This is a genomic window from Photorhabdus sp. HUG-39, assembly GCF_963878365.1.
GTDB lineage: Bacteria > Pseudomonadota > Gammaproteobacteria > Enterobacterales > Enterobacteriaceae > Photorhabdus > Photorhabdus kayaii.
Window position 1 is genome coordinate 1 of record NZ_CAWNWY010000036.1, and the last position, 57671, is coordinate 57671.

The 57671-nt window shown below is 42.3% G+C and carries 54 protein-coding genes, 2 tRNA genes, 1 other RNA gene and 1 pseudogene (1 of these 58 running past the window's edge); 45 read left to right on the forward strand and 13 right to left on the reverse strand.

Features of this window, described 5'->3' with window-relative positions; all coding sequences use genetic code 11:
• Positions 1-424: 424 nt before the first annotated feature.
• Entirely contained in the window at positions 425-634 is a 210-nt protein-coding gene (locus AAC155_RS19360; RefSeq protein ID WP_011145728.1) for a YbfA family protein, read from the forward strand.
• Between the two features lie 66 nt (positions 635-700).
• Positions 701-1444, forward strand: a complete 744-nt coding sequence (locus AAC155_RS19365; RefSeq protein ID WP_191214949.1) for a type 2 GTP cyclohydrolase I — start codon at positions 701-703, stop codon at positions 1442-1444.
• Positions 1445-1796: 352 nt separating this feature from the next.
• Here the strand turns inward: AAC155_RS19365 and AAC155_RS19370 are convergent, their stop codons facing one another.
• A complete protein-coding gene (locus tag AAC155_RS19370) occupies positions 1797-3080 on the reverse strand; it encodes a citrate synthase (protein ID WP_113043780.1) in 1284 nt (427 codons plus the stop codon).
• Between the two features lie 869 nt (positions 3081-3949).
• Here AAC155_RS19370 and sdhC point away from each other — a divergent pair.
• The 23 genes and pseudogenes from sdhC to AAC155_RS19485 all read left to right on the forward strand — a co-directional run bounded on the left by sdhC (position 3950) and on the right by AAC155_RS19485 (position 24134).
• Positions 3950-4339 (forward strand): succinate dehydrogenase cytochrome b556 subunit, encoded by a 390-nt coding sequence (gene sdhC, locus AAC155_RS19375; RefSeq protein WP_112876197.1) that lies wholly within the window; start codon positions 3950-3952, stop codon positions 4337-4339.
• Positions 4333-4680: a succinate dehydrogenase membrane anchor subunit gene (gene sdhD / locus AAC155_RS19380; protein ID WP_112876196.1), complete on the forward strand. Its 348-nt coding sequence runs from the start codon at positions 4333-4335 to the stop codon at positions 4678-4680. Before sdhC ends, sdhD begins: the two co-directional genes overlap by 7 nt.
• On the forward strand, positions 4681-6447 hold the full coding sequence (sdhA, locus tag AAC155_RS19385) for a succinate dehydrogenase flavoprotein subunit (protein ID WP_113043781.1): 1767 nt from the start codon (positions 4681-4683) through the stop codon (positions 6445-6447).
• Positions 6448-6483: 36 nt separating this feature from the next.
• A complete protein-coding gene (locus tag AAC155_RS19390; protein WP_113043782.1) occupies positions 6484-7203 on the forward strand; it encodes a succinate dehydrogenase iron-sulfur subunit in 720 nt (239 codons plus the stop codon).
• A 266-nt stretch (positions 7204-7469) separates the two neighbouring features.
• A complete protein-coding gene (gene sucA / locus AAC155_RS19395; RefSeq protein WP_113043783.1) occupies positions 7470-10277 on the forward strand; it encodes a 2-oxoglutarate dehydrogenase E1 component in 2808 nt (935 codons plus the stop codon).
• A 14-nt stretch (positions 10278-10291) separates the two neighbouring features.
• Entirely contained in the window at positions 10292-11509 is a 1218-nt protein-coding gene (odhB, locus tag AAC155_RS19400) for a 2-oxoglutarate dehydrogenase complex dihydrolipoyllysine-residue succinyltransferase (RefSeq protein ID WP_113043784.1), read from the forward strand.
• 289 nt (positions 11510-11798) lie between these two features.
• Positions 11799-12965: an ADP-forming succinate--CoA ligase subunit beta gene (sucC, locus tag AAC155_RS19405; RefSeq protein ID WP_113043785.1), complete on the forward strand. Its 1167-nt coding sequence runs from the start codon at positions 11799-11801 to the stop codon at positions 12963-12965.
• Positions 12966-12968: 3 nt separating this feature from the next.
• On the forward strand, positions 12969-13844 hold the full coding sequence (sucD, locus tag AAC155_RS19410) for a succinate--CoA ligase subunit alpha (protein WP_113043786.1): 876 nt from the start codon (positions 12969-12971) through the stop codon (positions 13842-13844).
• Positions 13845-14725: 881 nt separating this feature from the next.
• Positions 14726-16294 (forward strand): cytochrome ubiquinol oxidase subunit I, encoded by a 1569-nt coding sequence (cydA, locus tag AAC155_RS19415; RefSeq protein WP_113043787.1) that lies wholly within the window; start codon positions 14726-14728, stop codon positions 16292-16294.
• A 14-nt stretch (positions 16295-16308) separates the two neighbouring features.
• The gene (gene cydB / locus AAC155_RS19420; RefSeq protein WP_113043788.1) at positions 16309-17448 is read left to right on the forward strand and encodes a cytochrome d ubiquinol oxidase subunit II; all 1140 of its coding nucleotides are present in this window, start codon (positions 16309-16311) and stop codon (positions 17446-17448) included.
• A 12-nt stretch (positions 17449-17460) separates the two neighbouring features.
• A complete protein-coding gene (gene cydX / locus AAC155_RS19425; RefSeq protein WP_058589160.1) occupies positions 17461-17583 on the forward strand; it encodes a cytochrome bd-I oxidase subunit CydX in 123 nt (40 codons plus the stop codon).
• Positions 17584-17736: 153 nt separating this feature from the next.
• Positions 17737-17992: pseudogene (gene ybgE / locus AAC155_RS19430) on the forward strand (cyd operon protein YbgE).
• A 113-nt stretch (positions 17993-18105) separates the two neighbouring features.
• On the forward strand, positions 18106-18510 hold the full coding sequence (gene ybgC, locus AAC155_RS19435) for a tol-pal system-associated acyl-CoA thioesterase (protein WP_011145754.1): 405 nt from the start codon (positions 18106-18108) through the stop codon (positions 18508-18510).
• Positions 18507-19202 (forward strand): Tol-Pal system protein TolQ, encoded by a 696-nt coding sequence (gene tolQ, locus AAC155_RS19440; RefSeq protein WP_113043789.1) that lies wholly within the window; start codon positions 18507-18509, stop codon positions 19200-19202. The genes ybgC and tolQ overlap by 4 nt, the downstream gene beginning before the upstream one ends.
• Positions 19203-19215: 13 nt before the next feature.
• Entirely contained in the window at positions 19216-19641 is a 426-nt protein-coding gene (tolR, locus tag AAC155_RS19445) for a colicin uptake protein TolR (RefSeq protein WP_011145756.1), read from the forward strand.
• 45 nt (positions 19642-19686) lie between these two features.
• Complete coding sequence (tolA, locus tag AAC155_RS19450) at positions 19687-20757, forward strand: cell envelope integrity protein TolA (protein ID WP_113043790.1); 1071 nt, start codon at positions 19687-19689, stop codon at positions 20755-20757.
• Between the two features lie 42 nt (positions 20758-20799).
• Positions 20800-21000 carry a hypothetical protein gene (locus AAC155_RS19455; RefSeq protein WP_158536605.1) on the forward strand — a complete coding sequence of 67 codons (201 nt, stop codon included), beginning with the start codon at positions 20800-20802 and terminating at the stop codon, positions 20998-21000.
• 14 nt (positions 21001-21014) lie between these two features.
• Positions 21015-22307, forward strand: a complete 1293-nt coding sequence (gene tolB, locus AAC155_RS19460; RefSeq protein WP_113043791.1) for a Tol-Pal system beta propeller repeat protein TolB — start codon at positions 21015-21017, stop codon at positions 22305-22307.
• Between the two features lie 42 nt (positions 22308-22349).
• Positions 22350-22850, forward strand: coding sequence for a peptidoglycan-associated lipoprotein Pal (gene pal, locus AAC155_RS19465; RefSeq protein WP_112876179.1), 501 nt, complete (start codon positions 22350-22352; stop codon positions 22848-22850).
• Between the two features lie 9 nt (positions 22851-22859).
• A complete protein-coding gene (cpoB, locus tag AAC155_RS19470) occupies positions 22860-23627 on the forward strand; it encodes a cell division protein CpoB (protein WP_113043792.1) in 768 nt (255 codons plus the stop codon).
• 147 nt (positions 23628-23774) lie between these two features.
• Positions 23775-23850 (forward strand) — tRNA-Lys (locus tag AAC155_RS19475).
• Between the two features lie 34 nt (positions 23851-23884).
• A tRNA-Lys gene (locus tag AAC155_RS19480) sits at positions 23885-23960 on the forward strand.
• A 41-nt stretch (positions 23961-24001) separates the two neighbouring features.
• A non-coding RNA gene (locus AAC155_RS19485) (RtT sRNA) lies at positions 24002-24134 on the forward strand.
• Positions 24135-24442: 308 nt separating this feature from the next.
• On the opposite strand, the gene AAC155_RS19490 is transcribed toward AAC155_RS19485, so the two are convergent.
• Entirely contained in the window at positions 24443-25294 is an 852-nt protein-coding gene (locus AAC155_RS19490) for an aminoglycoside 6-adenylyltransferase (RefSeq protein ID WP_113043793.1), read from the reverse strand.
• A 412-nt stretch (positions 25295-25706) separates the two neighbouring features.
• On the opposite strand from AAC155_RS19490, the gene AAC155_RS19495 reads away from it, so the two are divergent.
• Together AAC155_RS19495 and AAC155_RS19500 are read left to right on the forward strand one after the other, a co-directional pair.
• Entirely contained in the window at positions 25707-25883 is a 177-nt protein-coding gene (locus tag AAC155_RS19495; protein ID WP_158536606.1) for a hypothetical protein, read from the forward strand.
• Positions 25884-26082: 199 nt separating this feature from the next.
• Complete coding sequence (locus AAC155_RS19500) at positions 26083-27039, forward strand: phage tail protein (RefSeq protein WP_113043794.1); 957 nt, start codon at positions 26083-26085, stop codon at positions 27037-27039.
• Between the two features lie 387 nt (positions 27040-27426).
• Here AAC155_RS19500 and AAC155_RS19505 read toward each other — a convergent pair whose 3' ends face one another.
• Positions 27427-27834 (reverse strand): type II toxin-antitoxin system HicB family antitoxin, encoded by a 408-nt coding sequence (locus AAC155_RS19505; protein ID WP_113043795.1) that lies wholly within the window; start codon positions 27832-27834, stop codon positions 27427-27429.
• A 63-nt stretch (positions 27835-27897) separates the two neighbouring features.
• Entirely contained in the window at positions 27898-28086 is a 189-nt protein-coding gene (locus AAC155_RS19510) for a type II toxin-antitoxin system HicA family toxin (protein WP_046397782.1), read from the reverse strand.
• A 745-nt stretch (positions 28087-28831) separates the two neighbouring features.
• On the opposite strand from AAC155_RS19510, the gene AAC155_RS19515 reads away from it, so the two are divergent.
• The 8 genes from AAC155_RS19515 (at position 28832) to aroG (ending at position 36588) form a co-directional block, all read left to right on the forward strand.
• Positions 28832-29728 (forward strand): tail fiber protein, encoded by an 897-nt coding sequence (locus AAC155_RS19515; protein WP_113043796.1) that lies wholly within the window; start codon positions 28832-28834, stop codon positions 29726-29728.
• 397 nt (positions 29729-30125) lie between these two features.
• Positions 30126-30482, forward strand: coding sequence for a tlde1 domain-containing protein (locus AAC155_RS19520; protein ID WP_011145764.1), 357 nt, complete (start codon positions 30126-30128; stop codon positions 30480-30482).
• A complete protein-coding gene (locus AAC155_RS19525) occupies positions 30479-30862 on the forward strand; it encodes a hypothetical protein (protein WP_011145765.1) in 384 nt (127 codons plus the stop codon). The genes AAC155_RS19520 and AAC155_RS19525 overlap by 4 nt, the downstream gene beginning before the upstream one ends.
• A gap of 406 nt (positions 30863-31268) precedes the next feature.
• Positions 31269-32183 carry a tail fiber protein gene (locus AAC155_RS19530; RefSeq protein WP_113043797.1) on the forward strand — a complete coding sequence of 305 codons (915 nt, stop codon included), beginning with the start codon at positions 31269-31271 and terminating at the stop codon, positions 32181-32183.
• Between the two features lie 1147 nt (positions 32184-33330).
• On the forward strand, positions 33331-34371 hold the full coding sequence (nadA, locus tag AAC155_RS19535; protein ID WP_113043798.1) for a quinolinate synthase NadA: 1041 nt from the start codon (positions 33331-33333) through the stop codon (positions 34369-34371).
• A gap of 54 nt (positions 34372-34425) precedes the next feature.
• Positions 34426-35151, forward strand: a complete 726-nt coding sequence (gene pnuC / locus AAC155_RS19540) for a nicotinamide riboside transporter PnuC (protein WP_113043799.1) — start codon at positions 34426-34428, stop codon at positions 35149-35151.
• Positions 35152-35404: 253 nt separating this feature from the next.
• Positions 35405-35539 (forward strand): hypothetical protein, encoded by a 135-nt coding sequence (locus AAC155_RS19545; protein WP_262405181.1) that lies wholly within the window; start codon positions 35405-35407, stop codon positions 35537-35539.
• On the forward strand, positions 35536-36588 hold the full coding sequence (gene aroG / locus AAC155_RS19550) for a 3-deoxy-7-phosphoheptulonate synthase AroG (protein WP_113043800.1): 1053 nt from the start codon (positions 35536-35538) through the stop codon (positions 36586-36588). Before AAC155_RS19545 ends, aroG begins: the two co-directional genes overlap by 4 nt.
• A gap of 96 nt (positions 36589-36684) precedes the next feature.
• Here aroG and gpmA read toward each other — a convergent pair whose 3' ends face one another.
• The 4 genes from gpmA to modE form a co-directional block, all read right to left on the reverse strand.
• The gene (gene gpmA / locus AAC155_RS19555) at positions 36685-37437 is read right to left on the reverse strand and encodes a 2,3-diphosphoglycerate-dependent phosphoglycerate mutase (protein ID WP_113043801.1); all 753 of its coding nucleotides are present in this window, start codon (positions 37435-37437) and stop codon (positions 36685-36687) included.
• Between the two features lie 159 nt (positions 37438-37596).
• Positions 37597-38421 carry a CPBP family intramembrane glutamic endopeptidase gene (locus tag AAC155_RS19560; RefSeq protein WP_191214954.1) on the reverse strand — a complete coding sequence of 275 codons (825 nt, stop codon included), beginning with the start codon at positions 38419-38421 and terminating at the stop codon, positions 37597-37599.
• 285 nt (positions 38422-38706) lie between these two features.
• Entirely contained in the window at positions 38707-40182 is a 1476-nt protein-coding gene (modF, locus tag AAC155_RS19565; protein ID WP_113043803.1) for a molybdate ABC transporter ATP-binding protein ModF, read from the reverse strand.
• Between the two features lie 176 nt (positions 40183-40358).
• Positions 40359-41150 (reverse strand): molybdenum-dependent transcriptional regulator, encoded by a 792-nt coding sequence (gene modE / locus AAC155_RS19570; protein WP_113043804.1) that lies wholly within the window; start codon positions 41148-41150, stop codon positions 40359-40361.
• Positions 41151-41332: 182 nt separating this feature from the next.
• Between modE and AAC155_RS19575 the strand changes: the two genes are divergently transcribed.
• From AAC155_RS19575 to modC, 4 genes are all read left to right on the forward strand, one after another.
• On the forward strand, positions 41333-41467 hold the full coding sequence (locus AAC155_RS19575) for an AcrZ family multidrug efflux pump-associated protein (RefSeq protein ID WP_112876254.1): 135 nt from the start codon (positions 41333-41335) through the stop codon (positions 41465-41467).
• Positions 41468-41715: 248 nt separating this feature from the next.
• Positions 41716-42486: a molybdate ABC transporter substrate-binding protein gene (gene modA / locus AAC155_RS19580; RefSeq protein WP_113043805.1), complete on the forward strand. Its 771-nt coding sequence runs from the start codon at positions 41716-41718 to the stop codon at positions 42484-42486.
• A 17-nt stretch (positions 42487-42503) separates the two neighbouring features.
• Positions 42504-43196 carry a molybdate ABC transporter permease subunit gene (modB, locus tag AAC155_RS19585; protein ID WP_113043806.1) on the forward strand — a complete coding sequence of 231 codons (693 nt, stop codon included), beginning with the start codon at positions 42504-42506 and terminating at the stop codon, positions 43194-43196.
• Complete coding sequence (modC, locus tag AAC155_RS19590; protein WP_191214951.1) at positions 43190-44254, forward strand: molybdenum ABC transporter ATP-binding protein ModC; 1065 nt, start codon at positions 43190-43192, stop codon at positions 44252-44254. The genes modB and modC overlap by 7 nt, the downstream gene beginning before the upstream one ends.
• 69 nt (positions 44255-44323) lie before the next feature.
• Here modC and AAC155_RS19595 read toward each other — a convergent pair whose 3' ends face one another.
• Entirely contained in the window at positions 44324-45142 is an 819-nt protein-coding gene (locus tag AAC155_RS19595; protein WP_113043808.1) for a pyridoxal phosphatase, read from the reverse strand.
• A gap of 145 nt (positions 45143-45287) precedes the next feature.
• Between AAC155_RS19595 and pgl the strand changes: the two genes are divergently transcribed.
• Positions 45288-46274 (forward strand): 6-phosphogluconolactonase, encoded by a 987-nt coding sequence (gene pgl / locus AAC155_RS19600; protein ID WP_113043809.1) that lies wholly within the window; start codon positions 45288-45290, stop codon positions 46272-46274.
• Positions 46275-46634: 360 nt separating this feature from the next.
• On the opposite strand, the gene AAC155_RS19605 is transcribed toward pgl, so the two are convergent.
• Together AAC155_RS19605 and bioA are read right to left on the reverse strand one after the other, a co-directional pair.
• Positions 46635-47687, reverse strand: a complete 1053-nt coding sequence (locus AAC155_RS19605) for an Abi family protein (RefSeq protein ID WP_113043810.1) — start codon at positions 47685-47687, stop codon at positions 46635-46637.
• 282 nt (positions 47688-47969) lie between these two features.
• Positions 47970-49241 carry an adenosylmethionine--8-amino-7-oxononanoate transaminase gene (bioA, locus tag AAC155_RS19610; RefSeq protein WP_113043811.1) on the reverse strand — a complete coding sequence of 424 codons (1272 nt, stop codon included), beginning with the start codon at positions 49239-49241 and terminating at the stop codon, positions 47970-47972.
• A 94-nt stretch (positions 49242-49335) separates the two neighbouring features.
• On the opposite strand from bioA, the gene bioB reads away from it, so the two are divergent.
• The 4 genes from bioB to bioD are packed head-to-tail and all read left to right on the forward strand — an operon-like array spanning position 49336 to position 52948.
• Positions 49336-50373 (forward strand): biotin synthase BioB, encoded by a 1038-nt coding sequence (bioB, locus tag AAC155_RS19615; protein ID WP_112876161.1) that lies wholly within the window; start codon positions 49336-49338, stop codon positions 50371-50373.
• Positions 50373-51524, forward strand: a complete 1152-nt coding sequence (gene bioF, locus AAC155_RS19620) for an 8-amino-7-oxononanoate synthase (protein ID WP_113043812.1) — start codon at positions 50373-50375, stop codon at positions 51522-51524. The genes bioB and bioF overlap by 1 nt, the downstream gene beginning before the upstream one ends.
• Entirely contained in the window at positions 51508-52275 is a 768-nt protein-coding gene (gene bioC / locus AAC155_RS19625; RefSeq protein WP_113043813.1) for a malonyl-ACP O-methyltransferase BioC, read from the forward strand. The genes bioF and bioC overlap by 17 nt, the downstream gene beginning before the upstream one ends.
• Positions 52268-52948, forward strand: a complete 681-nt coding sequence (bioD, locus tag AAC155_RS19630) for a dethiobiotin synthase (protein WP_191214953.1) — start codon at positions 52268-52270, stop codon at positions 52946-52948. The genes bioC and bioD overlap by 8 nt, the downstream gene beginning before the upstream one ends.
• A gap of 286 nt (positions 52949-53234) precedes the next feature.
• Here bioD and AAC155_RS19635 read toward each other — a convergent pair whose 3' ends face one another.
• Together AAC155_RS19635 and AAC155_RS19640 are read right to left on the reverse strand one after the other, a co-directional pair.
• A complete protein-coding gene (locus AAC155_RS19635) occupies positions 53235-54128 on the reverse strand; it encodes a queuosine precursor transporter (protein WP_113043815.1) in 894 nt (297 codons plus the stop codon).
• Positions 54129-54743, reverse strand: a complete 615-nt coding sequence (locus AAC155_RS19640; protein ID WP_112876157.1) for a helix-turn-helix domain-containing protein — start codon at positions 54741-54743, stop codon at positions 54129-54131.
• Positions 54744-56312: 1569 nt separating this feature from the next.
• Between AAC155_RS19640 and uvrB the strand changes: the two genes are divergently transcribed.
• Positions 56313-57671, forward strand: the 5' portion of a protein-coding gene (uvrB, locus tag AAC155_RS19645; protein ID WP_113043816.1) for an excinuclease ABC subunit UvrB. Its footprint extends 651 nt past the window's final position; the window shows 1359 of its 2010 coding nt (coding positions 1-1359); it begins with the start codon at positions 56313-56315; its stop codon lies beyond the right edge, outside the window.

The window sequence follows — 57671 nt, forward strand, 5'->3', positions numbered from 1 at the left end:
GGGCAATAAGGGGAGCAGTAACTCCCATGCTTCATCAGGAAGGTCGTAACGAGCCATAACAGGTTTTTTCCGAAAGTCAGAGCCAGGGGATTATTCTATCTCAATCTATTGCGGGACACAGCCTAGTTCTTTTCCTAAGCAAAGTGAAATTTATGATTATAGGAATAGGATCATGAAAAAATTGACTCTGATTATCGTTGATCCCATTTTTACCAACTGTTAATAAAATGTTTGTAATATTACATTTTTATCATATTTTATGTAATAAAATTACATAAAATAGAAAATATAGCGACAATAACGGCTTAAAAGTGGTCTGATAAGTGGTAAATTTTCATTTTTTGCGATAAAATTTTAAACAATTTACAGATTGATTATTTTTAAGATCCTGCGGAAAAGTGGGATCATTTTAAGGAGGACTAATATGTCTTCATATCGTGAGTATCCTTGGTATCAAGTTCTTTTACGCCGTATTGGCGCTGTCACTTTCGGTATCCTGGCGTTTCCGGTTATGTTGTTTCGTCGTGATCGCGCCCGTTTTTACAGTTATTTGTATCGTGTATGGGTAAAAACCAGCGATAAGCCCGTATGGTTAAAACAGTCAGAGCAGGTTTTGGCAATCAAAAGTAGCTGACAACTGACAATTGGCGGCAGGTAACGGTATATTATTGTCATACAATCAATACACAGGACAAATATGATGCGTAATATTGAGCTGGAAAATGTCATTAACCAAGAGCTGAATGTTGGTGAGTTTCAGGATTATGCCCCCAATGGTTTACAAGTTGAAGGGCGTGCTCATATTCAGCGGGTTGTTACGGGTGTTACTGCTTGTCAGGCTTTATTGGATGAAGCGGTTCGTCATCAGGCTGATGCCATTATCGTTCATCATGGCTATTTTTGGAAAAATGAGTCAGCAGTGATCCGTGGTATGAAACGTAATCGCCTGAAAACTCTGCTCTGTAATGATATCAATTTATATGGTTATCATCTGCCCCTTGATGCTCATCCATCACTGGGAAATAACGCGCAATTGGCCCGCCTGATTAATGCGAAAGTTGTCGGGTTGATTGAGCCATTCGTGCCGCATGGGGAATTTGAACAGCCGATAACGCCGGTGGAGTTGGCTGCACGTATCGAACAGGCGCTGGGTCGCCAAGCGTTGCATATCGGTGACAATGCACCCGCAGAGATTCGAACGCTTGCTTGGTGTACCGGCGGTGGTCAGAGTTTTATTCAACAGGCGGCGGAATTTGGTGTTGATGCTTTTATTACCGGTGAAGTGTCAGAGCAGACGGTTCATATCGCCCGCGAAATGGGGCTGCATTTTTATGCGGCGGGTCATCATGCCACCGAACGTTATGGTATTAAGGCTTTGGGGGAGTGGTTGGCTGGTCATTATGGTCTGGATGTCACTTTTATCGATATTCCAAACCCGGTTTAATCACGTTTTCCTAAGACGGAAATAAACGAAGCCCACCAACGGCGGGCTTCAAAGCTTTTGACAGGCTTTTCATAACTAACGTTTTTTTGTCAATAACGTTATTCTATCCGATTCATAGAGCTGTGAATTTTGATCTTGGTGATCTCGCTACACACGCAAATAGAGGCTACGTTTGATAATTTAGAGAGTAAGTCGCTTGTACCTACTCTTGGATAACGAGCATACATAAGGAAGGTGATGAGATCAATTTTGACGGTGCTTTAAGCCGTACTCACCGAATAATCTTTCCAATTAAATAAAGCCCTAACGATTAAGTTAGAGCTCTGCCTTCTATCGTAATGGGATTTTATTATTATTTTTCAAGCTGGCTATCGAAATCACGTTTTGTGTAGCCGGTATAGAGTTGACGTGGGCGAGCGATTTTCACGCCACCATCATGCATTTCATTCCAGTGAGCGATCCAGCCGATAGTACGGGCAATGGCGAAAATAACAGTGAACATAGTGGATGGAATACCCATTGCTTTCAGGATAATGCCGGAGTAGAAATCCACGTTCGGATACAGTTTTTTCTCAATAAAATAAGGATCGTGCAGAGCGATACGTTCAAGCTCCATAGCAACTTCCAGCAGGCTATCATTCAGGCCAAGTTCATCTAGCACTTCATGGCAGGTTTCACGCATGACGGTTGCACGAGGATCATAGTTTTTGTAAACACGATGACCAAATCCCATCAGACGGAAAGCATCATTCTTATCTTTGGCACGTTTAATAAATTCCGGAATATGTTCAACCGACTGAATTTCTTCCAGCATACGCAGACAAGCTTCGTTTGCACCGCCATGAGCAGGCCCCCAAAGAGAAGCGATACCTGCGGCAATACAGGCAAATGGGTTAGCGCCAGAAGAGCCCGCGGTTCGTACTGTTGAGGTAGACGCGTTTTGTTCATGGTCCGCATGTAGAATAAAGATGCGATCCATAGCACGTTCCAGTACTGGGTTCACTTTATATTCTTCACATGGCGTAGCGAACATCATGTTTAGAAAGTTGCCTGCATAGGAGAGATCATTGCGTGGATAAACGAATGGTTGACCGATAGAGTATTTGTAGCACATGGCGGCCACTGTCGGCATTTTTGACAGCAGGCGGTAGGCGGTAATGTCACGGTGACGTGGATTGTTCACGTCCAGAGCATCATGATAGAAAGCAGCCAGAGCGCCAGTAACACCACACAGTACGGCCATAGGATGCGAATCACGGCGGAAACCGTTGAACAGGCGATGGATCTGTTCGTGAATCATGGTGTGGCGGGTAATGGTTTTTTTGAATTTATCAAACTGTTCTTGTGTTGGTGTTTCACCATACAGCAGGATATAGCAGACTTCCAGATAAGTGGATTTTGTCGCTAGCTGGTCGATAGGGAAACCACGGTGCAGCAATACACCTTCGTTACCATCAATGTAAGTGATCTTGGATTCGCAAGATGCTGTGGAAGTAAAACCAGGGTCGTAGGTATAGAAACCTTGGGAACCGAGAGTACGAACGTCGATGACTTTAGACCCAAGGGTCGGTGTTAGCACGTCCAATTCAATAGCAACTGAACCATCTGGGGTTAGAGTTGCTTTGTTATCTGCCATTACAGTCTCCTTAGCGCTTTCATTTTTATAACTTTTAACAACCACGGCGGAAAGACATCGTATAGAATTTATCTTAATCAGGCTATTTTATCGACCATTCTTTGTCATTAAGAACGGGCTTGGACGGTGCTCTGACAAAAGCGGTCACTTTTGAATGCACTTTGGTGTGGCCCGCGCCGGTGAGCGATTTGTGAGTGAATCACCTCTTACAGACTGTGCGCATACTCCGGTTGCTGTGCAATCTGTGTTCCCAATTTATTGACAAAAATGACCTACACCTATGATGCCTGGTGGAATTGGTTCTTATACTGTGTCCCCTGACACTGTACTACCGGGGAAAAGCTGAAATCAGGCCAATATCACATTTAAGGCTGAAATCTCACCCTGGACGACAATGGTTTTTAGGTTGTTAGCGAATTTTTGAGAGTTATGTTTTATGCATTGACTACAAAAATGATTATGATTCGTGTGGACTACACAGTTACATAACTTTAGCTTTTCTTGAGGTCTTTCCTCTTATCAAAAATCAATCTCAAAAGTGTTTTCAACCATATATGTAAGATAAATGTTTAAAGTTTGTCAAACAAGATAATTAATTTTGTGCAATATGTTTGAATCGTGATCTTAATCACTGTTCAGTGGAAATGTAGCTAATCATATTGTGTTGTAATTGTAATAATAATGTGAAGCACATATACTGCCGCCAGGTCTCCGGATTACCCTGCTGTAGGAGCACCCAGCGTAACTAAATCACAACATTTTTTAACATGAAGGATCTATCGTTTGATCAAATGTTGTGTCTTTGTATCCTCTTATCGCTGTCTGATTTCCGCCCAGGTCCGGAGGAAGGAAAATAATAAAAGAGCTGTGTGGGCAAAATTGTGAAAAAACAAAGACCTGTCAACCTTGATTTGCAGACGATACACTTTCCAGTCTCTGCAATAACCTCGATCTTGCACCGTGTCTCCGGCGTCATTACTTTCGTAGCAGTAGGAATTCTCCTCTGGTTGTTAGGAATGTCTCTCTCCTCGCAAGAAGGGTTTCAGCAAGCCGCCGATATTATGACGGGATTTTTCGCTAAGTTTATTGTGTGGGGCATTCTGACCGCACTGGCTTACCATATCTGTGGTGGTGTCCGTCATATGCTGATGGATTTCGGCTACTTGGAAGAAAACTTAGCGGTCGGTAGTCTCTCTGCCAAAGTGGCAATCGGGATTGCTGTTATTCTGTCGATTCTGGCTGGAGTACTGGTATGGTAAGTAACGCATCTGCATTGGGTCGCACGGGTATCCATGATTGGCTATTATTGCGCGCGTCCGCAATGATTATTGTTTTATATGTTCTTTATATGCTGGGCTTTGTCGTTACAACGCCGGATATCACTTATGAAGTCTGGCGGGGTTTCTTCGCCTCATCCATCACTAAAGTTTTCACTGTGCTGGCACTGTTTTCCATTCTGGCTCACGCTTGGATTGGTATGTGGCAAGTACTCACTGACTATGTAAAGCCGCTGGCACTGCGTTTAATGCTGCAATTAGCGATTATCGTTGCACTGATGGCTTACTTGATTTACGGAACAATTGTGGTGTGGGGGGTATAGATGAAACTGCCAGTAAGAGAGTTTGATGCAGTCGTTATTGGTGCAGGTGGCGCTGGCATGCGCGCTGCGCTACAAATTTCACAAATGGGATTATCCTGTGCTTTGATTTCCAAAGTATTCCCAACCCGTTCTCATACTGTATCTGCGCAGGGGGGGATCACCGTTGCGTTGGGTAACTCCCATGACGATAACTGGGAATGGCACATGTATGACACGGTGAAAGGCTCCGACTATATCGGTGATCAGGATGCGATTGAGTACATGTGTAAGACCGGGCCCGAGGCCATTCTGGAACTGGAACACATGGGGTTGCCATTTTCGCGTTTGGATGACGGTCGTATTTATCAACGTCCATTCGGTGGCCAGTCAAAAAACTTTGGTGGTGAACAGGCTGCACGTACCGCTGCGGCGGCAGACCGTACCGGTCATGCCCTGTTGCATACGCTGTATCAGCAGAACTTAAAAAATCACACCACTATTTTTTCTGAATGGTATTCGTTGGATCTGGTTAAAAATCAGGATGGCACTATTGTTGGTTGTACTGCGATCTCTATTGAAACCGGTGAAGTGGTTTATTTCAAAGCGAAGGCAACGATTCTGGCAACGGGTGGTGCCGGTCGTATTTATCAATCAACCACTAACGCCCACATTAACACCGGTGATGGTGTAGGTATGGCGCTGCGTGCGGGTGTACCTGTACAGGATATGGAAATGTGGCAATTCCACCCAACCGGTATTGCCGGAGCAGGTGTTCTGGTAACAGAAGGCTGCCGTGGTGAAGGTGGTTATTTGCTGAATAAAGATGGCGAGCGCTTTATGGAGCGTTACGCGCCAAATGCTAAAGATCTGGCTGGTCGTGATGTCGTGGCACGTTCCATTATGATCGAAATCCGCGAAGGCCGTGGTTGTGAAGGTCCTTGGGGTCCTCATGCCAAGCTGAAATTGGATCATTTGGGCAAAGAGGTGCTGGAATCTCGTCTGCCGGGCATTCTTGAGTTATCCCGTACTTTCGCCCACGTTGACCCAGTAAAAGAACCTATCCCGGTTATTCCAACTTGCCACTATATGATGGGAGGAATCCCAACTAAAGTGACCGGTCAGGCTCTGATGGTTAACGAAAACGGTGAAGATGTGGTTATTCCGGGTCTGTTTGCTGTCGGTGAAATTGCCTGTGTATCGGTTCATGGCGCAAACCGTTTGGGGGGGAACTCGCTGTTGGACTTAGTGGTGTTTGGCCGTTCTGCCGGTTTGCACCTGAAAGAATCGTTGATGGAGCAGGGGACTAGCCGTGAAGCCAGCGAATCGGATATTGAAATATCCTTGCAACGTCTGAACCGTTGGAATAGTACCCGTACGGGTGAAGATCCGGTTAAAATTCGTAAAGATTTGCAAGCGTGTATGCAGAACAACTTCTCGGTATTCCGTGAAGGTGATGCAATGGCTAAAGGGCTGGAAGAACTTAAAGTTATCCGTGAACGCCTGAAGAGTGCGCGTTTGGACGATACTTCCTCAGAGTTCAATACTCAGAGAATTGAGTGTCTGGAGCTTGATAACCTGATGGAAACAGCACTTTCCACGGCTGTTGCTGCTAATTTCCGCACTGAGAGCCGCGGTGCTCACAGCCGTTTCGACTATCCGGATCGTGATGATGCGAACTGGTTATGCCATACTCTTTATCTGCCGCAAACTGAGACCATGACTCGTCGTGATGTCAACATGCAGCCAAAACTGCGTGAAGCATTTCCGCCGAAAGCGCGTACTTACTAATGAGTTGCTGATAATCCAGTTGCGGAGGAATAGATTATGAAACTTGAATTTTCGATTTATCGTTACAACCCGGATGTTGACAGCGCTCCTCGTATGCAGGATTACACGCTGGAAGCAGAAGAAGGGCGTGACATGATGTTGCTGGATGCGTTGATCCAGCTTAAAGAGCAGCAGGACCCAACACTCTCTTTCCGTCGTTCTTGCCGTGAAGGTGTTTGTGGTTCTGACGGCCTTAACATGAACGGTAAAAATGGCCTGGCCTGTATTACGCCTGTTTCGGCTTTACGGCGTGGTAGCAAGAAAATTGTTATCCGTCCGTTGCCAGGCTTGCCGGTTATTCGTGACCTGGTTGTAGATATGGGGCAATTCTATGCGCAATATGAGAAGATTCGCCCATATTTGCTAAATGACGGCAAAAACCCGCCGGCACGTGAACATTTACAATCGCCTGCACAAAGGGAAAAGCTCGATGGTCTGTACGAATGTATTCTGTGTGCATGTTGTTCAACTTCCTGCCCGTCATTCTGGTGGAACCCTGATAAATTTATCGGGCCGGCGGGCTTACTGGCAGCATATCGCTTCCTGATTGACAGCCGTGATACTGAAACGGCTTCACGATTAGACAAGCTGAATGATGCTTTCAGTGTTTTCCGTTGCCATAGCATCATGAATTGTGTCAGTGTGTGCCCCAAGGGGTTGAATCCAACAAAAGCTATTGGCCATATTAAGTCTATGTTGCTGAAACATAGTGCATAATAGGTCTGCCCTCCGCGAGATTTTTTCTGTGGAGGGCACAAAGAATTGAAGAGCAACGAGTTGCCAACTGCTAATGATGACAAAAGCTTGAAGTGAGGAACCTTTAAAAACAGCCTAACCGTTTTTAAAGGTTCCTTGAAGGGTTCTGAAACCCAAAAGAGAACATGCATAAAGCACGTCCAAATGAACCTTTTATCGATACCGTATTTAAACGGTAATAGTTAACCACGGCGAAAACTAAAGCTTTTAAAGCTTAAGGGATCACAATGCAGAACGGCGCAATGAAGGACTGGCTGGATTCAAGCTTCCTGGCTGGTTCAAACCAGTCTTACGTAGAGCAGATCTATGAAGACTATATAACCGATCCAAACTCCGTTGATGCAAGTTGGAGAGAGATTTTCCAACAATTGCCGAATGCGGGACTCAGCGGTGAACAACTCCACTCGCAGACGCGTGATTACTTTCGTCGTCTTGCGAAAGATACTACGCGTTATCATTCCTCTGTCAGCGATCCAGCAATGGATGCAAAACAAGTTAAAGTTTTGCAGCTCATCAATGCATTCCGCTTCCGCGGTCATCAAAATGCGAACCTTGACCCGTTGGGATTATGGAAACAGGATAGTGTTCCTGATTTAGATCCTGCTTTCCATAATCTGACGGAAGCTGATTTTGCAGAGACATTTAACGTAGGTTCTTTTGCTATCGGCAAAGAGACGATGAAATTGGCTGATTTGTATGAAGCACTGAAACGCACTTATTGCGGTTCTATTGGTGCTGAATACATGCACATCACCAATACGGAAGAAAAACGTTGGATTCAGCAGCGTCTGGAATCTGTTACTGTTAATTCTCAGTTTAGCGTAGAGGAAAAGCTGCGTTTTCTGGCGGAACTGACGGCAGCCGAAGGTTTGGAGCGTTATCTGGGAGCTAAGTTTCCGGGAGCGAAACGTTTCTCTCTTGAAGGTGGTGATGCGCTTATCCCGATGTTGAAGGATCTTATCCGTCATGCGGGTAAACATGACACACGAGAAGTCGTACTAGGAATGGCTCACCGTGGTCGCCTCAACGTCTTGGTTAATATCTTAGGTAAAAAACCGGCTGATTTGTTTGATGAGTTTGCGGGTAAGCATAAAGAGCACCTTGGTACCGGTGACGTGAAGTATCATCAGGGTTTCTCGTCTGATTTTGCAACCGAGGGGGCTAAGGTTCATTTGGCATTAGCATTTAACCCATCTCACCTTGAGATTGTCAGCCCTGTGGTTATTGGTTCAGTACGCGCCCGCCGTGACCGTCTGGATGAAGGCCGCAGTAATATGGTATTGCCAATCACTATCCACGGTGATGCTGCTGTTACCGGCCAGGGAGTGGTGCAGGAAACCCTGAACATGTCTCAAGCTCGTGGTTATGAAGTGGGTGGTACAATTCGTATCATCATCAATAACCAGATCGGTTTCACAACGTCTAACCCGAAAGATGCCCGTTCAACACAATACTGTACTGATATTATCAAAATGGTACAGGCGCCGATTTTCCACGTTAATGCAGATGATCCAGAAGCGGTGGCGTTTGTTACCCGTTTGGCGCTGGATTTCCGTAATACCTTCAAATGCGATGTGATGATCGATCTGGTCTGCTATCGCCGTCATGGTCATAACGAAGCTGATGAGCCAAGTGCCACTCAGCCAATGATGTATCAGAAAATTAAGAAGCACCCAACGCCACGTAAAATCTATGGTGACAAGCTGGTGGCGGAAAAGCTGATATCAGTCGATGATGTGACTGAGATGGTTAACCTGTATCGTGATGCGCTCGACCGTGGTGATTGTGTCGTTGATGAATGGCGCTCAATGGGGCTGCACTCATTTACTTGGGAACCTTATCTTAATCACGAATGGGATGAAGAGTACCTGCATAAAGTTGATGTTAAGCGTTTGCAAGATCTGGGCAGACGCATCAGTTCTGTCCCGGAAGAAGTGACAATGCACTCCCGTGTAGCGAAAATTTATAACGACCGTGCAGAGATGGCGAACGGCGATAAATTGTTCGATTGGGGCGCCGCAGAAACATTGGCCTATGCCACTTTGGTGGATGAAGGGGTTCCGGTACGTTTGTCTGGTGAAGATGCCGGCCGTGGTACTTTCTTCCATCGTCATGCAGTTATCCATAATCAGGCTAACGGTTCTGTTTATGTTCCTCTGGCGAACGTTCATAACGGTCAGGGAGCATTCAATGTTTGGGATTCTGTTCTGTCTGAAGAGGCGGTGTTGGCGTTTGAGTATGGTTATGCAACAACAGAACCTCGTGCTCTGACAATCTGGGAAGCTCAATTTGGTGATTTTGCCAACGGTGCACAGGTTGTTATTGACCAATTCATCAGCTCCGGTGAGCAGAAATGGGGCCGTATGTGCGGTCTGGTGATGTTGTTGCCGCATGGTTATGAAGGGCAGGGGCCTGAACACTCATCAGCACGTTTGGAGCGTTATCTTCAACTATGCGCAGAACAGAACATGCAGGTTTGTGTGCCATCAACGCCAGCTCAGGTCTACCACATGCTTCGCCGTCAGGCTTTGCGCGGTATGCGTCGTCCGTTGATCGTTATGTCGCCAAAATCGCTGTTGCGTCATCCATTAGCCGTTTCCAGCCTGGATGAACTGGCTAATGGTAAATTCCAGACGGTTATTGGTGAAATTGATGAGTTTGATCCGAAAGGTGTTAAACGGGTTGTACTCTGCTCAGGTAAAGTCTACTACGACCTGTTAGAGCAACGCCGTAAAAATGAACAAACTGATGTCGCTATTGTGCGTATTGAGCAACTATATCCGTTCCCTCATCAGGATGTTCAGTCAACACTGGAACAGTATGCACATGTACATGATTTTGTCTGGTGCCAGGAAGAGCCATTAAATCAGGGGGCCTGGTATTGTAGTCAGCACAACTTCCGTGAAGTGATCCCGTTCGGGGCTTCTTTACGTTATGCAGGTCGTCCTGCGTCTGCTTCCCCGGCAGTTGGATATATGTCAGTTCACCAGCAACAACAACAAGAGCTGGTTAATGACGCACTGAACGTTGAATAAATAAAGGATATAAAATGAGTAGCGTAGATATTCTGGTTCCGGATCTGCCTGAGTCTGTTGCTGATGCCACTGTGGCGGTCTGGCACAAAAAAGAGGGTGACCGTGTTGAACGTGATGAAGTGCTGGTTGAAATCGAAACAGATAAAGTTGTGCTGGAAGTGCCTGCCAGTGAAGCGGGTGTTTTAGAAGCTATTTTGGAAGTGAAAGATGCCACTGTTCTATCCCGTCAGCTTCTTGGTCGTATCCGTCTGGGCGATAGCACTGGTAAGCCGACAGAAATAAAAGAAAAAACAGAAGCAACTTTGGCGAAACGCCAGACTGCCGGTTTAGAAGAAGAGAGCAATGATGCGCTCAGCCCGGCGGTCCGCCGTTTGATTGCAGAGCATGATCTTGATGCTAAAGCGATTAAAGGCAGTGGTGTTGGTGGACGTATCGTCCGTGAAGACGTGGAAAAACATATGGCTGATAACGAAAAAGCGGGTAATAAATCAGCAGAAATCTCTGCTTCTGCCCAGGATTCTTTGTTGCCGCACCGCAGCGAAAAACGTGTTCCAATGACTCGCCTGCGTAAACGTGTGGCTGAACGTCTGCTGGAAGCGAAAAACAACACGGCGATGTTGACAACATTTAACGAAGTTAACATGAAGCCAATTCAGGAAATGCGTAAGCAGTACGGCGAAGCGTTTGAAAAACGCCACGGTGTGCGTCTGGGCTTTATGTCTTTCTATGTGAAAGCCGTGGTTGAAGCACTGAAACGCTATCCAGAAGTGAATGCTTCTATTGATGGTACTGATGTGGTTTACCACAACTATTTCGATATCAGTATTGCGGTATCGACACCGCGTGGTCTGGTAACGCCGGTACTGCGTGATGCGGATGCATTGAGCATGGCTGAACTCGAAAAACGTATTAAAGAGCTGGCTATCAAAGGCCGCGACGGCAAATTGACCGTTGAAGAGCTGACCGGCGGTAATTTCACGATTACCAATGGTGGTGTATTTGGCTCTTTAATGTCCACGCCGATCATTAACCCGCCACAGAGCGCGATTCTTGGTATGCATGCCATTAAAGATCGTCCGATGGCGGTGAATGGTCAGGTGGAGATCCTTCCAATGATGTACCTGGCACTGTCTTATGACCACCGTCTGATTGATGGACGTGAGTCTGTAGGCTTCCTGGTGACCATCAAAGAAATGCTGGAAGATCCTGCACGTTTGCTGCTGGACGTATAGCAACATAATCAGGGCAGATACGCGCTAATATTTGCCCAGTCTGAAGTAAACAAATGTATATACCCTATGGATTTCAAGATGGATTGCGATGGCAAGGGAGCGAATCCCCGGGAGCATAGCGAACTATGTGACCGGGGTGAGCGAGTGAGGCCAACAAAGAGTCAACTTGAAAGATAACGGGTATTATGTACAGCCAGTCTTTGGACTGGCTATATCCAGAGCAACAAAAAATCAGAGAGCAACTTACCAATTTTTTGCTTTTCTTAGACTTAATTATGGATAGAACATCATGAATTTACACGAGTATCAGGCAAAACAGCTTTTTGCACGGTATGGTTTACCCGCTCCGGCTGGTTATGCCTGCACGACACCGCGTGAAGCAGAAGAAGCTGCATCTAAAATCGGTTCTGGCCCTTGGGTGGTGAAGTGCCAGGTTCATGCTGGCGGTCGCGGTAAAGCGGGCGGCGTGAAAGTGGTTAACAGTAAAGAAGAAATTCGCGCTTTCGCAGAGCAGTGGCTAGGAAAACGTTTGGTCACTTACCAAACAGATGCGCAAGGGCAGCCTGTTCGTCAGATTTTAGTGGAAGCGGCAACCGATATTGCGAAGGAGCTGTATCTTGGTGCTGTGGTTGATCGTGGTACACGTCGTGTAGTGTTCATGGCTTCTACTGAAGGTGGTGTTGAAATTGAAAAAGTTGCGGAAGAGACCCCGGAACTGATTCATAAAGCGATTATCGACCCGTTAATTGGCCCTATGTCTTATCAGGGGCGTGAACTGGCATTTAAATTGGGTTTAACCGGTAAGCAAGTCAGCCAGTTCACTAAAATTTTCTTAGGATTGGCAAATCTGTTCCTGGAGCGCGATCTGGCTCTGGTTGAAATTAATCCGCTGGTTATCACGACTCAGGGTGATCTGATTTGTCTGGATGGTAAATTGGGCGCTGATGGTAACGCACTGTTCCGTCAGGCTGAGTTGCGTGAAATGCATGATCCATCTCAGGAAGATCCTCGTGAAGCTCAGGCGGCACAGTGGGAGCTGAACTATGTTGCGCTGGATGGCAATATTGGTTGCATGGTAAACGGAGCAGGCTTGGCAATGGGGACGATGGATATCGTGAAATTGCATGGTGGTGCGCCAGCGAACTTCCTTGATGTCGGTGGTGGTGCAACCAAAGAGCGTGTTACAGAAGCGTTTAAAATCATCCTGTCAGATGAAAATGTGAAAGCGGTATTGGTTAATATCTTTGGTGGTATTGTTCGTTGTGACCTGATTGCTGACGGTATTATTGGTGCGGTGGAAGAAGTCGGGGTTCACGTACCGGTTGTTGTTCGTTTGGAAGGGAACAATGCTGATCTGGGCGCGAAAAAACTGGCTGACAGTGGTTTAAATATCATTGCCGCAACCAGCTTGACAGATGCAGCTAAGCAAGCAGTAGCAGCAGTGGGGGCAAAATAAATAATGTCTATTTTAATTGATAAAAACACCAAAGTTATCTGTCAGGGTTTCACTGGCAGCCAAGGTACTTTCCATTCAGAACAAGCGATTGCTTATGGTACCCAAATGGTTGGTGGAGTAACGCCGGGTAAAGGTGGTACTGAACATCTAGGGTTACCTGTTTTCAATACCGTTCGTGAAGCGGTAGACGCAACAGGGGCAACGGCTTCTGTTATCTATGTTCCTGCGCCATTCTGTAAAGATTCTATTCTGGAAGCGATCGACGCTGGTATTAAACTGATCATCACGATTACTGAAGGTATCCCAACGCTGGATATGCTGGCGGTTAAAGTGAAATTGGATGAAGCAGGTGTGCGTATGATCGGCCCTAACTGTCCGGGAGTCATTACGCCAGATGAATGTAAGATCGGTATTATGCCGGGACACATTCATCGAGCAGGTAAAGTTGGCATTGTTTCCCGCTCAGGAACATTGACTTATGAAGCGGTAAAACAGACGACGGATGCCGGTTTAGGACAATCTACTTGTGTTGGTATCGGTGGTGACCCAATTCCAGGTTCTAACTTCATCGATATTCTGAAATTGTTCCAGGAAGATCCGCAAACAGAAGCCATAGTAATGATTGGTGAAATTGGTGGAACAGCGGAAGAAGAAGCGGCGGCTTATATTAAAGAGCATGTCACTAAGCCGGTTGTTGCCTATATTGCCGGTGTGACTGCGCCGAAAGGTAAGCGAATGGGGCATGCCGGTGCCATTATTGCAGGTGGTAAAGGAACGGCGGACGAAAAATTTGCTGCTCTGGAAGCGGCTGGCGTGAAGACGGTCCGCAGTCTGGCAGACATCGGTGATGCAGTGAAGGATTTACTCGCTGGCAAGTAAGCGTTGATAAGAGATGCTTATCTATGAGGCCACTGTGAAGTGGCCTTTTTATTTGTATAGGCAGTATTCACCGCGATTAAATTCATTAACTGCCATTCCAATAGGGCTATTTTATTTGCCCTCCTTTACCAAAAGAGCGAACCTGGGCAGTGTTTTGAACGCGCTTTAGTGCGGCTCGCACTTTGTTATTCTCCAATTAAATTAAACTGAATTTCATTAATGCTCTTTATCAAAATTAAATTTAATAAAAACGAAGTTAATAATAATATTTTCTTAAGAATCAAAATAAGAAGTTAATTTTAAAAGCCATTTCACAGCAATATAGAAATCAATATTTATCTAAATGAACAAATAATTAACAATATATCAACCAAAATGAAATAATAGACAAGGTAATTAACACTAACCAGAAAAAGATGACTAAAATCAATTTATTACTATAGCATTATTGCTTTAATTTGCTTAAATTGACTCTAATCAAATTAGTTCCTATTAAACAGAGGTTGCAATTCTTGACCTATATTCAGAATTCTAATCTGAATCACGTAAAACCTATTTATTGTATGGGAATATAAGCGTACTATACTATTAGTCTAATTAGTTTTTAATTTACTGAGTACTGAGTACTGAGTTGTTATACCCAATAGATTTCAAGATGCATCGCGACGGCAAGGGAGCGAATCCCCGGGAGCATAGAGAACTATGTGACCGGGGTGAGTGAGTGCAGCCAACAAAGAGGCAACTTGAAAGATAACGGTATATTTTAAAGGCATTTATTGCTGGTAGTTACGAGGCTTCCACATGAGTACTTTGAGAAAAGTGCTTATATGAAGTCAGGTTGCCGCAAGTCGGTGTCTTCCTGCTAGGAGCAAGGAGTCAAGATGTTTGATATTGTCGAACTGTCACGATTACAGTTTGCCTTAACTGCAATGTATCACTTTCTATTCGTTCCACTAACGCTCGGTATGGCGTTTTTGCTGGCGATCATGGAAACGGTATATGTGCTTTCCGGTAAACAAATTTATAAAGATATGACAAAATTCTGGGGCAAGTTATTTGGTATTAACTTTGCTCTGGGGGTTGCAACAGGGTTGACTATGGAGTTCCAGTTTGGGACTAACTGGTCATACTTTTCTCACTACGTTGGTGACATTTTCGGTGCGCCTCTAGCGATTGAAGGCTTGATGGCGTTCTTCCTGGAGTCTACATTCGTAGGTCTGTTCTTCTTCGGTTGGGATCGTCTCAGCAAGACACAACATCTGGCGGTAACTTGGTTGGTCGCATTAGGATCTAACTTCTCTGCACTTTGGATTCTGGTTGCTAACGGTTGGATGCAAAACCCAATTGCTTCTGATTTCAACTTTGAAACCATGCGCATGGAGATGGTAAGTTTTGCTGAACTGGTACTGAACCCGGTTGCTCAAGTGAAATTTGTGCATACCGTTGCCGCAGGTTATGTGACAGGGGCGATCTTCGTTCTCGGTATCAGCTCTTACTATCTGCTTAAAGGCCGTGATATTCCATTTGCTAAGCGTTCATTTGCGATTGCTTCAAGTTTTGGTATCGCCGCTGTGCTATCCGTTATTGTACTGGGTGATGAATCTGGTTACGAAATGGGCGACGTACAAAAAACTAAGCTGGCCGCCATTGAAGCTGAATGGGAAACCCAGCCACCGCCGGCTGCTTTTACACTGATAGGTATCCCGGATCAGGATAAAATGGAAAACAAATATGCCATTCAGATCCCTTATCTTATGGGGCTAATTGCTACCCGTTCTGTTGATACTCCGGTCATTGGTCTGCGCGATCTGATGGACCAGCATGAGCAGCGTATTCGTAATGGTATAAAGGCTTATCATCTGTTGGAAGAATTACGTGCAGGTAACACAGACCCAACTGTTCGTACAGCATTCAATGAAAATAAACAAGATCTGGGTTATGGCATGTTGCTGAAACGTTATACCAGCAAAGTGACTGATGCCAGTGAAGAACAGATCAAAGCAGCCGCAAAAGATTCTATTCCTCGGGTTGCACCGCTCTATTTTGCATTCCGTATCATGGTTGCAGCAGGTTTCCTGATGTTACTGTTGATCGGTCTGGCGTTTTGGAGCGTTATCCGTGGCCGCATTGGTAAACAAAAGTGGTTGCTACGCGCAGCACTGTACAGTATTCCATTGCCGTGGATTGCCATCGAATCAGGCTGGTTTGTGGCGGAATATGGTCGTCAACCGTGGGCAATTGGTGAAGTTCTGCCAACTGCGGTGGCGAGTTCCAATTTAGCAGCCGGCGATATCTTGTTCTCTATGGCGCTGATTTGTGGCCTTTATACCTTATTCCTGATTGCGGAAATGTTTCTGATGTTCAAATTTGCTCGCCTTGGCCCAAGTAGCCTAAAAACGGGGCGTTACCATTTTGAACAGAAAACAACTTCAGCACCTGAAGCTCAGTAAACAGGAGTCCACTTATGTTTGATTATGAAGTACTACGATTTATATGGTGGCTACTGATTGGTGTATTGCTAATCGGTTTCGCGGTAACTGATGGTTTTGATATGGGAGTCGGTATCCTGTTACGTATCATCGGCAAAAACGATATTGAGCGTCGCATCATGATTAACTCAGTGGCACCGCATTGGGATGGTAATCAGGTTTGGCTGATTACCGCCGGTGGAGCGCTGTTCGCCGCATGGCCGATGGTCTATGCTGCGGCGTTCTCTGGCTTCTATGTTGCTATGATCCTGGTGTTATCTGCGTTGTTCTTCCGTCCGGTTGGTTTTGATTACCGCTCCAAATTGGAAAACCGCAAGTGGCGTAACATGTGGGATTGGGGAATATTTGTCGGTAGCTTTGTTCCACCATTAGTTATCGGTGTGGCATTCGGTAATCTATTACAGGGGGTGCCGTTTAACGTCGATTCCCAACTCCGTCTGTTCTATACCGGCTCCTTCTTTGGATTGCTCAACCCGTACGGCTTATTGGCGGGAATTATCAGCTTGATGATGATTGTGACTCAGGGGGCAACTTATCTGCAAATGCGTACTACGGGTGAGCTGCGCCTGCGTTCTCGTGCGGCAACTTATCTCTGTGCGCTGGTGACAATGGTGGCTTTCCTGTTGGCAGGTGTATGGCTGATTTATGGTATTGATGGTTATATTGTGACTGGCGGCTTGGATACGGTGGCTCAGTCTAATCCATTACATAAAGAAGTCGCTCATCAGGCGGGTGCTTGGTTGACCAACTTTAACAACTATCCGTGGTTGTGGGTACTACCGGCATTGGGTGTGGCTTCGCCTTTGCTGACGATGCTGATGACGCGTATGAATAAAGCTGGATGGGCATTCCTGTTCTCTTCACTGACAATTGCTGGCATCATTCTGGCCTGCGGTGTAACGATGTTCCCATTTGTGATGCCTTCAATCACTGATCCTAATGTCAGTTTGACGATGTGGGATGCGACTTCAAGCCTGATGACGCTGCGTGTTATGTTTGTAGTTGCATTGATTTTTGTCCCAATCATTCTGGGATATACCATTTGGTGTTACTACAAAATGTTCGGGCGTTTGGATAAAAGTTTTATCGAAGATAACAAACATTCACTGTACTAAGGAACATAAAGCATGTGGTATTTTGCTTGGATTCTCGGAACGCTCTTGGCTTGTAGTTTCGCTATCATCGCAGCCTTAGCTCTTGAACATAATGAAGAAGAAAAAGTCGCGAAAAATAGCGAGAAATCTTGTTGATATACCCAATGGATTTCAAGATGGATCGCGACGGCAAGGGAGCGAATCCCCGGGAGCATAGGTAACTATGTGACCGGGGTGAGTGAGTGCAGCCAACAAAGAGGCAACTTGAAAGATGACGGGTATGGATAAATACTATCGGCATGGATACTAATGGATAAAGCCCCTGTGCGGGCTTTATCCTTATTGTGGCATTAATATTCGCTGCTTATGTATTCTGGGACCCTGCTCGTTTTGCGGCTAACACCAGTTCATTACAGATATGGCAAAGTATTTTCTAATATGGTCTGTATGTACAAGTGTGACTTTCGGGATGGGTTTTCAGCCAAGAAATATCGTCTGGCGTATCTTTTTCTCTCCCTTGCCGGCATGCTTGATTTTGGGGCTGTGTCATTTCTTTATAAGTTAATTCTGTATGTTATTGGGGCATCTAACCCATAAATTTTTTATTTGCACATTATTCCAAAGCCGCATTGTCTTGAGTATAGTGGCAACGTTAATTCGCCTTATGTAGGATTGAAAGTGAGTAATACGTTGTTCCGGTGGCCCATTCGTATTTATTATGAAGATACAGATGTAGGCGGGATAGTTTATAACGGCCGTTATGTCGTCTTTTATGAAAGAGCACGTACTGAGATGTTACGTCAGCATGGAATTCATCAACAGCGTTTACTTGATGAACAAATTGCATTTGTTGTACGGCGTATGGTGGTTGATTACCGAGCCCCGGCCCGGCTTGATGATATGTTGGAGGTGCAGAGTGAAATTACGGATATTCGTCGAGCATCTTTGACATTTATTCAACGCATTGTTGATGGTAATGGAGCAATGATTAACAGCGCAGAAGTTTTAGTCGCCTGCGTGAATACATCTCAAATGAAGCCGATTGCGCTTCCAAAGTCTATTGTCGCGGAGTTTAAGCAGTGACTGACATGAACATTCTAGATTTATTCCTGAAAGCGGGCCTTTTGGTGCAACTGATCATGCTTATTTTGATCTGCTTTTCCGTTGCTTCATGGGCGATCATTATTCAAAGGACCAAAATTCTCAATGCAGCAACCCGAGAATCGGAGGCGTTTGAAGATAAATTCTGGTCGGGTATTGAATTATCACGCTTATATAAGGAAAGTCAGTCGCGTCGAGATTCTTTAGGTGGAACAGAACAAATTTTTTATTCTGGGTTCAAAGAATTTGCCCGTCTGCACCATGCAAATAATCATGCTCCAGAAGCGGTAGTAACAGGGGCTTCGCGTGCAATGCGTATCTCAATGAATCGTGAATTGGAATCGCTGGAAAGCCATATTCCGTTCTTGGGGACAGTTGGCTCAATTAGTCCATACATTGGTTTATTTGGTACAGTTTGGGGCATCATGCATGCATTTATCGCGTTAGGTGCGGTAAAACAGGCCACTCTCCAGATGGTGGCGCCGGGTATTGCAGAAGCGTTGATTGCAACGGCGATTGGTCTGTTTGCGGCGATTCCGGCAGTTATGGCATACAACCGCTTGAATCAACGTGTTAATAAGCTGGAGCAAAATTACGATAACTTTATGGAAGAGTTTCTGGCTATTTTGCATCGTCAGGCTTTCGCTGCTGAAAATCAAGCAGAGAACAAATAGTAAGGGGGAGGCTATGGCACGCACTCGTAGTCGCAAGCGTGAGCTGAAATCCGAAATCAATATCGTTCCCTTACTGGACGTATTGCTGGTTCTGTTGCTTATCTTTATGGCAACAGCGCCGATTATCACTCAAAGCGTAGAAGTTGATCTGCCGGATGCGGTAGATTCTAAAACGGTTTCTAACTCTGATAATCCACCGGTAATCGTGGAGGTTTCTGGTGTTGGTCAGTACACCATGATAGTTAACCATGAACGGTTGGAATTATTGCCTGAGCCGCAGATTATTGTTGAAGCGCGGGCACAAATAGAAAAGAATCCAAAAACCGTTTTCTTGATTGGTGGTTCGAAGGAAGTGCCTTACGATGAGATTATTAAGGCACTCAATATGCTGCATCAGGCAGGTGTGAAATCCGTTGGTTTAATGACTCAGCCTATCTGAGTTTGGCCGACAGTTGCTGTTATTTGAAGATCTTGGATATCGAGCGTGGGAAAGACAAACGGGCAAAACAATAAATTAAATCGCGCTGTTATCGTTTCGGTTGTGTTGCATATTATTTTGATCGGGTTACTTATTTGGGGTTCCCTGACACGAAAAACTGAAATGGGTGGCGGTGGTCAGGATGGTTCTGTTATTGATGCTGTTATGGTCGATCCGAATGCGGTAGTACAGCAGTACAATCAACAGCAACAACAGCAGGCTGATGCTAAGCGTGCAGAGCAGTTACGAAACAAGAAAGCCGAACAGCAGGCCGCTGAATTAAGGGAAAAACAGGCTGAAGAGCAGGAACGTTTAAAAGCGGTAGAAGAAGAACGAATTAAAGCGCAACAGGCTGCGGAAGAACAGAAAAAGCAAGCTGTAGAAGCGGCAAACAAAGCCCGTGAAGAGCAAAAACAGGCAGAAGAAGCGGCGGCAAAAGCTAAAGCTGAAAAAGAAAAACTGATTAGAGAGCAGGCTGAGGCACAGAAGAAAGCCGAAGCGGAAGCTAAGAAAGAAGCTGAAGCCGTGGCTGCTAAACAAAAAGCCGCGGAAGAAGCGAAAGCCAAAGCAGACGCTGAGGCTAAAGCAAAAGCCAAGGCTGAAGCGGATGCTAAAGCCAAAACTGAGGCAGATGCAAAGGCTAAAGCCAAGGCCGAAGCTGACGCCAAGAAAAAAGCCGCTGAGCAAGCCACTAAACAGGCAAGTGAAGTTGATGACTTACTGGGTGGTTTAACTTCCAATGCACCGAAACAGCAAGGAGGGGCTTCTGCCGCCGGTAAAGGTGGCGGTAAGAAAAGTGGCGCTTCAAATGCTGACATTAATAACTATCTGGGGCAGATCCAGATAGCGATACAGAATAAGTTTTACGATCCAAGCATGTATCGTGGGCGTACCTGTGCATTACGGATTAAACTTGCTCCTGATGGCTTGTTAATTGATGTAAAGTCAGAGGGGGGAGACCAGGCGTTGTGCCAAGCGGCGGTAGCGGCGGCTAAACAAGCGAAAATTCCGAAACCGCCAAGCAAGGAGGTTTATGAAGCGTTTAAAAACGCGCTGCTTGATTTCAAACCTCAATAAAGTTGTTATTTAGAAGTTATTAATAACAAACAAAACCATTCAATGTTATTAAGCTATACCTTATGGATTTCAAGATGCATCGCGACGGCAAGGGAGCGAATCCCCGGGGGCATAGATAACTATGTGACCGGGGTGAGTGAGTGCAGCCAACAAAGAGGCAACTTGAAAGATAACGGGTATATCTGGTTTTGTTTGTTGACGTTTGTTAATATTCTGCGAATTATTGCGACTATTCCATCGTGATAAGGGAGAGATTAATGAGGCAGGCTTTTAAAGTAGTACTAGGCATTTTAATGTTGTGGGCCACGGTTGCTTACGCAGAAGTTCGTATCGAGATCACCCAAGGTGTCGATTCTGCACGTCCTATTGGCGTTGTACCCTTTAAATGGACTGGAGCGGGTAATGCACCGGAAGAGATTGGGGCGATTGTTGGCGCTGATCTTCGCAACAGCGGTAAATTTAACCCTATTGATATCAGCCGTATGCCACAGCAACCAACGACGGCATCTGAGGTAACACCTGCTGCGTGGTCTGCGTTGGGGATTGACGCTGTTGTTGTTGGGCAGATTCAACCAAGCGCAGATGGTGGTTTTTTGATCTCTTATCAGTTGGTTGATACTTCGAGTGCTCCGGGCACAGTACTTGCTCAGGATCAGTTTAAAGTGACCAAACAATGGTTGCGTTATGCTGCGCATACAGCCAGTGATCAAGTATTTGAAAAACTGACGGGCATCAAAGGCGCATTCCGTACTCGTCTGGCTTACATTGTAAAGACTAATGGCGGTAAATATCCGTATGAACTGCGTGTATCTGATTACGATGGTTACAACCAGTTCACTGTTCACCGTTCGCCAGAACCGTTGATGTCGCCGGCATGGTCTCCTGATGGCGCCAAACTGGCTTATGTGACATTTGAAAGTGGCCGTTCTGCCTTGGTTATCCAGACCTTGGCGAGTGGTGAGGTACGTCAGGTTGCCTCTTTCCCGCGTCATAACGGTGCACCTGCATTTTCCCCTGATGGCAGTAAATTGGCATTTGCTCTGTCTAAATCGGGTAGTTTGAATCTTTATGTGATGGATTTGAGTTCAGCTCATATTCGTCAGGTTACAGATGGGCGCAGTAACAATACTGAGCCAAGTTGGATGCCGGATAACCAGACTTTGGTTTATACCTCTGATCAGGGTGGTCGTCCACAGTTATATAAAACCGATATTAATGGCGGTGCTCCGCAACGCCTCACTTGGGAAGGCACACAAAACCAGGATGCTGATGTAAGCGCAGATGGCAATTTTGTGGTGATGGTCAGCTCAGAGAGTGGTAAGCAGCACATAGCTAAACAAGATCTGGCAACGGGAGCCGTTCAAATTTTGACGGATACGTTCCTGGATGAAACGCCGAGTATCGCACCTAACGGCACTATGGTGATTTATAGCTCCAGCCAAGGGTTGGGGACTGTATTGCAGCTAGTTTCGACTGACGGGCGTTTCAAAGCGCGTCTTCCGGCAACCGATGGACAGGTAAAATTTCCTGCCTGGTCGCCGTATCTGTGATGCATAATAATATGTATGGCAAATTTTAAAAGGATCAAAGAGATGCAACTGAACAAAGTGCTAAAAGGGCTGATGTTAGCTTTACCAGTTATGGCCGTAGCAGCGTGTAGTTCTAACAAGAATGCTGATAACGATCAGACTGGTGTAGGCACTGTTAACGAAACTAATGCGGGTCTGTCAGCAGAGGAATTAGCTCGTCAGCAAATGCAAGAGCTACAAAACAACAACATCGTATATTTCGGTTTTGACAAATACGACATCAACTCAGATTTTACTCAGCTGCTAGACGCTCACGCGGCATTCCTGCGCAACAACCCATCTTACAAAGTTGTTGTAGAAGGTCATGCTGACGAACGTGGTACTCCTGAGTACAACATCGCATTAGGTGAACGCCGTGCTAATGCAGTGAAAATGTACCTGCAAGGCAAAGGTGTTTCCGGTGAGCAAATCTCTATCGTCTCTTACGGTAAAGAAAAACCTGCTGTGCTGGGCCACGACGAAGCAGCTTACGCTAAAAACCGTCGCGCAGTACTGGCATATTAAGAGTAGTTCATGAACAGTAACTTCAGACATCATTTTTTGGGTCTGTCGTTATTGGTTGGCGTAGCGGTTCCTTGGGCCGCTATTGCCCAAGCGCCAATCAGTAATGTCGGCTCGGGTTCTACCGATGAGCGCCTTACCCAACTAGAGCGTATTTCCAATGCTCACAGTCAGCTGTTAACTCAGCTCCAGCAGCAACTTGCTGATTCTCAACGTGATATTGACATGCTTCGGGGGCAGATTCAGGAGAATCAGTATCAGCTCAATCAGATTATAGAGCGGCAGAAGGATATTTATCAGCAACTGGAAGGAGCTACCAGTTCTGAGGGGAGTAAACCTACTGCAAATACAGCTTCTTCAACGGCAAATAATAGAGGCAATCAGGCATCATCATCTGTTGGCACGGGCAGTGAGAAGGGTGATTATGATGCTGCTGTTCATTTGGCGGTGAATACCAAAGAGTACGATAAAGCGATTGTAGCCTTTCAGAGTTTCGTGAAGAGTTACCCAAAATCGAGTTATATGCCTAATGCTAATTACTGGTTAGGGCAACTTCATTATAACAAGGGTAAGAAAGACGAAGCCGCTTATTACTTTGCTACGGTAGTAAAAGAGTATCCAAAGTCGCAGAAGAGTGGTGAATCGCTTTATAAGGTTGGTTTAATCATGCAGGACAAGGGTCAAAAGGATAAAGCGAGATCGGTTTATCAACAGGTCATGAAACAATATCCTGGTTCGAACGCAGCTAAACTGGCAGAGAAAAAGCTTTCTACGCTGTAATTATTGGCCCCGGAAGGGTGTAATAATACATTTTCGGGGTTTGTTGAGTGCTTAGTAAGCATTTAAACGTAATTTGAAAAAATAATTATTGCGTAGTGCAGAAAAATCAGTAATATATGCCGCCGTTGCCGAGAGAAGTCACAAGATGGGTCGTTAGCTCAGTCGGTAGAGCAGTTGACTTTTAATCAATTGGTCGCAGGTTCGAATCCTGCACGACCCACCATCTTAAAGCTTCATTCAAAACCAATTTCCCAGATGGGTCGTTAGCTCAGTCGGTAGAGCAGTTGACTTTTAATCAATTGGTCGCAGGTTCGAATCCTGCACGACCCACCATCTTAGAGCTTCATTCAAAACCAATTTCCCAGATAGGTCGTTAGCTCAGTCGGTAGCGTAGTTGACTTTTAATCAATTGGTCGCAGGTTCGAGCCGAGCGAAGCGAGACAACAGCGCGTAAGCGCTGGCCCGAAGGGCGAGGCCGTAGGCCGAGTCATCCTGCACGACCCACCATCTTAGAGTTTCGTTCAAAACCAATTTCCCAGATGGGTCGTTAGCTCAGTCGGTAGCGCAGTTGACTATTTAATCAATTGGTCGCAGGTTCGAGCCGAGCGAAGCGAGACTGACTGACATTTCGACGAGTGGTACCGGGTCGCTGTGTTCCGTATTCTCTTTACCGTTCTGCTGAATAATTACTTCCTTGATCGTAACTGTATGAGAAGAGTCCTTTTGCATTTTCATTTTTTTCTAGTTTCCTCATTGAACTGTTTCGTTTGACTTTTGATTACACTCACAGGTTTTTTTGTGGTGTTCGAGATTATTTAACCATAACAAACTTGCATAATATGTTTCCTGACTTTACTGGGTAACTCACTATCGAACTCAAACCCCTTCATTTCTGCCACTTCAGCAGAAATCTCCGTATAAAGCTCTGTGGTTTCCAGCAATGCTCGTATCGCTTCTTCTTTGCCATAACTGCTAAAAATCCCTTGAATATGTTTGCTGAACTTCTCAGGCAGCCATTCATGCAAATGATGGCCGTTGTACCAGACATCCGTCTTTCCATCACTTTTTATCGAGACGTACCACTCCATCATTGCTAGCAATAAGTCTTTCATCTCATTATCCCTCATTCTTGCAGGCCATAAATTACCACGAGTGATATAAACAGGTACTTGTGTTGCCTCGAACCAGAACTCGCGCAGGTTTTCATTAAACTCTGTTGATGATGGAATATACGATTTAGTCAATTGGTGAGTAATTTCAGGAAGTCCGTTTGTAAGGCCCGTCTTATCAAGGAGGACCTTATAGCCGCGTTGATAAAGTTCATCCAAGCCTCTTTGTTTCATATCTTTCAGGCGTTTAACACTTGCCAGTGTGAAATCCACCTTACGACCGCCGTTAAAAACGACCAGACAAGTTGGCCAATCTGGTTCATCCTCTTTTTCATTAGCCAGATGCAATGCAACCATAACGTCACCCAACTGCTTAAACCATAAATCGTTGCCTATTAATTCATCTGTTCCTGAACCAATCAGTTCTATATCTAGATCTGAGAATTTATCTACACGTGCATTTCTGGCACGGGAACCTGTTTGGATAACTGTATCAATACGGGGATCGTTATGGGCAAAAGTCAGGATTTTTTCCAGAAGGATTACTGGGTCTTCCATTATATGAAGTTCCTATTTAACTTTAGTAATGATTGATGAGTGAGCCTAATCTCATAAATTAGCAGGTAATGTAATAACTTATAACAGGTAAAATACTCCGCGACAAATTGTTATAAATTGGTTACTTTGTTTAGTATATAAAACAAAATTGTGTGGATTTTTTGATAAGTAGTCGGTTCCATGAGGCATTTTTTGCCTCGTCAAACTAAGCCTTTAGTGGTTGTTTTGCATCTGGGTGTTTTTCTCAGAACGTTTTCGATGATGCAATGGATATTATTTTCATCACAGTCACCTTAATCCCGTCATGGGACTGTGGCAAGTATTATATCGCTTAACTGCAGTTGTTTTATGGGTGAAATATATAACTGTAATATCACAAGCTATAGAGTAGGTATGGGATGAGGTGTGTATGATGGTATCTCAGCACTTGCATTTACCGACACGTTTTCAGAACTGGCAACTTAAGGGTATCGATAATAACAATGCGCGTGTTTTCTACAAAGATAGGGAATCCTATGATATTTCTGAACATTACCGCTTAGATATTCTTGTCCAAATGCCAGAATATTCAGTTTGTAATTTAAAATAGAAAAGTTACAGGATGAAATAAAAATAATTTCCAGATGTTAAATATAAATTTGGAAGGTATATTTTTGATTCAAAAATGTTGAACTACATTCTTTTTCTGAACTAGACTTTGATTAGTGTGAATTGCAAGGGAGACTATTTTTACAATAATTTAATATGTTGATTATAAAATAACATTGTTTAATTTAAGGAGAAAGTACATGAGTCACAAGAATGATTTTAAGGCTTTTTCTATTAGTAATAATGCGAATATAATTAGTCAAGAAATATATGAAGAAAGTAAGGATTTACTGACAGGGTTTCCACCAAATACTATTTCTATCGATTTATTAAATAAAGTTCTTCGCCAGTCATCAATTATATCATCTGTGGTAGCTGATTTTATCGCTACACAATCTAGCGATAATATTCTAGATGATGGTGATATAATTAAAATCACAGCCCAATTAAACAGAGCGTTAGAGCAAAAAATCACAGCAGAAGTGCCAAATGCCTCATTAACACAGAAAGGTGTTGTTCAGCTTACAGATGTAGTGGGCAATAGTGATACATTGGTTGTCACTCAAAAGCTAGCCCAGGAAATAATAGATTCATTGCGTGAAAATATTAATGACAGAGTGCCTAATAGCCGAAAGGTGAATGGGAAAACATTGTCTACTGACATTAGTCTAGAGGCTGGGGATATAGGTGCATATACCAAGGCAGAAGTTAATAATTTAATCAATGCAGTTAATAATATTCCTGTGGGTGTTCCTATTCCCTGGCCTACAGTTATACCACCAGCCGGGTGGCTGCAATGTAACGGAGCAGAGTTCGATAAAACAACTTACCCACAATTAGCGGCAGTGTATCCAACCGGAAAATTACCTGACCTGCGTGGAGAATTTATTCGTGGTTGGGATGATAGTCGAGGTGTTGATAGTGATCGTATTATTTTAAGCGCACAAACTGACAACACAAAAAGAATACAACTTTCTCAAGGGAACGAGAGAAGAAAATACCTTTCTAATTATCAAGGACCTGTAGATAGATACCAATATCCGCTCGGTAGGGATGTTACAGGCGACGCAACTGTTACATCAATTGCTAACAATACCGGCGGTTATGAAACCCGTCCCCGCAATGTTGCATTTAATTACATAGTGAGAGCAGCATAATAGCTGAACGGAAATACTCTTTGAAAACCAGCAATATAAGAAGCCACTTTATTTGAATGGAAAAAATATCGGGTATTACTGAGCAGAGTAAGATATTTTACAAGCTTCCGGTATTGAATGGCTGGATAAACTGAGGTAGTAACAAAGCCGGTTAGCCCGGCTTTATTTTTATCCTGAAAACTAAAAATGAAAAAAGGTAATGTATCCTATTTGTGCCATCATTGTGTGCCGTGAATGCGTCATAATTATGCCATTTGTCAGCTTTGTGAGTGATATTTTTTTCTTTTAAATCAAATGGCAATATATTGGGAGGTTGAATTTTAATCGATGAATCGCAAGTCCGATCCGGGTGAATTTTGCTTAGGGTAGTTTCCTACCCTAAATCTGTTAGTGGGGAGCTATTTCTTTTCTGGCTAACTCAGCTAGAAAAGCAGAGCGGTTTTTATAGTGTCCGTTTTTCTCAATGTAGCGATCTATAGCAGTTAATAGATTACCAGGCATAGTTAAATTGAACTTTATGGCCTTTGACTCATATTTCGCTGGATCTAACTCGATGAGGGCAATAACCCCTCCATCTTCAGACAAGCGAGGATCACCGATGTAATCAGATGAGTCTTTAGGGGTAGGGACATAGCCGCCGTGTTCGGTTAAAACTTCCATGTGCTGCGCGAATGCTTTTTTAGCATCCCGAATAGCATCTTCTAAGGTATTGCCAGCAAAGAAACAGCTTTCAACATCGGGGAAGTAACCGTCAAACCCATCTTCTGTTTTAAATATAAAGAGTGGATAAATCATAGTATTACCTCTTAATTTGATCATGAGCTTTGCAGAGAAAGGGCGGTATAATTGTGCCCGTTATCATAGTAATTTCAGCCCTGAAATATTTTGTGCCTGCCGGATAACACCTTTTGATGAGTCTTTTCTTGGGTGCGGTATTGTGATTATTTTTGCAACACCGGGTTTAGTTAGAGTGATGTGACTACCGTCTTGTCTGGCCTTAACCCATCCGTCAGCTATTAGGAGTTTTATTAGTTCTGCACTACCCATAAATCCTCCGTTTGGTTAATGTATGAGTATAATACCTATACATTAATTCCGTTATCAATATATTTGTAGGTGTTATGCCTACTTTTTATCGGTGTGAAACATGCTAACTGTAACAATTAGAGGCCGAAAAGGTGATAGCGGGCATCTACTTACACTAATTGAAGCTTCAAATATCATTCAGTCAATATCTAAATGAAGTGAACTAATGAAGAAAGTTTTATTTTTTATATAGATACATCAGCGGCACTATCAATGGTAATATTTATTGCATTGATAATTGGTTATCAGAAATATATAAAAGGAGGAAAGATGTGGCTAGTAAGTAACGTTGGTTAGTCCGTCTTTATCTCCTTAGATTTTGAGGTGTACCAGTTAGGATTACGATAGGTTAAGACCCACATATAAAGTCATTAGAGTAATTCATAAAAGAGGCACTCAGAATTAGATGCCTGTTGTCATTTTAAAAAGTTCAACCTTTCGGTTTAATTACCCCGTTCTCGTAGTTTTTTACGCGCTTATTCTTTTAATTGCTTGCGAAATTTTCTATCAGACGACAGGAGTAATAGAAAAATAATTTCCCGATGTTAAATATAAATTTTTGTAGTATATTTTTGTGCCAAAATGTTGAACCAAATTCTTTTTCTGGACTAGACTTTTATTAGTGTGAATTGCAAGGGAGACTATTTTTACAATAATTTAATATGTTGATTATAAAATAATATTATTTAATTTAAGGAGAAAGTACATGAGTCATAAGAATGATTTTAAAGCTTTTTCTATTAGTGATAATGCAAATGTGGTTAGTCAAGAAAAATATGAAGAAAACCAAAGTTTGCAGACTGGATTTCCATCGGGTAATGTTACCACTCACTTGTTAAATAAGGTATTACGTCAGTCATCAACCATATCATCTGTCGTCGCTGATTTTATCGCAACACAATCTGGCAATGATGTTCTGGATGATGGAAATGTAGCCAAACTCACCGATCAATTAAATAAAGCGATAGAACAAAAAATTACGACAGATATTCCCAGTGCCTCATTAACACAAAAAGGTGTGGTTCAGCTTACAAATGTGATTGGCAATAGCGACACGTTAGCGGTTACACAAAAGCTTGTTCAGGAAGTAATAAACTCATTACGTGAGTATACCCGTGAAGAGATAGATAACCGGATTAAAACAGTCGGTGAAGTTCCTGTTGGTTCCCCTATTCCGTGGCCGTTGCCTTATCCACCTGTCGGCTATCTCAATTGTAACGGTTCTGCTTTTAATAAATTACAGTACCCAAAGTTAGCAGAAGCTTATCCTGACGGTAGGCTACCTGATTTAAGAGGCGAATTTATTCGTGGTTGGGATGATGGACGCGGTGTGGACATGGGACGCACAATGCTGTCGTGGCAGGGGGATGCGATGCAGCGAATGACAGGTTTTTTAGAAGCTGGTAACGGCATTGGTTTGATGACGCGTCCACATGATTCCACATCCGGAGTTTTTCTAGAGGGTGACTTGAGAACAATATCTCATGTGACACAAAATGGAACATCGTACGCAGTTAGTTTCGATTCATCACGTGTCGCACGTACTGCAAATGAAACTCGCCCTCGTAACATTGCATTTAACTACGTTGTAAGGGCAGCATAATTCTAGTGGCCGGAGCAGATTGAAGTAAGAATAAAGCCGGTTAGCCCGGCTTTATTTTTTTATTCTGAAAACAGAAAAAGGGTAATGCGCCGTATTCTTGTGTAATGCCTAATGCCGAAAGCGATTTTGGATTATATCAACCAGCGTGCCTACATATGCCGTAGAACACGGAAGTGAAAATCTTTAATACCAGATATTCGTGTCCATATGTCAGAAGATTCAGTTTGGAACTGGAAGCAAAAAAAGTTACAGGAAAATATGGAGAATAAATCCAGTTATTTTAGTAATGTATGAGAACTATTCAGATATGTTATTGTCTAATTGATGAGCTATATGGGTTTTATTTAATTTGTAGAAATGAAACTTAGTATTAATAATTCAAGTAGAGGCATGCACTATGACGTGGATTTATCAACAATACAGTGGTGAAATTTATCACGATACGAAGCTAATTGGCCACGGTTGGAGTGGTCAGGGTATACATAAGAATAATCCTGCATCAGAAGGTATAAAAAACTTAGGTCCTATACCCAGAGGTTATTATAAAATAACCGGTGAAAATAGCTCAAAAGGCCCCATGACTATTATCCTTGACCCATGTAGTTATAATGATATGCATGGCCGTAGTGCTTTTAGAATTCACGGTGCTAGCAGAAAAGATCCTGAACATTCATCAGAAGGTTGTATAATTCTTAATAGAGATATACGACGTGAGATATTGCTCTCGCACGATATGGATTTGGTTGTCGAATGAAAAGACTAATATTGATATTAACTGCGATGCTTTTTACTGCTAACGCTGTGGCGGGAACAAGATCTGATGATTGTGCAGATATTAACGGTTGGAATGTTCAGCAAGTAATACAGAAAGCTGAACAAAAAGGTATTATTAAGTCTGATAATGTTGATATTTCAAAGAGTGCTAGCATTCTGTTAAATGAATTTCCTCTGAAACACAATGGTAGGATAATTACGTTAAATGATGGAGTGGAAGGGGAAAAACTCTCTACTGAGGTGATAAAGGTTTCTTTGTTTGATAAATCAAGAAACTCGACAGTAAATATTATTGCTGTCACCCTAGTATCAAACATCGAATGTTCGTTAACAGATCCTAGTGTTATAGTCATTCCATAAACCTATTCTATCAAGCAACGGAATAGATAAGGAAATAAAGCCGGGTAACCGGCTTTATTTTTTTATTCTGAAAACAGAAAAAGGGTAATGTGCCATATTTTTGCGGTAAAATTTCATAATAGCATCGATGGGGTTTCAATATGTACTCGCAACAAATGTACATATCTACACACCATCGAGATATTTTCTTAATTCCCATTTCTTGCAAAGCCGAAAGCGACTCCAAAATATTGAACTACTTATTGCTGCCAATGATACAAAAACGGTTAAGCTTATAAGTAATAAGAACACAGTGTTATTTTTTTTCTTGAACTAGACTTTGATTAGCCTGAATTACAGGGGATTATTTTTACAATAATTCAAGATGTTGATTATTAAATAACATTATTTAATTTAAGGAAAATATATGAGTCACAAGAATGATTTTAAGGCTTTTTCTATTAGTAGTAATGCAAATGTCATTAGTCAAGAAAAATATGAACAAAACTTGGGTTTGCAGGTGGGATTTTCTCCGGATAATGTTCCCACTCATTTGTTAAATAAGGTATTACGTCAGTCATCAACTATATCATCTGTCGTCGCTGATTTTATCGCGACACAATCTGGCAATGATATTCTGGATGATGGAAATGTAGCTAAACTTACCGCTCAATTAAATAAAGCGATAGCACAAAAAATTACAACAGATATGCCCAATGCTTCATTAACACAAAAAGGTGTTGTTCAGCTTACAAATGTGATTGGCAATAGTGATACATTGGCAGTGACGCAAAAGCTTGTTCAGCAAGAAATAAACTCATTACGTGAGCATACTTATACCCGCGAAGAGATAGATAACCGGATTAAAACAGTCAGTGAAATTCCTGTTGGTTCTCCTATTCCCTGGCCGTTACTCTATCCACCTTTCGGTTATTTTATTTGTAATGGCTCACCTTTTAATAAATCACAGTATCCGAAGTTGGCGGAGGCTTATCCTAGCGGTAGATTACCTGATTTAAGAGGAGAATTTATCCGCGGATGGGATGATAATCGTGGTGTTGATAGTGGTCGTGGGCTTTTGTCTTGGCAGGGAGATGCAATCAGAAATATTACAGGGTCAACTCAAGCTATACATGCTCAGATGGGCGGTGCTCCCCAGACGCCTATTGTGAATGGTGTCATGGCATCGTTGCGATATGGTACGGCAGATACACGTTCAGCAAATGGCGGCAGTAGTACTGATCTTACATATTTTGACATTGATGCATCAAGACAAGTCCCAACCGCTAACGAAAATAGACCCCGTAACGTGGCATTTAACTACATCGTAAAGGCGGCATAATTCTAGTGGCTGGAGCAGTTTGCAGTAAGAATAAAGCCGATTAGTCCGGCTTTATTTTAGGATTTTATTATTCATGTTTTTGTGATTGATGACTTGATTGGTTTATACCCGTCATCTTTCAAGTTGCCTCTTTGTTGGCTGCACTCGCTCACCCCGGTCACATAGTTATCTATGCTCCCGGGGATTCACTCCCTTGCCGTCGCGATGCATCTTGAAATCCATAGGGTATATAAAAAATTTATTCCTTGGTTGAAAACGTTATTAAAGCGGGTTCTTTTTGTAAAATGGATTATCTGATTAACTATTCATGATTTATCTATCTTTTTTTGGGAGATATAAGTATTAACAAAATCAATTTCTATTTCTCATTTTTCACTGATGGTTTTATGATGGATGGGTTTTAAACGATTGTTAAAAGTCATAGTTTTAACTCCTGGATTTAATTGGTATAAATTTTTAACAGTTTTTTTACCACTTTTTAAGTTTGCTTTTTATTACTTTTAATCATTATGGTATATCGTGTTTTATGTTTAAAAACATTAATCATACCTGCTTTTTATCTTTACTGACGCTGTTTTACTGGCAATCCTAAGTAGTTTTCATCAGTCGCTACCCTTTATGTTTTTTCGGATAATCAAGCTTTTTTCAGGACTTAAATCTTGCCGTATTAACCGTTTTCACCGCTTTTTTATTTTGCTATCTTTTATGGTTTACTTCATTAAATAACGGAGAGAAAACACTTAAATACCAGTCTATTCGGATAATGTTTTTGTGTTCTAATTTTTTTAACTCACTGTTAATGGTTAATGGGCTTCGACTGAATTTAATTAACTATCTTTCTAGAAAGCGCATTTATTATTAATTTGAATTCTCTGTTAAAAAGATGATAAACCGGTAAAACAATTTTCATGCCAAGAATTTTCTTACTTTTTAATTAAAAAATAATTTAATAAATGGCTTTAATAAAACAGCATATTATAAATATAATAATGTTTTCTGTTTAGCCATCATAGACAAAATATTTCACGATAAATTGCTATAAATTGGTTATTTTGTTTAGTATATTAAACAAAATCGGGCAAGTTTTCGGACTGAAAACCAAAATTATTGCTTTTTAAAACCATATACTAAACAGAGAGTCAAAGTAATGAACCAGTATATTGATTTTAATTCAACCATTTATCCATTCCCTCCCAAACCTGCTTTTCTCAGTAAGGATGAAAAAAAACATTACCGTGAAAAAATTAAATACCTTTTAAAACAGCAGGATGCCGTTATAGTCGCACATTATTATACCGATCCTGAGATCCAAGCTTTAGCTGAAGAGACAGGAGGGTGTGTTGCAGATTCATTGGAAATGGCACGTTTTGGCAATAATCATCCGGCCTCTACTTTATTAGTTGCCGGTGTGCGATTTATGGGAGAAACCGCCAAAATTCTCAACCCTGAAAAGCGTGTTTTAATGCCAACGCTGGAAGCTGAGTGTTCGCTAGATCTTGGTTGCCCTGAAAAAGAGTTCACCCAGTTTTGTGATGACAATCCTGATCGTACCGTAGTGGTTTATGCAAATACATCAGCAGCCGTTAAAGCACGAGCGGATTGGGTTGTGACTTCAAGTATTGCTGTTGAATTGATCGATTATCTGGATAGCCAGGGAAAGAAGATAATTTGGGCACCCGATCGCCACTTGGGGAATTATGTTCGTAAACAAACAGGGGCCGATATTCTGTGTTGGCAAGGGGCTTGTATTGTTCATGATGAATTTAAAACTCAGGCTTTGCTAAGGATGAAAGGTCTGCATCCCGATGCTGCGGTATTGGTTCATCCTGAATCACCGCACGCTGTTATTGATCTGGCTGATGCTGTTGGTTCGACCAGCCAATTAATCAAAGCAGCGCAATCTTTGTCGCATCAGAAACTGATTGTGGCAACAGATAAAGGCATTTTTTATAAAATGCAGCAAGCGTGTCCTGAGAAGCAGTTATTTGAAGCACCTACGGCTGGAGAAGGCGCGAGTTGCCGCAGTTGTGCTCATTGTCCGTGGATGGCAATGAATGGTTTACAAGCCATCGTTCAGGGGTTGGAACAGGGAGGGGTTCAGCATGAGATATTGGTTGAAAAAGAATTACGGGAAAAGGCACTTATTCCGTTAAATAGGATGCTTGATTTTGCAACTCAGTTAAAATAGAAAATTGAATAATGAGAGTAATATTTTATTGTAGATAATAATAGGATATAACAGATGGATTTTTTCAGTATTAACAACATATTAGTAAATATACCTCTGGGAAAAGGGGGGTATGATTTATCGTGGATTGAAGCGGTAGGTACGATCGCTGGCTTGTTATGTATTTGGTTTGCTAGTCAGGAGAAGATAATTAACTATTTGTTTGGACTAATTAATGTCACATTATTTGCGGTGATTTTCTTCCAAATTCAACTTTATGCCAGTTTATTGCTGCAATTATTCTTCTTTGCGGCAAATATTTATGGTTGGTATGCTTGGAGCAAGGTTAATGATCAGCAGCAGATTGAACTTAAAATACGTTGGTTAAGTTTGAATAAGGCGGTAATAATTAGTCTAATTTCTGTGCTATTGATTGCCATTATGACTTTTAATATTGATCGGGTCTTTGGCTATCTGACTCAGATTGCCGTTACGATTATGCAAAAATTTGGCTTTAATGTTCAGATGCCGATATTGGAGCCCGATGCATTCCCATTCTGGGATTCGACAATGACGGTGCTATCTATTGTGGCAATGATTCTGATGACTCGTAAATATGTTGAAAACTGGCTGATATGGATGGTTATCAATGTGATAAGCGTTGTTATCTATTTCCATCAAGGCGTGCTGGCAATGTCGTTGCAGTATGTGATTCTCTTGGGCATTGCATTTAATGGCTTCCGTTTGTGGGTTCAGGCAGCTAAGGAAAACCATTCTTTGCCATTATCTCATGTGAAATAGTTTGCTAACTATGCCAGAGAATTGTTTTGTTGATTTCTGGCATATTTTTAGGTATTTACTTTGATAATTCTCATTTCTAAAGATATTTCAACTATAAGAACAGAAATAACCACATTTGACAATATCTTGCTATGTTTTGAGTTAAGCATTGATTTATTTATTCTCTACAAAGAATATTTACAGTTTGGCTTCTAACAGTTAGATTAAAATCACAAGATTGCTTTAATTAAATATATACCCAATAGATTTCAAGATGCATCGCGACGGCAAGGGAGCGAATCCCGGGAGCATAGGTAACTATGTGACTGGGGTGAGAGAGTGCAGCCAACAAAGAGGCAACTTGAAAGATGACGGATATACAAAGATGTTAGATGAGAGAGGGTTATGAATTATCAGAATGATGATATAAGAATTAAAGAGATAAAAGAATTATTACCTCCTGTGGCACTACTTGAAAAATTTCCAGCAACTGAAAAGGCTGCATTGACAGTACGTAAGGCGCGTAAAACGATTCATCAAATTCTGACGGGTGAAGATGATCGTCTGTTGGTTGTGATTGGGCCATGTTCTATTCATGATCCTAAAGCAGCAATGGAATATGCCGAGCGGTTGAATGAATTGCGTGAGGAGCTGAAAGAGGATCTGGAAGTTGTCATGCGAGTTTATTTTGAAAAACCGCGTACAACTATTGGCTGGAAAGGGTTAATTAATGACCCTCATATGAATCACAGTTTTGATATTAATGATGGTTTGCGTTTAGCGCGTCAGTTGTTACGGGATATTAATGACATGGGGCTACCGGCTGCGGGGGAATATCTGGATATGATTTCTCCACAGTATTTAGCCGATTTGATGAGTTGGGGAGCAATTGGCGCTCGTACAACGGAATCTCAGGTCCATCGTGAGTTGGCTTCTGGCCTTTCCTGTCCGGTTGGTTTTAAAAATGGTACTGATGGTGCGATAAAAGTTGCCATTGATGCGATTAATGCAGCGGGTTCCCCTCATAGTTTCCTTTCTGTCACTAAGTGGGGACATTCCGCGATTGTAAATACCAGCGGAAACAATGATTGTCATATTATCTTGCGTGGTGGTAAAGAACCGAATTACAGTTCCGAACATGTCGCTGCCGTGAAGCAAGACTTGGAAAAAGCCGGTTTGTCGGCAAGAATTATGATTGATTTCAGTCATGCTAATAGTTCTAAGCAATTTAAAAAGCAGATGGATGTGTGTTCAGATGTGAGTCGGCAGCTTATCGCTGGGGAGAAAGCGATTATTGGTGTCATGGTAGAAAGTCATTTGGAAGAAGGAAATCAGAATCCGGATAGCGGTCTGCCATTGGTATATGGTAAAAGTATTACTGATGCTTGCATTGGTTGGGCTGATACTGAAATTTTGTTACGTCAATTGTCGTCGGCAATAAAAGCGCGTCGTGGCTGATAACATTTTTCCAATGTAAAAAAACCGGAATCGACAACTCCGGTTTTTTATGTTTGCTGGAAAATAGGGTGTCAGCAATTTTTTATAGGCAATGAATTATTTCGCTTTACCTTGGTTTGCTACAGCCGCGGCTTTTGCTGCGATTTCATCAGCGTTACCCAGATAGTAATGTTTGATTGGTTTCATGTTTTCGTCGAATTCATAAACCAGAGGTACTGCTGTTGGGATGTTTAGCTCAAGAATAGTTTCTTCGCTCATATTATCCAGATATTTAACCAAAGCACGCAAAGAATTACCGTGCGCTGCGATAATCACTTTTTCACCTTGAGCAACACGCGGTTTGATAACTTCTTCCCAGTAAGGGATCACGCGTTCAATAGTCGTTGCCAGGCTTTCGGTCACGGGTAACTCTTCTGGCTTCAAATTCGCATAACGTGGATCATGGCCTGGGAAACGTTCATCATCTTTAGTTAAATCTGGTGGGGTGATAGCAAAACCACGACGCCATAGTTTAACCTGATCATCGCCGTATTTAGCTGCGGTTTCTGATTTGTCCAAACCTTGCAGAGCACCATAATGACGTTCATTTAGTTTCCAGCTTTTTTCAACAGGTAACCACTGTTGATCAACCTGATCCAGAATGTTCCACAGCGTATGGATAGCGCGTTTTAGCACGGAGGTGTAGGCAAAATCAAAAACAAACCCTTCTTTTTTCAACAGTTGCCCTGCTTGTTGAGCTTCGGCGCGACCTTTTTCAGATAACGCGACGTCAGTCCAGCCAGTGAAACGGTTCTCTCTGTTCCACTCGCTTTCGCCATGTCTTACCAGAACCAGTTTAGTGACAGCCATAGCTTAAACTCCTTAAAAGTCAAACTTAATGATAACTGAGCGCATTATATTGCCCTATGCACTAGAACAGCAATCAATAGTCTTGTTTCAAACTTTATTTGCTTGAAAAGCTGAATTTCTTGCAGATTGCTGAATAGATACCGGGCAAGTTTGACACGTTTATAGTGCGGTCACCAACTTGATTGGGTAAGTAAAGAACAGCAAATGGACTAAGTTGAGTGCGAAATGGAATCCAACAGCGACCCACAGACGGCCACTCCACATCCATGCTAGCCCATATATTAATCCGGCAAGTGTAGCAAACATCATCAGTAATGGGCCGCCGACGAAGTGTGCGCCGCCAAAAATCAAAGCGGTGATGATCAGGGCAAAATAGGGGTTAATCCACTGACTTAACCTCTGTTGGATATAGCCACGGAATAGCGCTTCTTCTGCCAGCGAAACGAAGAAAATATTGGCCAATATAAACATCGGTAACCATTGTGGCATGTGCAGTTCAACTGCGAGTCCTCCGAGAGCCGTTGCTATGCTTAACAATACAGGAATAGCAATAGCTAAGATTATCCATGCATAAGGCCAAATTTTGGTCAGTGGCTTTGTTGTAAATAGGCTAGGCATGCAACATAACAGCAGGAAAGGAATGAGTGCTTTGTCAAAGTTGAAATACATTGAGAATGGGGCACTATGAGGGCCTACCTGAACTTTATCGAGATATTTCAGATTATTAAAACCTGGGAGCAGATGTAGGAATAATGCCACTGCAAAGGCGAGTAATAGTAGCTCAGTTGTGATTTTAATGATGTTATTTTGTTGAAAATAGATACGTAGCGCACCTAACAAAAAAATAATCGCAATAGTGGCGACTGCCGGATAAATCATAGTTTGAGTGACAAATCCGGTAATAACTGCGGCCAGTAGAACAATCAGTGCAGTAGTGCGGTGTATAGCTAATAATGCCAGTGATGTAGCAAGTAAACCCCAAATCATATATTTCCCTTTATTTTTAACAAATTAAAAAAGGATCTGAAAAGCAGACCAAAAATTGATTATGGATGTTATTTAGTGAGCAAAAATAATAATGCATGATAACTAAATTGCGATGTTTTTTTCACTGGTCGGAGAAGTTCTCATGCTGGTAATAATCGTTCCTTAATTCAGATTGTTTGGTCAATAATCAATCACCTTATTAAGATACTAATAGAAATGGCTGTGATGAAAATTGGCTAGACTCATAAGTAAGATCCCCTCATAACGGGGAACTATCAGAAATCAATCAGAAACTTTCTCCGTTTTGTAGCGGTATAGATCACCATCAGGAATAAATATCAGTCGGTGAGTAATGCATTGCGGCGCATCTTCCTGATGATGAGAAACAAACAGTAGTTGAGTATCGCCATCAGCAATCATGACATCAATAAAACGTAATACCAACTGGCGGTTGAGTGGATCAAGCCCTTGGAGAGGTTCATCAAGGATTAATAAAGCCGGATGTTTAACCAGTGCGCGAGCTATCAGAACAAGTCGTTGTTGTCCCCATGAAAGGCTGTGAAACGGGCCGTTGGCAATCTGAACAGATAATCCTAATAAAGCCAGCCATTCATCAGCAAGTTGCTGCTGGCGATCTGATACTGTCTGATAAAGACCAATTGAATCGAAGAAACCGGACAGAATCACATTACGAACGCTGATACTGACACGATATTCCAGATGAATGCTGTTGCTAATATAGCCAATATGGCGTTTGATATCCCAAATGGTTTCGCCGCTACCGCGTTGACGGCCAAACAGGATCAGCTCATTACTGTAGCCTTGAGGATGATCTCCGGTAATCAGACTCAGAAGCGTTGATTTTCCGGCACCATTTGGGCCAATAATTTGCCAATGTTCACCTGAATTCACTTGCCAATCTAGCCCATGCAAAATTGGCTGATCATTATACTGAACGATACCATTACGTAGGATAATCAGCGGTTGATCGGGCGGTAGCTGATTATCGACAGGAAATTCATCTGTTTCAGGTAAATGAATACCGTTCAGTTTTTCACTGTGTGCCAGTTGAGCTACCAAGGAATCTGCCATCACTTTTTCTTTGATGCCAACAGAGGTTAGCTGGCAATCCGCTAGTACGCCAATCTGATCAACAAAATCTGGGATTTCACTGAACCGGTTAAGGATAAGTACCAAAACGATTCCTTTTGATGACAATTTTTCCAGTAATTCAGCGAGTTGACCACGGGAAAATAGATCAAGACCATTAAAAGGTTCATCCAGAATCAGCAAATCAGGTGAAGCCATCAGTGCCTGGCAAAGTAATGTCTTGTGGGTTTCACCAGTAGAAAGATATTTAAAACGACGGGAAAGTAAATCCATAATACCGAACTGTTTTGCCAGTTCCAGGCAAAGTTCGTTATCTTTATGATAAAGCTGGATAATTTCTGCCGCAGTGCGGCCGGTATCATCTTCATCATCACTGAGCATATCAGTATTATTGCGTTGCCATTCTTCTTCCGTCAGTTTTTGTAATTGTTCTAGAGAGACGCGGGCGCACCTGCGAAATGAGCAATTTCGTTCGCCGGAAAGTAGGACTAATTCATTTGAAAGCGCACGGGCCAATGATGATTTTCCGCTACCATTAGCGCCAATAAAAGCCCAATTTTCGCCAGAGGCTATTTTTAGTGATGATAACTGCAAGGTACGAGTATCACTTAAACGGAAACAGCCTTGCGTTATTTGCAATTCAGACATCTTTTATTCCTTTTTAAGCAATGCAAATATCTTTCCACAAATAAGCGGAATGCCACGGAATGTCAATATTAACTTTTAATTAACATTTAATATCGGACACTAGGTGATGCGTAAGGCACGTAACACAATGATATTACTGGATATTATGAATTGTTCAGTGATAATGGAATCAATTCTTAACACAGAGTTGCAATAATTACTTGGTCAGCATTAAAAAGTGCAGTGATTTTATCTCCAGAATGTAGTTTCAGGTTATTTGCTTCTTGATTGGGCAGAGTAGAACAGAGGATTTCACCGCCATCAAGAACAATAATAATTTCTGTGTTCTCTTCGCTGGTTTCAATTTTACTGATCAGCCCTGTCAGGGCATTGTCGAAATGACCGATAGAGAACGGCTCTTTAGTGAGTTTCACCCAAGGTGCTTTAATGAGCGCCAATACCTCTTTACCTTTTGCCAAGCCAAGACGGTTAGCGCTTTGTTCTGTTAATGCCGCATTCAGTGATGTTTGACCATCTGTCAGCAAGATGCGGATATGTTGCTGCACCTGATTATGGTCACGGTCAGTAATTGTGCCAAAGAATTGGTTACGGGCGCTGGTTTGCAGAGAAAAACGGGAAATGGCCGCTAACAGACTGTCGAGGGGAAGTTGGTTATCTTTTAGCACATCAAAGGCTTTTTGCTGAATTTGTGTCAGTAGATCGTAAAGTTGCAATAGACGTTCGCCATAATGGGTAAGATTTGTCCCGCCGCCTCCTTTACCACCTGTAGCACGGTCTACCAGTATTTCGTCTGCCAGCTGATTCATTTCATTAATTGCGTCCCAGGCGCTTTTATAACTGATACCGGCCTGTTTTGCTCCCTGACTGATAGAACCCGTTGCTTTAATCTGTTTTAGTAATAATATTCGCCGTGGATCTGCGAATAACCGTTGTTGTAATTTCAGTGTCAGTAGAATTTCGGCTTGCATAATAGTTTTTTTTAGTAAATATAATCGTAAATTTTGATAGGCTAACCCGAAAAACGCACGTTTAGCCGGTTACTGTTGTCTGTCTTTGTCTAGAATGGTACTAATTATAGCGGTATTACCTGCTATGGTTAAAAATGTGTTATGTTGCTGGCTCATTTAATGAGCCATTGTGTGAGGCTACCATGTTTGAGTTGATTAAAAGTATGGCTTTCGCCCTGGTCATGGTACCGGTAGTGACGGCCGGAATTTTAGGTTTAATTTATGGTCTTGGGGAACTGTTTAATATCGTTTCCCGTATTGGTCGTTCTGAAAAGTAAAACTAATATTTCTTTTACACCAGATGCTATTCTGATTACCCGGTGATTAACCGGGTAATTTGTCTTAATTAATCATAATCAATTCCATTTTATTCATTTGGTTTTCCTATTACAGTATTTTACTTCGAATTAAATTAGATAGTAAAAGTTGCTCACAATTTGCCGATTAATATTGGAACACTCTTCCAATTGACGTTATATCTTGTTATACACGATGAACTAATAGGTAAGAAGCAGGTGGAAAACAAATGAAAAAGAGTTTTGGCAAACTGCTAGTCGGCGTTGTCGTTTCTTTTGCTTTGACGTGGCAAGTGTGGGCTACGGAAAAAGTCACATTATTCGCTGCCGCCTCGTTGACTAATGCACTTGATGATATTGCGGCGTTGTATAAGCGAGAGAAAAAAGGTGAAGTGGTGGCTTCTTATGCTGCCTCTTCCATTTTGGCTCGCCAGATTGAGCAAGGTGCGCCGGCAGATATTTTTATTTCCGCTGATCAACAGTGGATGGATTATGTTGCCGGGAAGAAACTGATTATTGATGAAACTCGGTTGACTATGTTGGGCAATCAACTCGTTCTGATTGCACCGAAAGCGAGTAAACTCAATAAAGTTGATATTAATAAAGAAACCAAATGGAAATCCTTATTAGAGGACGGTCGTCTTGCTGTTGGTGATCCAGATCATGTTCCAGTGGGTATTTACGCTAAAGAGTCTCTGCAATATTTAGCAGCATGGGAGAGGGTTAATCCTCTGCTGGCGCGTACCAGTAATGTGCGCAGTGGGTTGGCGCTGGTGGAGCGTGCTGAGGTTCCATTGGGCATTGTTTATGGTTCGGATGCCGTTGCCAGTAATAAAGTCAAAGTGGTGGGGATTTTCCCGGCAGAGAGCCACAAACCGATTGAATACCCAATGGCGATTATCAAAGATCATAGTAATCCCACCGTTCTCGATTTTTATGAATATTTGAAAACCCCTAAAGCCGTTGAAATTTTTAAACGTTATGGTTTTCACCCACTTTAGGAATAAATTTTTTGGCGATGTTGAGTGAATACGAATGGCAAGCCATCATTCTCAGTCTGAAAGTGTCCGGTATGGCAGTGTTATTTAGTCTGCCATTTGGGATCTTGATGGCATGGATTCTTGCTCGTTTCCAGTTTCCCGGTAAATCATTACTTGACAGCATTATCCATCTGCCGCTGGTGTTACCACCCGTAGTCGTGGGTTATTTGCTGCTGATCAGTATGGGACGTCGTGGATTTATTGGTGAATGGTTATATGACTGGTTTGGCATCAGTTTTGCATTCAGTTGGCGTGGTGCGGCGCTAGCTTCTGCTATTGTTGCTTTTCCGTTGATGGTCAGGGCGGTACGTCTGGCGCTGGAAGGTGTTGATCGGCGGCTGGAACAGGCTGCTCGTACTTTGGGCGCGAATCCGTTGAAAGTATTTTTTACTATCACATTGCCGCTCTCTTTGCCTGGGATTATTGTGGGTACTGTGTTGGCATTTGCCCGTTCATTGGGTGAATTTGGCGCAACTATCACTTTTGTATCCAATATTCCAGGCGAAACGCGGACGATCCCTCTGGCAATGTATACCTTGATTGAAACACCTGGAGCAGAAATGGCTGCGGCTCGTTTGTGCATCATTGCCATTATTCTAGCGTTGATGTCACTGATGGTTTCTGAATGGCTAACCCGTTGGGGAAGGAGACGTTTGGGAGCAACATGTTAGAGCTAGATTTTGAGCAACAACTTGGTGATCTTCATTTACAGGTCAATACACAGTTAGCTACTGAGGGGATCACGGCTGTTTTTGGTCTTTCAGGCGCTGGGAAAACTTCACTGATAAATGTTATTGCCGGCTTGATACGCCCACAGAAAGGACGGATTGCCCTTAATGATTATGTGTTGGTAGATATTGGAAAAGGTATCTGCTTGCCATCAGAGCAGCGTCGTATAGGCTATGTTTTTCAGGATGCACGGCTTTTTCCTCACTATCGAGTAAAAGGTAATCTTCAATACGGGATGTCTCCGGAGATGAAGCCAGAATTTGATAGCATTGTTAGTTTGCTAGGAATTGAGCACTTACTATCACGTTTTCCTCTTACCTTGTCCGGCGGTGAAAAGCAGCGGGTTGCTATCGGTCGTGCTTTATTGACGGCACCGGATCTGTTGTTAATGGATGAACCGTTGGCATCGCTGGATCTCCCCCGTAAAAGAGAACTACTGCCTTATCTTGAAAAGCTTTCTGAAGAGGTCAACATCCCGATTTTATATGTCAGCCATAATCTGGATGAGATTCTTCGTCTGGCAGAAAATGTACTCGTCATGGATAACGGAAAAGTCAGGGCAACGGGAAAATTGGAAGAGGTTTGGTCCAGTAGTGCATTACGTCTTTGGTTACAAAAAGAGACGCTTAGCAGTATTCTGAATGTTTCAATGGTTGAACACCATAATCGTTATGAAATGACAGCGGTGGCACTAGCTGACCAGGCTTTATGGTTGCCGAAAATTGATGTTCAACCGGGAACCGATTTGCGTATCAGAATAGATGCTTCAGATGTTTCATTAGTACTGGAACCTCCTCGCGGCAGTAGTATCCGTAATATTTTAGCGGTGAAAGTGGTTGAGTTCTTTGATGATGATGGACACGTTGATGTCAAATTGGTGTTGAGTGGTCACTATTTATGGGCAAGGGTCACTCCATGGGCAAGGGATGAACTTAATTTGCGCTCTGGGCAGTGGCTTTATGCTCAGATAAAAAGTGTTTCTCTTAATCGGCAACTGTAGTCTCTGTTATAAATAACAACGGGGAGCTTATCGGAGGTTCCCCGGACAGTCATTTTGTCAGACAAGCAATTAAAGGGCATACTTGCGAATAACTTCGGCAATACCTGGCTGAGTATTATCCAGTGTTACCAGATCGGCTTGTTCTTTAATCGCATCCACACTGTTACCCATAGCGACACCGAGTCCGGCGGCTTTCAGCATGCTCAGATCATTAAAATTATCACCAAAAGCAATGACATCTTTCATCTTCATTCCCTGTGATTCAACCCACTGTTTCAAGCGCATACCTTTACTGTTACCTTTCTTGGTAATATCCACTTGATCGAACCATGACCATTCACACGAAAGACCTGTGTCATTTGCGATTTGTGCAGTCACTTCCCGCAGTTTTGCCAAATCAGGAGAACAGGTTGCAAATTTCCAGATAGACTGTACTTCGTCAATAGCATGTTGAAAGCTATTAACATGTCGCATAGTTGGGCGTTGAGATTCAGGTAGGGTTTCAGACCATTTTATGGTACGGACAACTGTGTCATACGGTTCTTCATATAACATGGCATCATCTACATACATCAGACGGTGAATATCTGTATTTTTTAAGTGGGTGAGAACTTTTATAGCTTCCTGAGTTGACAGTGGGTCTGAGGCTAAGACTTTCTTTTCATGATAATCAAACAGATAAGTACCATTACAGCAGATGGCAGGCGTGTTGAGTTGCAAAGCCTGATAAAAAGGGTGGATAGCAACATGATGACGGCCAGTGGCAATTAGCACCTTAATACCAGCTTTACGTGCTTCATTTAGTACAATGAGTGATTCTGGCAGGATATTTTTTTGAGGATCGAGTAGTGTACCATCCAGATCCAGTGCAATGATGCGATATGACATAAATTAGCCTCATAACTATATATAATGTAAGGATATTACATTAGAACTGAATAAAGCTACACCAATTGTGCGGTGAGTTTAACCGATAAAACCAATCGAGTCGTTACAGCACAATAAAATGGTAATGGATAATTAAGGAGTGAAGATGAAACAAGTGGTTTATACGGCGAGTCCAAACAGTTGTCAGATTCATGTTTGGAGCCTGAATAATGAAGGTGAGTTATCACTCATTCAGACAGTTGATGTACCGGGGGAAGTACAACCCATGGTGGTTAGCCCGGATCGTAAACATCTTTATGTTGGCATCCGACCACAATTCAGTATTGTCACTTACCAGATTGGCTCTAGAGGAGAACTGGTACAACAGGGGATTTCATCAATACCGGGTAGCCCGACTCATATCTCTACTGATAAACAGGGCCGTTTTCTATTCTCTGCCTCCTATAGTTATAACAATTTGAGTGTCAGCCTAATTGATGATCAAGGTATTGTGGGTGAACCTGTTCAGGTTATTGCAGGCTTGCAAGCCCCGCATTCGGCTAATATTGACTGGGATAATAAACAACTATTGGTTCCTTGTCTGAAAGAAGATCGCATCCGTATTTTTGAGATGGCGGAAGAGGGCTATCTAACAGAAAAACGCGCTGAGAAAATCACTACGGCAATAGGTGCGGGTCCTCGTCATATGGAATTTCATCCAAATCAGCAGGTGATTTACTGTATTAATGAACTGGATTCTACGGTGGATGTTTATCGCAAGTGGGAAAAATACCGGCTTATTCAGAGGATTGATTCATTGCCGGCGGATTTAGCGGGTGTTCGTTGGTCTGCTGATATTCATATTACACCGGATGGTCGTCACCTTTATACCAGTGAACGGACTTCAAGTTTGATCAGCCATTTTGTTATTTCACAAGATGGTTCTAATTTGACGCTGGCTGGGCACTATAAAACTGAAACTCAGCCGCGTGGTTTTGCTATCGATCAGAGTGGAAGATATCTGATTGCATCCGGTCAAAAATCTGACCATATTTCAGTCTCTTCTATTGATAAATATACCGGTAAATTGACTGAATTGGCGCACTATCCAGTAGGTAAAGGCCCAATGTGGGTCACGGTGCTAGCCCTGTGAATTTGATAAGATTGTTGGGTGTTAACGGCGGTTGTATGTGCTAGCTACGGTTTAATCTGGTAGACATTGATGTAAAGAACCGGTAATTACCAGATCAAGTTTGAGTTAATACAACTCCAAATTTCGCAGTCATACAACCGGACAGATGCAGAAATGGTTTTCTGTGTCTGCTCGGTTGCACTAAACTCATCCACTAAATTTTCTGGTCATTTCTGTTGCAAAATTTCTTGTGAAAGTTTTCTACAAGATTTTTGCATTGAAATTGCCATTTTCGTCGGATTGTACATGCAGAAATAAATTTGCAAATAGTTTTTCACTATGATTTGTTGCGCTTATTTATGGTTAGCCATGCTAATGAAGTTAAGCTTGTTCAACATTTTTTGCATTGGGATATTGATTCTTACTCGCTTCTGGGGTAAATCTCACTACTGTTCCAGTACTATAGTTTTGAATATTATTTTTCATGTCCTTAGAGTTGGCAAAAAATATAGCTTTATCCTTTTGGCTTTTTATCAAGGCATATCGGGTATCGACTATTTTTACTATTTCTCCTATATGAGTAACATCTAGTTTATTTTCATCCCCCCATCCTATTATTATTGGTAGAGATGATAGCCCCGTGGATAATTGTTTATTTTTCCAAAGAGAATGAATACTGCATAATTCACTCATTTTGATGTTATTTTCAATAATAGATAACAGTTTTAAATTAGATGGATTGATCCACCGGATAACTTTTAAGCACTTCTCATAACTTTCAACAACCTTATTAATTATGTGTTCCATTTGGTATGCATTTTTAGAGCGCCACAAAGGTTCATGATGTGACAACCGATTTCGGATCTTGTTGATTTCTTTTAACTCATTGCCGATACTATTAATAGAAAGAGGGCGCTGAGTTTGTGTATCTAAAGCATATGGAAAAACTAATCCACGAAGTTCAGGCCATAATGTTAGATATGAATTTCTTTGTATATCGTAACTATTATTTACCATTGATACCCAAAAACCTAGTGTGAGTTTTGCAATATAATTCTCTGGGGTTAATGTTTTCCCATCTTTTTGTAGTTGCCTTGTTGCTGACAAAATGTTCCTATATGCTTCAGCATTATTTTTTTGAGTGAAGACATTAATAAACCAGAATTTATCAATCTTGTTTTTTTCTACTTGCCATTGTGCTTGGTTAAACGTGTTTTCAATTTTTATCTCTTCATAACGGATATATCCTTGATAAATGGCGTTGCGTAGGGAGACTTCGATAATTTGGAGTGCGGGGAAAAAAGCACTGGCAAGTTGTTTGTTCCACAGATAGATGCCCAAGCATTCTTCTTTTGTCATTCCACCTAATACAGGAAGCTGATAGGTAGAAAATCTGTAACTCGATAGTGAATCTATAATTGTCGTTATGGTCATAGTTGTTCATTTCCCTGTAGAGTTGTTTAACTATACCTATATTAAGGCTTGCTTTATATTCTATGTAAAGCTGGTGTTGACATTTTTGCCTATTTGCTGGATAATCTTTACCCAGAGGTAACTCTACTTGTGTAAGCACCCGCCCCTACTCATTGCGAAGGTCGGAGTGTGAAGAAATTTTTCAAAAAGGCTCCCAATTAGGAGCCTTTTTTGATCGAGCTGGAATTTAGCTTTATTAACTGTTCAGCAATAAATTCAAAAAACTTGTTTAATAACAGAAAATCACAAATTAATTGCCCCAGAGACAGCCTTTGTCAGGCGTGAAAGTTGCTCTGGTTGAATAATATAAGGCGGCATCAAATAAATCAGCTTGCCAAATGGTCTTATCCAGACACCTTGAGAAACAAAATAGTGTTGTAGCATCGCCATATTCACGGATTGCTTCATCTCCACGACGCCAATTGCACCTAATACCCGAATATCAGCCACTTTTTCATGGTGTTTTAGTGGCATCAACTCACTCTTTAATTGGTTTTCAATTGATTTAATACGTTGTTGCCAAGGGCTTTGTAATAACAAGTTCAAACTGGCTTCTGCTATGGCACAAGCTAATGGATTGCCCATAAACGTTGGGCCATGCATAAAACAGCCTGCTTCACCATTGCTAATCGTTTCGGCTACCTTACGGGTTGTCAGTGTTGCTGATAGTGTCATGTAGCCGCCTGTCAGCGCTTTCCCTACACATAAAATATCTGGCTCAATTTCAGCATGTTCACAAGCAAACAATTTTCCTGTGCGGCCAAAGCCGGTGGCAATTTCATCTGCAATTAATAGAATCCGGTGCTGATCACAAAGCATTCTGACCTGACGCAGATATTCAGGATGATAAATTCGCATTCCTCCAGCACCCTGTACGATGGGTTCAAGGATCACCGCGGCAATATCAAGGGAATGCTGCTCCAGCAAAGTGCGAAATGGCATGATATCCCGCTTGTCCCATTGAGAATCAAATCCGCACTGAGGCGATTCGGCAAATAGATGGGGTGGCAGGTAGCCTTTGTAGAGATTATGCATTGAATTGTCGGGATCACAGACGGACATAGCGCCGAATGTGTCGCCATGGTAACCGTGGCGTAATGTCAAAATACGCTGGCGTTTCTCACCTTTTGCCTGCCAGTATTGCAATGCCATTTTCAGAGCTACTTCCACTGCAACAGAACCTGAATCAGCCAGAAAAACACATTCCAGTGATGGCGGGGAGATTGTCACTAATTGCCTGCAAAGTGCGATTGCGGGTGGATGGGTAATTCCACCAAACATGATATGGGACATCTGATCAATCTGAATTTTAGCGGCTTGGTTCAGTACCGGGTGGTTATATCCGTGAATGGCGGCCCACCAGGAAGACATACCATCCACTAGCTTACGGCCATCAGCCAACTCGATTTCCACCCCAGAAGCGCCAACGACAGGGTAAACCGGAAGAGGGTTGGTCATGGAGGTATAGGGATGCCAAATATGGTGTAGATCAAATTCAATATCAGAAGAAGTCATAAAGCTTAACGTAAACCAATTTTATTAAAATTGGTTGACAGTATAGCGGCATTATTTAAACTGACTAGACTTTTTTTACACTGGAGATGTTATTGTGATTGAGCGTAAGCAATGGACAATTAAGCAGGCGCAAGAGCTGTTTGATAAACCTTTTTTCGAATTATTATTTCAAGCACAGCAGGTTCATCGTATTTACTTTGACCCACAGCAAGTACAGGTCAGTACACTACTTTCCATCAAAACCGGGGCTTGTCCGGAAGATTGCAAATATTGCCCGCAAAGCTCCCGTTACAAAACAGGTCTTGAAAAAGAGCGGTTGATGGAAGTGGAACAGGTGATTGATTCTGCTCGTAAGGCTAAAAATGCGGGTTCAACACGTTTTTGTATGGGTGCCGCGTGGAAAAATCCCCATGAGAGGGATATGCCTTATCTGGAGAAAATGGTTAAGGAAGTCAAAGCATTGGGAATGGAAACCTGCATGACACTGGGCATGCTCAATGGGTTACAAGCGCAGCGGCTGGCGGATGCAGGATTAGATTACTACAACCACAACCTTGATACCTCCCCGGAATTTTATGGCAACATCATTACGACTCGGACCTATCAGGACAGATTGGATACCCTTGATAAAGTACGAGAGGCCGGAATAAAAGTGTGCTCTGGTGGTATTGTTGGTCTGGGTGAGGCGATACGTGATCGGGCCGCGTTATTGGTACAACTGGCAAATCTGCCAAAACCGCCAGAGAGTGTACCCATCAACATGTTGGTTAAAGTCAAAGGCACGCCATTGGCTGAGAACGAAGATGTAGACCCTTTCGATTTTATCCGCACGATCGCTGTTGCCAGGATCATGATGCCGTCTTCTCATGTTCGGTTATCCGCAGGTCGTGAACAGATGAATGAGCAGACACAGGCAATGTGTTTTATGGCTGGCGCTAATTCTATTTTTTATGGCTGTAAGTTGCTCACTACACCTAACCCTGCGGAAGATAAAGATTTACAACTATTTCGCAAGTTGGGCATTAATCCTCAGCAGACTCAGACAGCATTTGGTGATAATCAGCAACAGCAGCATTTGGCAGAAGCCATTATCAATGCGGATAACGAACAATTTTATAATGCGGCATTATAATGGACTGGTCATCTTATCTTTCTCGGCAATTGTCTGAGCGTTGGGACACTTCGCTATGGCGTCAGCGGCAGGTCAATCAGAAATCAGATGGGCGTTTCCTGTATACCACTGATGGCAAATATCTTAATTTTTCTAGTAATGATTACCTTGGGTTAAGTGCAAATCCCGCAATCATTTCCGCATGGCAGCGGGGAGCCGAACAATATGGTGTTGGTAGTGGCGGTTCCGGTCATATTACGGGTTATACAAAGGCTCATCAGCTATTGGAACAACAATTGGCTGACTGGCTGGGTTATCCAAAAGCATTACTGTTTATTTCGGGGTATTCTGCTAATCAGGGGGTCATTGCCGCGTTAATGACGGAACAGGATCGGATTATTGCCGATCGTCTGAGTCATGCTTCATTAATGGAAGCGGCTATGCATTCCCCCGCTCAGCTCCGGCGTTTTCTGCATAATCAACCTGAATCACTTGCAAATTTACTGGCAACGCCTTGTGTTGGAAAGACGCTGGTGGTAACCGAAGGTGTGTTCAGTATGGATGGTGACTGCGCACCGCTAGCCGATATTCATCAGCAAACCAGAATTTCTGGCAACTGGTTAATGGTGGATGATGCTCACGGTATTGGTGTCTGTGGTGAGCAGGGAAGGGGAAGCTGTTGGCAACAGGGAATCCAGCCGGAGATTTTGATTGTCACTTTTGGCAAAGCATTTGGGTTGAGTGGCGCAGCGGTGCTTTGTGATGAGCAGACGGCAGAATACCTAATTCAGTATGCTCGTCATCTGATCTACAGCACTTCTATGCCCCCCGCACAGGCTCAGGCGCTTTCTGAAGCTGTTCGGCAGATACAATCTGGTGATGAATTGCGTCAACGATTACAGCAGAATATCAATTACTTCCGCCGGCAAGCTCAAAAACTGCCATTTAATCTGACAGATTCAACTACCGCAATTCAGCCATTGATTGTGAGTGATAATGAGCTGAGTGTGTCCTTGTCTCAGTATCTGCAACAAAAAGGGATTTGGGTTAAAGCCATCCGCCCACCAACAGTACCACCGGGCAGCGCCAGATTACGTATTACTTTGACGGCCAGTCATATGCCACAGGATATTGATATGTTGATGGAGGCGTTGCATGGGTTCCGTAGCTGAATTTGCCAATAAACAGGCGATTGCTGGAGCGTTTGGACGAGCGGCCGCCAATTATGATGTGGTAGCGAAATTACAGCAGCAAACCGGTGAATTCCTCATGCAACAAGCCGCTGGACATCCTGGTCAGTTAATATTGGATGCGGGTTGCGGTACGGGTTTTTTTAGTCACCGCTGGCGACAACAGGGGAAGCAGGTTATTGGGTTGGATTTGGCATCAGGCATGTTAGCTCATGCCCGTAAGCAATTGGCGGCTGACTATTATTTACAAGCGGACATTGAACATTTAGGGCTTGCTGACAACAGTGTTGATATCTGTTTCAGTAATCTGGTTGTTCAGTGGTGTGATAATTTATCCAGTGCTTTAAGAGAACTTTATCGGGTAACCCGCCCTGGTGGATTAATTCTATTTTCCACCTTGGCTAAAGGTTCATTGCATGAATTGAAGCAAGCTTGGAGTACGGTTGATAACTATCAGCATATTAATCAGTTCCTGCCGCAACAGACAATTAAAGATGCCTGTCAAGGATTCCGGCATCTTCTTATTAGTCAGGTTTATCGCCAGCAATATTCTCATATATTGCCGCTATTGGGTTCTCTGAAAGGAATTGGTGCGACTCACCTTCATTATGGGCGACAGCAAGGACTGATGACGCGTGGACGGCTGACTGCTTTGGAACAGGCTTATCCACGAGAAAATGAACAATTACCTCTTAGCTATCAGGTTGTTTTTGGAGTGATTCATCGTGACTAAGTGCTGGTTTTTGACAGGTACAGATACCGAAGTGGGTAAAACAGTTGTAAGTTGTGCTTTGTTACAGGCGGCAACTAAAGCAGGATATAAAACAGCAGGTTATAAACCCGTTGCTTCTGGTAGTGAAATAACATCGGCAGGTGTTCGTAGTTCCGATGCATTGGCATTGCTGGCAAATAGTTCTGTATCTTTGCAATATGAAGAAGTGAATCCGTTAGTATTTGTTGAAGCGACATCACCCCATATTGCCAGTGATGACTTGAATCAACCTATTGATTTTACTGTTATGTCTACGGGGTTGTATCAGTTAGAAAAGAAAGCAGACTGGGTTTTAGTTGAGGGCGCTGGTGGTTGGTATACCCCTTTATCAGAATCGGTGACTTTTGCTGACTGGGTGGTTAAAGAGCAACTGCCGGTTATTTTGGCAGTGGGGGTGAAGTTGGGCTGTATTAATCATGCGCTACTTACCGTGGAGGCGATTATAGGTTCAGGGTTACATTTTGCAGGCTGGATAGCTAATGAGGTTGAACCCGCAGGCAAACGTCAGCAAGAATATTTGGCGACATTAGAGCGCATGTTACCTGCTCCTTTATTAGGTACGATTCCTCATTTAACGCAAGAATATTTTAATCATTTAGGGGAATATATAGATTTAAAATTACTGAATAATTAATTTGAAAGTTTAATCTGGTGGAATGTTATTTCAATGTCATGATGAATGATTACACTACTCATATCTATACCCGTCATCTTTCAAGTTGCCTCTTTGTTGGCTGCACTCACTCACCCCGGTCACATAGTTATCTATGCTCCCGGGGATTCGCTCCCTTGCCGCCGCGATCCATCTTGAAATCCATAGGGTAGAGGTTATTTTAGGACAATATGCCGGAATGACATTCCGGCATAAAAATAATATTTTTCAACGAATTTTCTATATTCTGACAAAACGTTATCTCTATTTATACTTCAGCGAGTTTTTTATTCACTAGCGCATCTGCTGGTCGATTTATATAATTTCTGAATATCTTCCTTACCAGATAAATAGGACCTACACCTAGGATAGAATAAGCCACTTTAATTAGGAACTGGGCGATAATCATTTCTTTTATGATATCTATGCCGAGAACACCATAGAAAGCGATTGAACAGAATATGATACTGTCGAATGCTGAGGCGATAACAGTACTGGTTATTACTCGCAGGAAAAGATACTTTGAGTTTGTGAGAGATTTTATTTTGCAGAGGAGATACGAGTTTATATTCTCAGAGATAAAATAAGCAAGAGATGATGCCAGTAATACAGATACGATACTATTCACTATTCCATTATAAGTCGCACTAAACTCCCATCCAGGAACACCTGGCATCAGTGCGGTTCCCCAAAGCCCTAGAACAAATAATAAGTTCGCGGCAAAAGAGATAATAATCGTTCTTCTTGCCAGACGTAATCCATAGAATTCGTTTAGAATATCGACCAGTAAGAAGGTTATAGGGTAAATAAAAACCCCAGGAGGCGTGATAATATTAAGGATCGGGATATGAATGGGCTTCACACCACATATGGTAGAGAAAATATAGATAACACTGAGTGCGATGCTAATGAGTAAATAGGCTTGCCATGAACGCTCATGACGATCCCCAAGTTCATAAGCTGTTACGATATTACTGTGGCTGTATAGTTTCCGGTATATCGTACTGAGCTCATGTCTGCTCAGATCTTCTGAAATATCACTGTCAGCGAGCTCTTTTAACCCCATAGTAATGGTCTTACCTGTCGCTAGCACCATGACATTTGCCGATAATTTACCATACCTTGAAAATCCCAGTAACTTAAACTTTTGATTTACCGTCATTTATAGTCTTTCTCCTACTATGTAGCCTAAAAAATAAGCATTTTTGTAGGGTTTCCTATCGAGGCTGTCATCATTTTTCTCTTGCCGGATAAAGAACCCAATTTCCTTAGAGTAATACAATAATGGTGTATTGGTGACTAATGCGGGGGGACGTTTTATAATGATCACCTCACCGGGTATGAATGTATCTTCTATTGCCGATTCGACTTTAAGAGCCAACATGTTTGATTCATCACCAAAGAAATAGGTTAGCGGATACTCGGTAACAAGCTGACCTATTTTTTTCTCAGAAACGGCTAAAAATTCAGATTGTGGAACAATAGGGATAGCCGAAGGATTCTTATTGCCTTCGGTTGAAAGTGTTTCATTGAGGCGTTCTAATTGTTCAAGGTCATAATATTCTATTTCTTCACAGGAAACACCGAAAAAATCGGAGATCCGAAGAACAGTAGATTGTTGAACGTTATTGACTTGTCCTTCCAGGATTTTATAAATCGTGGTACGGGTCAATCCTGTTCGATTGGAAAAAGAGCTCTTGGTTTCTCCACGGGTACGTATCAAATATTCTATATTTTTAATGATATTTGTTTTTCGCTGTGCATTAGACGTTTTCATGAGAATCCTTTATATAAAGATAACAGCATTACTATATTACTTGATGATATTGTCCAGTGTGAAAAAACCACTCATTGTGATAATTTCTTGATTTTACTTTTAATATCTTATTCTTATGATTATCTATATTAGCACATCCTATATCAGAAAATGCTCATGGATTTACCCTTATATTCTAAAAATGAAAGTCAAATCATATAATTAAGTGAAATTCATTATAAAGTTTACACAAAACTGAACTTTATGTTTATTTTTGTGTTGACTTTATGGATTTTATTATAATAATGTTAAGTTGTGTTGATGTGTTTTTGGAACATCAGATAGCATCAAACAAAATATTATTCTTATAAATCTCTCGGGGAAGAGCTACTTTATCCTTCGAGTTTGGAAGTGGATTATTTTTTAGCACTAGGGAATTTCAAGAAAATAGAGGAAGTTAAATAAACATCAGGACTGAAATTAGTAAATTAGTAAATTAGTAAATTAGTAAATTAGTAAATTAGTAAATTAGTAAATTAATAAAATGATAACACAGTTAAAACACCAGGAAATGGCAGTATAAAGATGCTTTGGAACAGCAATCGATTGAAATTGTGGATGATAGATACAAAGTAAGTTTTTCGATCGAAAATAGCCAGTAGAATATTGGACGTTTTACGAGGGCAGTGTCGATTTGATATTTATGTATCTATCATTTTTTTGAGCGGTCACGATGAAGTTTGTTTTGTAGAATAGAAGATATGTTGATGTGAATTCATTTGATGATATTGAACCTGCTATTGCTGAAAGCGTAGGAAGCAGAGAATCCTATTTCTGCTTAGGTAAAATACGACTCTCCCCTTGAGAAACAGATTTCATACGGAAACTGTTCACCAGCTATTTCTTATTGAATAAAAATTCCAATCTAACTCATATTTTTTACTGTTGTTTGGGGCAGAAAAGGCAGTTTTTTTCGCTCATTCTACAGAAAAAATAGACAATTATCTACCTTTAATGCTAGTGATATTGAAAGAATATAATTTATTGATATTTAATTTCCGTGAGAAAATTCTTACTTTTTCAGTGAATTTATTCATTTTTTTGAGAGGAAAAATTGAGATAAAGGTTAAAAAAATAGTAAAAATTTTTATCGGTAGAGGATACCTATTTTGTGGCATGATGTTGCAACCTCGTACAGTTAATAGGGTTTGTAGAGTTATCCACTATTCCTGTGGATAACCTTGTGTATTAGACTTAGAAAAGTTACGCGACGCAAGAAAATACGCGGCTTTCGTCAAGGTTGATGTTATTCTCGTCTTTGTTTTAATTTTATTAAATATCAATAAGATAACTAAAATCAAGCCCTGTCTGACCTGTGATGATGTCCCATGTTGTCACCTTTCAGCCAATCATATAAAAAATGGAAAAATCAAGATAATTTTGGGGATAAAATGGTATTTATTTTGATATCAACGGATGTTTAATTGATAGGGAAATGACCTACTTGAGTCCGTTTTTATAAAATCAACTTGAAGCTGGTTTTATATCCAGTATTATAGGCTAACTTAATGTTAGGAAAGTGAGATACCGATGAGCAAGGTGTTCAAATTACATTCTGACTTCCAACCGGGGGGTGATCAGCCAGAGGCCATCCGTCAATTACAAGAAGGCTTAGAAGACGGGCTTGCCCACCAGACTTTGTTAGGGGTTACGGGGTCGGGTAAGACATTTACTGTCGCTAATGTGATAGCCAATTTAAACCGACCAACGATGGTACTTGCTCCGAATAAGACACTGGCGGCTCAACTTTACAGCGAAATGAAGGACTTTTTCCCAGAAAATGCCGTAGAGTACTTTGTTTCCTATTACGATTATTACCAGCCGGAAGCTTATGTGCCGAGTTCCGATACTTTTATCGAAAAAGATGCTTCCGTGAACGAACACATTGAACAAATGCGCCTGTCTGCCACAAAAGCTTTGTTGGAGCGGCGAGATGTGATTGTCGTTGCGTCTGTATCGGCTATTTATGGTTTGGGTGATCCTGATAGTTACCTGAAAATGATGCTCCACCTGACCAACGGTATGATGATTGATCAACGCTCCATTCTGCGACGTTTAGCTGAATTGCAATATACCCGTAATGATCAGGCATTCCAGCGCGGGACATTTCGGGTTCGTGGTGAAGTGATTGATATCTTTCCGGCTGAATCTGATGAGCATGCCCTGCGCGTTGAACTATTTGATGATGAAGTAGAACGGTTATCACTGTTTGATCCGCTAACGGGACAGATTCAATATCATGTTCCGCGATATACCGTTTATCCGAAAACCCACTATGTTACTCCGCGTGAGCGTATTATTCAGGCAATGGAAGCGATTAAAATTGAGCTTGAGCAGCGGCGTAAGGTATTGCTGGCAAATGGTAAACTGCTGGAAGAACAGCGTGTTACGCAGCGTACCCAATTTGATTTGGAAATGATGAATGAATTGGGTTATTGCTCCGGCATTGAAAACTATTCCCGTTATCTCTCTGGCCGTGCCGAAGGGGAGCCGCCGCCGACACTGTTTGATTATCTCCCGGTTGATGGTTTGCTGGTAGTGGATGAATCGCACGTTACCATCCCGCAAATTGGTGGGATGTATCGAGGGGATCGTTCCCGCAAAGAGACGCTGGTGGAATATGGTTTCCGTATGCCTTCTGCGCTGGATAATCGACCACTTCGGTTTGAAGAATTTGAAGCACTGGCTCCACAGACCATTTATATTTCGGCTACGCCAGGCAAATATGAATTGGAAAAATCCAGTGGCGATGTGGTGGAACAGGTGGTGCGTCCGACGGGTTTGCTTGATCCGGAAGTAGAGGTGCGTCCTGTAGCGACACAGGTTGATGACTTACTGTCTGAAATCCGTATTCGAGCGGTGAAAAATGAACGGGTATTGGTCACCACA

Bases quoted from the DNA above. Each gene is read 5' to 3' on its own strand.
- AAC155_RS19525 (WP_011145765.1), top strand. From the start codon at position 30,479: ATGAAAAGACTAATATTGATATTAACTGCGATGCTTTTTACTGCTAAC.
- sdhD (WP_112876196.1), top strand. From the start codon at position 4,333: ATGGTAAGTAACGCATCTGCATTGGGTCGCACGGGTATCCATGATTGG.
- sdhA (WP_113043781.1), top strand. From the start codon at position 4,681: ATGAAACTGCCAGTAAGAGAGTTTGATGCAGTCGTTATTGGTGCAGGT.
- AAC155_RS19370 (WP_113043780.1), bottom strand. From the start codon at position 3,080: ATGGCAGATAACAAAGCAACTCTAACCCCAGATGGTTCAGTTGCTATT.
- AAC155_RS19575 (WP_112876254.1), top strand. From the start codon at position 41,333: ATGTTTGAGTTGATTAAAAGTATGGCTTTCGCCCTGGTCATGGTACCG.
- modA (WP_113043805.1), top strand. From the start codon at position 41,716: ATGAAAAAGAGTTTTGGCAAACTGCTAGTCGGCGTTGTCGTTTCTTTT.
- AAC155_RS19390 (WP_113043782.1), top strand. From the start codon at position 6,484: ATGAAACTTGAATTTTCGATTTATCGTTACAACCCGGATGTTGACAGC.
- odhB (WP_113043784.1), top strand. From the start codon at position 10,292: ATGAGTAGCGTAGATATTCTGGTTCCGGATCTGCCTGAGTCTGTTGCT.
- AAC155_RS19640 (WP_112876157.1), bottom strand. From the start codon at position 54,743: ATGAAAACGTCTAATGCACAGCGAAAAACAAATATCATTAAAAATATA.
- modC (WP_191214951.1), top strand. From the start codon at position 43,190: ATGTTAGAGCTAGATTTTGAGCAACAACTTGGTGATCTTCATTTACAG.
- AAC155_RS19490 (WP_113043793.1), bottom strand. From the start codon at position 25,294: ATGGAAGACCCAGTAATCCTTCTGGAAAAAATCCTGACTTTTGCCCAT.
- AAC155_RS19455 (WP_158536605.1), top strand. From the start codon at position 20,800: ATGTTATTAAGCTATACCTTATGGATTTCAAGATGCATCGCGACGGCA.
- tolB (WP_113043791.1), top strand. From the start codon at position 21,015: ATGAGGCAGGCTTTTAAAGTAGTACTAGGCATTTTAATGTTGTGGGCC.
- AAC155_RS19635 (WP_113043815.1), bottom strand. From the start codon at position 54,128: ATGACGGTAAATCAAAAGTTTAAGTTACTGGGATTTTCAAGGTATGGT.
- sucD (WP_113043786.1), top strand. From the start codon at position 12,969: ATGTCTATTTTAATTGATAAAAACACCAAAGTTATCTGTCAGGGTTTC.
- AAC155_RS19605 (WP_113043810.1), bottom strand. From the start codon at position 47,687: ATGACCATAACGACAATTATAGATTCACTATCGAGTTACAGATTTTCT.
- AAC155_RS19595 (WP_113043808.1), bottom strand. From the start codon at position 45,142: ATGTCATATCGCATCATTGCACTGGATCTGGATGGTACACTACTCGAT.
- AAC155_RS19365 (WP_191214949.1), top strand. From the start codon at position 701: ATGCGTAATATTGAGCTGGAAAATGTCATTAACCAAGAGCTGAATGTT.
- modF (WP_113043803.1), bottom strand. From the start codon at position 40,182: ATGTCTGAATTGCAAATAACGCAAGGCTGTTTCCGTTTAAGTGATACT.
- bioF (WP_113043812.1), top strand. From the start codon at position 50,373: ATGGACTGGTCATCTTATCTTTCTCGGCAATTGTCTGAGCGTTGGGAC.
- cydB (WP_113043788.1), top strand. From the start codon at position 16,309: ATGTTTGATTATGAAGTACTACGATTTATATGGTGGCTACTGATTGGT.
- cpoB (WP_113043792.1), top strand. From the start codon at position 22,860: ATGAACAGTAACTTCAGACATCATTTTTTGGGTCTGTCGTTATTGGTT.
- AAC155_RS19360 (WP_011145728.1), top strand. From the start codon at position 425: ATGTCTTCATATCGTGAGTATCCTTGGTATCAAGTTCTTTTACGCCGT.
- AAC155_RS19495 (WP_158536606.1), top strand. From the start codon at position 25,707: ATGGTATCTCAGCACTTGCATTTACCGACACGTTTTCAGAACTGGCAA.
- AAC155_RS19530 (WP_113043797.1), top strand. From the start codon at position 31,269: ATGAGTCACAAGAATGATTTTAAGGCTTTTTCTATTAGTAGTAATGCA.
- tolR (WP_011145756.1), top strand. From the start codon at position 19,216: ATGGCACGCACTCGTAGTCGCAAGCGTGAGCTGAAATCCGAAATCAAT.
- bioC (WP_113043813.1), top strand. From the start codon at position 51,508: ATGGGTTCCGTAGCTGAATTTGCCAATAAACAGGCGATTGCTGGAGCG.
- cydA (WP_113043787.1), top strand. From the start codon at position 14,726: ATGTTTGATATTGTCGAACTGTCACGATTACAGTTTGCCTTAACTGCA.
- sucA (WP_113043783.1), top strand. From the start codon at position 7,470: ATGCAGAACGGCGCAATGAAGGACTGGCTGGATTCAAGCTTCCTGGCT.
- cydX (WP_058589160.1), top strand. From the start codon at position 17,461: ATGTGGTATTTTGCTTGGATTCTCGGAACGCTCTTGGCTTGTAGTTTC.
- pal (WP_112876179.1), top strand. From the start codon at position 22,350: ATGCAACTGAACAAAGTGCTAAAAGGGCTGATGTTAGCTTTACCAGTT.
- pnuC (WP_113043799.1), top strand. From the start codon at position 34,426: ATGGATTTTTTCAGTATTAACAACATATTAGTAAATATACCTCTGGGA.
- AAC155_RS19545 (WP_262405181.1), top strand. From the start codon at position 35,405: ATGCATCGCGACGGCAAGGGAGCGAATCCCGGGAGCATAGGTAACTAT.
- aroG (WP_113043800.1), top strand. From the start codon at position 35,536: ATGAATTATCAGAATGATGATATAAGAATTAAAGAGATAAAAGAATTA.
- modE (WP_113043804.1), bottom strand. From the start codon at position 41,150: ATGCAAGCCGAAATTCTACTGACACTGAAATTACAACAACGGTTATTC.
- bioA (WP_113043811.1), bottom strand. From the start codon at position 49,241: ATGACTTCTTCTGATATTGAATTTGATCTACACCATATTTGGCATCCC.
- pgl (WP_113043809.1), top strand. From the start codon at position 45,288: ATGAAACAAGTGGTTTATACGGCGAGTCCAAACAGTTGTCAGATTCAT.
- AAC155_RS19505 (WP_113043795.1), bottom strand. From the start codon at position 27,834: ATGATTTATCCACTCTTTATATTTAAAACAGAAGATGGGTTTGACGGT.
- AAC155_RS19510 (WP_046397782.1), bottom strand. From the start codon at position 28,086: ATGGGTAGTGCAGAACTAATAAAACTCCTAATAGCTGACGGATGGGTT.
- nadA (WP_113043798.1), top strand. From the start codon at position 33,331: ATGAACCAGTATATTGATTTTAATTCAACCATTTATCCATTCCCTCCC.
- AAC155_RS19500 (WP_113043794.1), top strand. From the start codon at position 26,083: ATGAGTCACAAGAATGATTTTAAGGCTTTTTCTATTAGTAATAATGCG.
- modB (WP_113043806.1), top strand. From the start codon at position 42,504: ATGTTGAGTGAATACGAATGGCAAGCCATCATTCTCAGTCTGAAAGTG.
- sucC (WP_113043785.1), top strand. From the start codon at position 11,799: ATGAATTTACACGAGTATCAGGCAAAACAGCTTTTTGCACGGTATGGT.
- gpmA (WP_113043801.1), bottom strand. From the start codon at position 37,437: ATGGCTGTCACTAAACTGGTTCTGGTAAGACATGGCGAAAGCGAGTGG.
- AAC155_RS19520 (WP_011145764.1), top strand. From the start codon at position 30,126: ATGACGTGGATTTATCAACAATACAGTGGTGAAATTTATCACGATACG.
- AAC155_RS19515 (WP_113043796.1), top strand. From the start codon at position 28,832: ATGAGTCATAAGAATGATTTTAAAGCTTTTTCTATTAGTGATAATGCA.